The organism is Vibrio chagasii (genome assembly GCA_041879415.1).
In the GTDB taxonomy this organism is placed as follows: Bacteria; Pseudomonadota; Gammaproteobacteria; order Enterobacterales; family Vibrionaceae; genus Vibrio.
The window spans coordinates 1,671,723-1,729,393 of the sequence record CP090851.1 but is presented as its reverse complement, the minus strand read 5'-3'; the positions used below and the strand labels follow the sequence as shown (position 1 = coordinate 1,729,393).

Here is a 57,671-nt window from a genome sequence, read left to right as displayed (position 1 = left end):
GAATAACGATTACAACCGTAGCCTATATGGATTCAAAGCCGATTACCGTACTCGAGATACCACACAATACGGTGAAGACCGCTTAAACGTGGTCGGTTTTACGGCAGAAGCTGACTCCTTATATGCGCATGATGAGTTCTTAGGTACAGGCGGCTCTCTGTATTTCCTTCGCCACGGTGAAGCGGTACCGGGAAGTGACAAGGTTTACGTAAAAGTAAAAGATGAATTTGGTCTAGTACAAAGCGAAATCCCACTTGAGCCGGGCGTCGACTATGACTTCGACCCGTACCAAGGCCGAATCATTTTGACTAAACCACTCGACAATATCTTGTCTGACAGTTTTGGTAGCGTGATCGAAAACGGCGATGACTACGAAAATTTTCTGGTTGTCGATTATGAATACGTTCCACAAGGTTCAGACTCACTCGATGCCATGTCGTATGGTGGACGAGCAAAAGGTTGGGTTAACGATCATATCGGTGTCGGTGTCACTTATGCGACGCAAGAAAAAGATAACCAAGATTACGAGTCTTACGGCACCGATTTAACGTTGCGTGCGACTGAAGGCACCTACATTAAAGCCGAGTTTGCCCACAGTGAAGGTACTCAAACTGAATCGAACTTCGTCTCTACAGACGGTGGTTTAACCTTTACACCTATTGGCGATACCTTAGAAGATCGTGAGGGCGACAGTGTTCAAATTACCGCAGTGACGAGCCTTTATGACCTAGCACCAACTATCTTTGGTGCAGTAGGTAATGACTTCAAGCTTTGGTATCGAGACAAAGACGCAGGGTACAGCTACGCGAGCAGCAGCGATGACCTAGAGCAAGAAGCCTATGGCGCTGAACTTCGTTTGCAAGCGACGGATCGTTTAGCGGTACTTTCCCGTTTTTCCACCAACGAAGAGCGCGATGTTGACGGTAATCTAGAAACAGATACTGAAACGATTGAGATCGAAACTCAAGTCAAAATCACTCAGCACATCAAGGTTTCAGCAGCCGGGCAACAAACCGAAGAGCTTAACCAAAACGATGAGCAAAGTGATGCGACTTTAGCGGGTGTGAGATTGGAGTACATGTGGGACAGTGATAACAGCGTCTACATCAAAGGCCAAACCACAGTCGCACAGTCGGATGATTATGACGAGAACGACAGTGCCTCGATTGGTGCGGAATTCCAAGTGCTGGACGATTTGTCATTAGGTGGTGAATATACCGATGGTGACCGCGGGCAAGTTGCTGAAGCGACCGTGACTTACGATGTGTCGGATGATCATTCAACGTACCTTACTTATGTTGATGACAACTACGAAGGCCAAAATAACGTGATTGTCGGGCAACGTGCGGACCTCACCAGCAGTGTCGATTTCTACCAAGAGAACCAATTCGTTGATGAAAACGATGGCCACGGCCGCATCGATTCCTATGGCTTCGGTTATGACGTGACGGAAGATGTTGAAATGGGCATCGGTTATCAACTGGGTGAAATCGAAGACGACCAGAACATCACAACAGAGCGTGAGTCCATCAGTTTCAATGCCTCAATCGATCTAGATGACATCACCCTAAATCACAAATTTGAATACCGAGTGGATAAGAGTGAAGACGACCCAGAGATAGCACAGCGTGAGCTGCAACAAATCGTGACGACCAACCGTTACACGCATCACTTAACAGAAGAGTACACGCTGTTTGGTAAGTACAACTATTCAATCACAGAGAGTGAAACTACTGGCGAAACCATGGCGCAATTCACTGAAGCCACAGGTGGACTAGCGTATCGACCGATCTACAACGATCGACTCAACTTATTGAGTCGCTACACCTATATTTCAGACTTCGACCAGCTAGATCGCGATGTGGATTATCAAGATGAAACCAGCCAGATCATTGAGGTGGAAGCGATCTACTCAATTGATCAGCATTGGGATGTCGGCACTAAGTATGCGCATAAAGATAAAGAGCAAGCTTTTGAGCGTGCTTCTGGCGCGAACGAGATCGTTAAAAGCGACATCGATTTATACGGGCTTAGTGCTTCTTACCGTGTGATGAAAGAGTGGGATGTAACGGGTGAATATCACTGGAAAACTGACACACTCAATGATGAGTTAGAGCACGGCGCCTTAGTCTCTGTGAACAAGCACATTGGTGAGAACCTAAAAATGGGCATTGGTTATAACTTCTCTGCGTTTGATAGCGACTTAACCAACGATGATGATTATGACGCATCAGGCGTGTTCATTAACTTAGTCGGTAAGATTTAAGCGATTCCCAAGTGGACAGAAAGCAGAGAGTTGAAAATTGAGAACAAACAATAAGATGAAAATAACAATTGGCCTAGTCAGCGGCGTAATGAGCGCTTTGATACTTGCTGGCTGTGCAACCGACACCTATGTGAGTCAAGAAAACCGAGACAAGTTTGCAGGTTTAGATGTTTCTAAGTTTCTGATTAGTGAATGTTTAGCACCTGAACGTGAAGTGCACATTGCGATTGCAGAGCACTTTGCTTTTGATAAGTACAAGCTACGTGACCTCGACAAGATCAACCTAGATAGCTTCGTTCAAGAGATCAGAGGCTTAAAAGGGCGTATCACGATTGTCGGGCACACCGATTACAAAGGTTCTCAGGAATATAATGAGCGCCTTTCTCAGCGACGCGCTAAGTCAGTGGCTGACTACCTACAGACGCATTTGGACCCTAAGAATTACGATTGGGAAGTGAAACACCTCGGCGAAACTCAGCCTCTGTTGCTAGGTAAAACAGATAAAGACCGAGCGGAGAACCGCCGTGCGTTTATCGTGTTTGAAGAAGCGCAGAAGTACGAAGAGATGCCTTTCTGTGAGCCACCAAAACCTGAGCGTAAAGTGTATATGGCGATCACACCGCACTTTGATTTTGATAAGTCAGTGCTGAAACCAGAGGACTTAACTCAGTTAGATGACTTTGCATCTCAATTGAGTGGCTTGCAAGGCAACATCATGGTGGCAGGGCATACTGACCAAGCTGGTTCGGTTTCTTACAACGAGAAGTTAGCGGAGCGCCGCGCAGAAAGCGTGGTGAAGTACCTCAAAACCAAACTCGACCCTAAACAGTTTATCTGGGAAGTGAAGTCGTTTGGTAAATTGCAGCCAGCGATAAACGAACGTTCAGAGAAAGCGGATGCACTTAACCGCCGAGCGTTTATCGTGTTTAAAGAATCGGATATTACGGCTGAACAGCAAACACTGTCGGGTAGTGAGCAAGAGTTTCTTCGTCGTGAAAGCGAAAAGAAGCTTGGTAATGATTAAAAGCTAGCTTTTCAAATGACGATAAAAAGCCCCATGCGTTGGGGCTTTTTGATGCGTCTAGTTTATTCAGGAGGATCAATTAATTTTGGGGTAGCTACCTTGAATCTTGGCGATTTGAGTTTGTACCTTTTGAAACTGTAACTCTTCATCAAATGACATCAAAACATTGTGCTCGCCTTGCGCTTTTAATCGAACATCAAAAAGCCGATTGTTGGCATTAATGAAGTCACGTTTGAGTTCTGGAGACAAGTGGTCATCTACGTGTAGGTACTTTGACTCTAAAATCAGAAAATAGAGTGTGTTTTGTGTAAAACCAACCAGGCCCGAACTCTTTCTAGTGGTGCCGTCAGACAAAATATTCACAAAGGTAAACACACCATTGTTGATGTAGACATGCAAAGATCGTTGGGGACTATCTAAACAACTCTCGAGTGTGAACTCATACCCAACGAGTTTGATCCAAGGGCTCATCAACAACAGAACCGCAAGTATTAGCGATACTTTCCATAATGAAATTTTACCAGAAGCCCAAATCGCCTTTAAATTGAATGTTTTCGATTTTTTCATGTTCCAACCGTTTTCGCATATAAATTGTGTTCTTGTCCGAGCTTAGCTGCGCAACATTGATTTTTGATAGGTGCTGAAGAGCATCGAGTTTGAGTACCTCTCTGTCATCAATATTCGGGTTAAGAAATTCGTAGTCTTTGTCTAAAGCGAGCATGAAAACCGTGTCATTCAGCACCGCATAAATGCCATATCCTTTCCTTACTACCTCGTGGGGCAAAAATTGAACCGACGAGTACAGACCGTGAAAGAATTGCATGTGGGTTTCTGCATGTTGCCTAGTCTGGCCGGAATAAACAGAAAACTCTCCACCCGTTGCGTTGATATAGGGGATAGACAATATGGCAATAATAATAAGTAGTGGTCGTTTGAGTCTCATGGGGCCTCAGTTAAAAATTGAGTGATAGAGTGAAATCGCATATAGCCAGATGCAGGCAGTAAGCGCGAGGTCCTCCCATCTAATTTTCTTGTGACGCTCTTTGCTACTGGTTAATCCATACTCAGCATAAACTCGTGTGCTCTTATTTAGCGCCGATGAGCTTAGATTGTTCTCCAGTTGTGTCTCTATGGTTTTTTTTGCGTTAACTTTCAGTCTTATATCGGGAAATTCCTCTTCATTGATTAAGCTAAATGAGGTGGGAACTAGCAACTTATAGCCGTGCGAAGGTACTACTCTTATTTCTGATTCTGGAATGATCGACTTAAGTTTTTTCCGAAGATGCATAATACAAACATTCAACGAGTTTGGGCCTACCACACGGTCTGGCCATCCTGCTTGCTTCAATTCTTGTCGCGTACAAGGCTTATAAACATTCTTATATAGTACTTGGAGAATATTTAGTTCAATGAGGCTAAGAGATACTGAGTTTATAATCCTCAGAGATTGATCGTAGATTTCTAGAGCGTCATTTTGGTTATTTAAATACAACAACATAACTAATTACAGTGCCTATTTGGTACAAGGACGACATCTCCTGCGTAGATCAAATTGATGTTTTTAAGGTCGGTAAAGTTGCCATTCAGCTGTTTCAACACTTCGAAACTGATTTGCTGTTTTTGGGCAATTTTAATCAACCAGTCACCTTGTTTTACGATGTAACGAATTGGCTTACAGATCTGCTGCTCGACCTTGGGCTCATAAATGGTTCTTTCTGATGTTGAGGTAACCTTTATATCATCGTAAACGAAGGGTTCAGGTTCTCTTGTGTGCTGCATAGGGAAGTGATAACGCATGCCTATACTCAGCACTTGAAGGTCTTTTTCTGGGTCATTGTTGAAGACGAACTTATAGCCAAACTTCATCGTTAGCTGTTCATCAAACTCATACTCTACGCCAAACTGTGTAATCGGGGACCAGCTGCTTCCTTCTAGTAAAGCTCCAGCTCCTGCATACAGGTTGTATTGACGAGAGAGTGGGAGAGAGCCCAGTAGCGAAATATCAGTGCCACTGAATCTTTCTTCGATCACTTCAGAGTAAGGGTAGTCGGGTTCTATCATTGTTTTAATGTGCCCGTAATAGCCGGTGCTGGCTTCAAGGGACCAGGTTTCACTTAGGTCATAGCCCAATAGAATCTGCCCACCAAATGCGTTGTCAGATACGTCAGAGTTTGTTTTGCCTGCGTTAGTGACGTCAGCACCGATGTAAAACGGTGAAGTGTCGGCCAAGCATAGGTTAGGCAGAATTAAGGCTCCGGCGATAGCGTATTTCGTCGCCAAAGCGTCACCGAAAGAAAAAGTCGATAGTTTCATTAGTACAACTCCTCAAACATCACGGTGAAGTTTCCTGAATAAGTAGCGGTTTCAACGTCTGTCGAAGGAATATTCTGGTAGTTAACATTAAGATCGAAATTGATCACTGAGCTCGGTGACTGAATCACATAGCTGGTTTGATTATTGTCGAGTTGATTGACGCCATCTTTAACCCAATCTGTATCCTCACAGTTCGCTTCATTGCACTGGATAGAGTAGGGAATCGATGTCTTACCTGATGCTGATGTCAGCTCAAATTCATTGGTGAGTACGGTCATCGATAAGCCAGTACTGAACTGGCCTAGCGCGGTGACGTTGAACGTGGTCTGTGCTGAAACGGTATGGTTCGTTGTGTCATACACTGGGTGTAGTACGCCATCGCCTACCACATCTATGCTCTCTAAGCTGTTCGGTGTGTAGTCGATATTAACGGTAAAAACGTCAGGCAAAATTCGGTAGGTCAGCGCGCCACCCGCAGATCGGTAATAGTATTTAATGTCCGCTGGGATCGTCGCCGTATAGACACCCTTTGTTTGACCTTGAAGTGTGTTCAATAGTGAAGCTGTATCTATGTTGAAGGTCGGACGATAGAAATAAAACGGCGTGATGGATTGCGGATAATCCAATGAGAAATTCGCACTGCAGTTTTGTGTATCGCTGTCATGAAGCGTGACTAGATTTCCCGACAGTTGAGACTGGCTACAAACTGGTGTGACAAACTGATTGTCGCCACGTGTGTACTGGTTCGACGCTGTATTGTATTGCAAGCCATTAACCGCAATTGCCGCTTCCACATTCTGACCAGCATTACTAGTCAATGTCATGGTGTCTGGCTTGTCAGTAACAAATGCACTTGGCAAAAACTGACTCGTTGGCGTGAGGCCATTCGCGATAGACCAATCACTCAAGGTATAGTTATTTCCACCGATTGCGATGGCGTTTTCAAAGCGTACTTGCTGTCCCTCAATATTGATGTTGAGGGTGGCTGCATAGTTTGGCATAGCCGCGAACAGTAGCGACCATAAAACGAATTGTTTCATTATTTGCTCTCACTCAGAGTCACATCTTGGCGGTAACTTTCGTCGTGGTTAACAACAGTGACTTTTAGGTCCGAAAGGTCGATGTTTTCTGGCAGGGGGTAGCTACGCTCACGGCCAGCTAGAGACATGATGGTGACTTCACAATCTTCTGTTACTTCGTCTGTGCATTGATCGACATAGGCACGCACAAAGCTGTTACCTGTGTTGTTAATGTGTAGTTGGCCTTGATCTAAAGAAATCGAATAATCAATATCTTGAGCTTGTGCGGGGATAACAAATAAAGGACGGTAGCCAAAGTTAATCGTCACGGCTGAATCCAATTTTCCTTCAGGGTCGTACGGAGAAGGTTCAAAGCTGACAAGGTAGTACTGGTCTTCAGTAAAATTACACTTGTTCCCACACAAAGAGCGCACGCCAATTTGCTTTTGACGGTGCGGTTCTAGGATAGTTTTGTTATGAGTCAGCGTTACTCGCCAGTCTTCAAAGTTATCCTCAGCGTATGGCACGCGCGTGATCTCGCCATCTTCAACCAGCAATTGAGTAATGTTGGATTGAATGAATTCTGTAATTTTATTGCTGTTTGAAAGAGTGAATACACCATTTCCGTATTCGTCTCCAACCAATAACATGGTGTCTACGTTCATCGCGTTAACAGAGGTTGCAAGAGCAGCAGTCAGTAAGATAGGAAGCTTTTTCATAATCAGTTACCTTCAGGTCGGTTAAGTACAAAGTTGTGCTCTCGTAGCGATTCCGAATTGGCGTAGCGAGCAACATTTTCTATGTGTTGACGTTGTTGATGACTGAGTTGAAGATCCTTATTTACAGTCAGATAAACAAAAGAAGTACGACCTAGACGAGTGGTAATAAACTCCATTCCGTTGTCAGTCAGCGCATGCAATTGTTTGTTCAGTATGTTGATGTCATCGAATTCACCGATGTACATCACGTTTATTTCTTCGTTGTTGCTCACCAACATCATAGATTCCATCGGATTCAAGTTCGGTTGGCAGAAGTTGGTACCAAAGTTCAGTTGCTTTGCATCATCAACCGATGGCAAATAGCATTGCTGACCGTTAGTGGTTAAAGCGAACTGTTGACCTTCTTGTACGTCAACTTTGTGAATGCCAGACGTAATGCTTGATACGTTCAAACAAGCCGGACCTTCACATTCAATGTCGTGTACATCGTTGCCGAAAATATCTTTGAATTTGCTGACAAAACTAATCACACGACTCACGTTTGAATTCAATTCAATGACTGAACCAGGGTGCGTGTATCCAGTTACTGATTGTTGACCAGTGTTGTGCAAAGCGACGCTCTCGACATCAAGCTCGATGGTTGCGGCTTGGTAGTCATCTAAAGTAATGACTGCGCGGTCATCGTAGATGTATTGTTTGTTCATCACTTGGTCATCGGTTCTTACCACTACCAACCCTTTGGTTTTTCGTTCATCGACATCAAAGCGGATGTTGTTTTGAGTATCGACCACCACGTAAGCATCACTTTTTGCTGTAGTGAAACTCACGCTCTCACCACCAATAATTTGGGTGCTACGTAATGTTGCGTTTAACGCTTTTTCGCCGTTGTTCGCGGCGTAGACAAAGCCGTCAGCTTGGTAATGCTCGTCACGTTTAGCGGCGTACGCTGTTACATTCGTTACCGCCGCATTAGGGGAGTTAACGTAGTAACTGTTGCTCGCGGTGAGTCGCAAGTCCGCGTCTTGGTCGTCGACGAGATCCTGCGTTTCTAAGCTATTGGTATATTGGCTAAAGCCATTTTCTGTGACGGTGAAACCCGTATTGCCAGTAAGCTTCGATGAAAGAGGTACCGACCAATTCAGAGAGATAGAGAGCTCACCATCCTCCCAATTGGATGTCAGTTGTTCATTGTTAAAGGTGACGTTAAGGTCGAGAGTTGAATCGACAATAAACGGCGCACTTAAACCAGAAGACAGTGACCAATTGCTTAGTGAGCTGTTGTATAAATTACTTTGTTCTATGTGATTCACTGAGCTATATCCACGCACGGTGTCACCAATGGTGTAGCTGGTGGAAATACCGAGCTGTTCTTTGTCACTGGCACCGTATAAATATTCTGCAAATGGGTTTTGGTCTGGGTTGTTTAGGCGCTCATAGGTAAAGCCCAATGCACCTAGGTTCCAGTAGCCAGATAAATACCAAGCCTCACTGTCGATATTCGAAAGGAACATTTCATAGCGACTGTCGAATGGTAGGTAGCCTTTAGACCCCAATTGCGCCATCGCATGTTCGTTAGTTATAGTGCTACCAATCGCAACCGTTTGTGTATCCGACCATTTATAAGCCAATCCACCTTGAAGGAATGCCACACCTTTGAGTTCTTTGGATGAAGATAAACTTGAAGGTTGGCTGTCATCATTTAGATAGGTGTCGTTATCTTGGAATTGGCCTACAGCGATCGAGTAGTCGAATTCTCCCGTATTTAGCGTGTCGGTATTCGCGTTGTAAATTCTCACCGACTCCGAGGAAAGTATCTGGTTTCCAACCGAGATCTCAACGGTAACGTCATAAACGCCATCGGGTAGTTCTGAGTAGCTGATGCTTCCTTGACCTTCTTTTACCGACTGTTGAACGATGATCTGATCATTGCGTAGAATTTTGAGTACGCCTTGCGTTTGGGCATAGAAGTACAGTGATTGGTCTTCGTTTTTAGCGGTGCGGCTTAGGTTTTTACTCGATGACAAATTTACATTTACATCATGATAATGAGTGCCGTTTAGCAGGAAAGAGGTGCTATTAAGCGCCAAGCGATCTTGGTGATAGCCCGTAGTTAGACGCAGGTTTTGGTACTCAAGATTGTAGTAGCCATAATTAAGCTCTGACGTATCTTCTTGGTTGCTTAAGTAGGTGTCGACATGAACCGAGCCATAAGGCAGTCCCAAGATGAATTGATCACTTAAATTCACATTCAAGTTATTAGTAAAATCGCTTGATGTGTACAAGCTTGCGTTGTTAATTAAGCCTGGATTTGCGTTGTAGGTAGACGCGTAATGCTTCTTGAGTGCTTTCGGTTTACTCTCCTTAAGCAGTTCTTTGTTTACATAGACGTATAGCTTGTTTGAGTGATAGTCATAAAATGTGTCGTAGCTTTTCGGTGTAAGGCTACATAAGTTCAGGTCACCTTGGCAGTCAACTGTATTCGATTGGCCGCGAGCAAAGCCAGCAACTATCTGTTTTGCTGTACGCTCATTTAATCCTGATGACATCAGTTCATTTACAACTGCAGTCGCATCGTCAGGGTTACTGAATTGCACTGAATTGTAAGTTACCAGCATAGGAATCGTCATGTAACGACCATTAATGTTTTTTATCTCGACATCGCGTTCTTGTTGCGAATAAAAATCTTCAAACCCCGCTGGGATTAAAGTGTTTCCATTAGCAAAAACCAGTTGTGACAAGGTCAACGAACCTAAGAACGTTGTTGTAATAAACGTGCTATTTTTCACAGTGAAAGCTCCGCTAAAACAGATAACTGGCCTTGGCACAGGTTTGAGCCTGTTGGTAAAGCCCCAAAGGACAAGATGACGTCGTACTCGCCACTCTTGAGGTCGTCTGATGTGGTATTGAAATCCATCAGAACAGGGTTTGATGGCGTTAAGGGCAGCTCCGCGACAGTGACATTGACAAGATCGGCAGGCGTCGACAGTGCTTGTTTATTAATGTCGAAACACTGCGCAGTATTGCCCGTCATGAATAATTGGAACCGAGTCGATTGATCTGAACTTGGAATATCGGTTTCAACCAATAATTGGGTTGTGGCGTCTCGGAAAGAGTTGCTTTTTGGATCGACCGTTAGCGTCAATGAAGAAGGGGAAAACGCGACCTCAGTAATCTGATAAGAAAAAAAGTGCTTCTTATCGATGTCGCTCGTTAGCTGAAATGTATACGTTTCAGTATCCGCATATAAATTCATAGAGCTAGCAGCAAACAGAGCAAGAAGTGGGCGAGCTAAGTAATTCACAGTTTTCCCCAAAACGACTTAAAGTGCGCCGTCGTAGCTAGCAGCCATTTGAACGATAACTTGTGCAGTACCTGCTACAGGGATATCTTGGATTTCTGCAGTGTTAGCCACTGATAGTTTTACATAAGAGCCTTGGTAGCTGTTGGGTGTCGCCACTGTTAGTTCTGTACCATCATTGAAAACGCTCACTTGTGCATCTTGCGTAAGTTGACCATCAATCAACACTTGTGATGCTACATATGTCCAGTTCGCAAGTGGTTGTCTATCACCTGTTGTAGCGCTTTCTGAGTCAAAATCGCGCGCTTCTAAGACGACGTCTGAAGAGGTAAATTTCCCCTCTGCGTCGATAAATAGCTGACCAGTTTCAATGTCACCACCACCTAGGCCTGTAATGATTAGGTTTGAGCTTGGTACTGAACTGCCGATAATGCCTGACCAAATCGCGTCGGCTGTTGCTACGTCATCTGCTGCGTATACAGAGCCAGAAGTCATTGCGAATGCTGTTGCGCCTATCACGAAAAAGTTATTAAGTTGCATGTTTCTCACCTATTGTTAGTAAATGTATGTATAAAAATAAAAAGTGCATTGGAATCGATATCACAGGCACACTTTCGAGGGAGCTGATTTGACTTCAAGGGGAGAGCAATTGGAAATAAAAGCCCGTTAATAGTGCTTTATATGCAGTTAATAACGTTTAATTTATTAGGGATGACCAAGTTAAGTTTCTGATAAGTATTGTTTTATGTTTTTTTAGGTCACTTTTTCAGGTGGCAGTAATACAGGGAAAAGAATGTTTAAAAAACTTTCTATAGATACAGTAAGAAGAACCATCACTTTGATAGACAGTGACTCAGGACAAGAGAATCAACCCTTAGAGCTGAATCGAAGTGAATACAATCTGCTGTTGGCTTTTTGTGAATCACACGGAGAAGTGATTGATAAACAGGCTTTGATAGAAAAAGGTTGGCCAGGGAGAGTTGTCGGTGAAAACTCTCTTGCTGTCGCTATTATGAAATTACGGAAAAAGTTAGACAGCTTAGAGCTTGGGTTCGAAGTTAATAATTTACCCGGAGAAGGCTATGTGTTCATTAATGCGATGGGCATAGATATTGTTCATGAAGAGCTAGTAAGTAAGAGTGACAGGTCTCCTGAATCACAGCATGTATTGGTTGACGACGTGCAATCTCCAGAGAACCAAATTTCTGCAACAGATGGGGAGGTTGAAGCGCCCGAGTTAATTCAAGAACAGCCATCACAATCAATGTTTGAAGTTTTATCTCGCTGGGGGAGAAAGCCCGTCGTTTGGGAAGTAACCATTGCGCTGTTCATCGGTCTGGTGATGTTTTATTTCGTTTATCGTGAAGCTTTCGAGTGTTTTGAATGCTTTGGAGGGGGTGTGAGTGGTTAGCCTCAAATCTCTGGGCATGCGCGTTGTAGTTTTTATTTTCGTTCTGTTTTTAATACCTTGGTTTTTGTCTCTGGGTACATACTTTTCAGGATACGTACATTTTGAAGATGACGAACACGAAATTATACTGAACGCGAAATCTGGCTTATATAAAACAATTCATAGCTATGAAGGGCATGTTTACCGGGTTCATCGAGGAATCTATGCTTCTCTTGGGGATTCACTGTATTTCTTTTCATTGGATGGAAATTATGAAATGAACTTAGAGCCTAGTTTTGCAGCTAAGGTTGTTGCCAGTGATCTTGAAAACTACTTCAGAGGTCTGACTCACGTGCGTGTTATTGAAAAAAATGGTGCGATGGTTGGGCTATTACAAAAGGACAAAATAGAGAAGAAGTTTGATCAAGTTGTTGTTCAAGGGCGGTTAAAAGCATGGGATTAACACGAAAATCAAAAGTACTAGCCATTTTGGTGGTGCTTATTCTTCCCATATTGTTACCTTGGTTTAGCGCTGCGTTTAGCGACTTCAAAATAGACACGCATTTTGACGACCGTGATGTGACGATTATTGGTTCTCATGGACGTTTTAAAGCGCAAGCAACTTACCAAGACGGTACCCATGCTGTCGGGACCGGGTATTATGCTGTTCTACTTGATACGATTTACATGCTTACGGTACGTGTTGATAAAGTAGTGGAAGGTAATCCGAATAACCTCAACGCATTTTTGCGCTCTCATCAAACTTTAATGGTTTATAAAATCAAGAAAGATGCCCAAGGACAATATATCTTGAGAAGGCTTGAGGAAGACCCTAGGTTGGGAATGCATGAAAACTACATCGACGTTATAGGCTCTTTTGGACCAACTTCTTCAATCCCTTCTTCTTAACCTTAATGATACGAATAGAGGCTAAGCATATAATGCTCAGCCTCCTTATTTTGCGACGGTCTTGCTTAATTAGCGAAAATTGCGCTATTCGGATGGTAAATTCTGCTTCAACTCGAGAAGCATTTGATAAGCACTTTCACCGGACATTTCATATGGGTTGAATTGGTTGGATGTCGAAAACTGTAAGTTCACCAATTCGGTCAAACTTGATTGAGGGATATCTCCCATAGACCAATCTCCAAATTGCCTACAGTCTATTTCCTTGAAATACAGGATCATTACCTTTTTATGGCGCTTATCATTTAGGATGTGGTTGTAAGTATGGTTTACGGCGCTTCTCGATCCTTCGATGCATTGGAGGAAATATTTGTCGTTGTGACTAAGAAGACCTGTCAAATGGCTTTGTTTATTGCGGTCGTGCGAGATCTGGAGAATATCGTTCAAAGCCTCAGCGTCACAACTTTCACAAAGTGTACTGACATAAATTAACCGGGTTAGGAACATAGCTATCACTTGGATTATTTGTTCGAAGGTACTAACAAATATAAGCCAAGCTCGTAGGATTGCTAATTATTGATTGTTTTATCATTTGCTTTGTTTTTTTGGGAGGGTGGCAACAAGCAGGCGAGAGGCGAGTTCAGCTTTGTGCTTTATTGCGGGTAAGACTTGGTTACCATCTTCAATAGTCGAACATCTTTGCCTGCTTGTTATTGAATTACGCGTTTGTTCATATCCCTTGGTTTGACACTGAAATTGACTCGACATTAGAAGATGCATCGAATCTAACATTGACCAAAACGGTTTCGCGTTCAAAGGTCACATCATCAAAATCGGTCGCGGCGATTTTAAACCCATTTTTTGCAAATAAGCTTGTTACGACTGTGCGTTGTTTCTGTTCCATAGCGTGCGTTAATAGTTCGTCCATCGTCATCTCCATTAGGCAACAGTGTGTATAAAGTAACCATACCGCGCTGACATTATGAGATCAATTGCTTAATCGATAGCTTGCACTGATATGAGTCGATGAATGATTGAACCATTCAAATTACTGATACCTGCGTGCTTATATTTGGATGAATTCTATGTAAGTTAGCACTTTATGTGATGGGGCTTCAGCAAACTCTAAGCAGGCGGCTCTCGTGTTCAAAATGAATTGAAATAACTGGTTACAAAGTACAGGTGAAACGTGGTGGTTAATGGGAGCGTTCATTATGAGGAGCGGAAAGAGTCAATTAGTGACTACCTTTTGCACAGTGCAAATTAACAACTCGCTCTCACATAGATTGATTGATACTTTGAATGTTTTGCTGGTGTTGTTATAAGTGTTATTAATCTCATATCATTGCTTTTTATATTCCCTTGATTTATAAAATAAGCATTCACCGATAACTTCATGATTATATTAGTTTTTACTAACCTTTAATAACATGGAGAAAGGCGATGAATAAGAATCCCACACGCAATAGGTTAGCGAATTTATTGAGGCTGCGTAGAGCATACAAGGCATCTGACTTTCTAGTGAGTCCTGATGAACTTCGAGTCAAGAAGGATGTTTACAGCTTACGTAAAATCAAACAGCTAGAAATCCGACAGCTGGGCATCAAAGAAAACGCAATCAATGTCATTTCATTGGCCTTGATGCTATCTGCAGCAACTTGGGCGCTCGTACCTCAGTTTGGGCTACCTATGCTCGCTCTGACCTTTGTTTTGGCTTTTGTTTCGTGGCGAAAATACGAGCTTCGTGCAGAATTTAAAAGGTCAGACGAAACTGGTGATCACTGGGTATCTATAGCTCGAGGTTGTACTCGTGAAGAGTTTAAGATCTTAAAAAGTGTTGAAGTGAATTTGCGAGAACAAGTTGTAAGCTAAATGCGACCTCGCAATTAGCATGGTTCAACCCTAAACAAGGCTCGTCATCATTGGCGAGCTTTTTACTTTCTGAAGAGCTTAAACTCAACTACGATGAACAGCCAAAGTTGATAACTCAGGATTATTTGGACTGAGGAAAATAGGGTAAGGAAAGCGGATGGACATAACGATAAGAGCAGCAATGCCTAGCGAATTGGCTGCCATTTATGCTTTGGTTATCTCAAACGATGAGTGGACTAAGTTTAATGGCCCTTATTTTTCGTATTCTCATCCGTCATTCGAAAGTTTTGAAGCGCATTCGTTTAAACGACTGCTCAAGGGCGATGATCTACAGCTGGTGGTTGTCGACGGTGTACCTGTTGGAGCCGTGAGTTGCTATTGGGAATGCGAAGAGACACGTTGGCTAGAAGCTGGCGTGGTCATTTATAACTCTGATTATTGGGGGAAGGGGATCGCAGCATTAGCACTTCCGCTCTGGATTACTTACTTATTCGAAAACAAAAAGATTGAGCGTGTTGGGCTAACTACTTGGTCAGGTAACCCGCGCATGATGTCTCTCGCTTTGAAGCTAGGTTTCCAGCAAGAGGCTGAGAAAGGTGCGATATTACCAAGGCGAATATTATGATTCGGTGAAGTATGGGGTGCTGCGTAGCGAGTGGCTGGAGAGAGGGTAAAAACAAACTCTGTTCTCTGCTTGACGGTTCCTTATCGATTCGTGGTAAAGCCCTGATCTAAAAAGTGAGAGTGAGCGTACTTCTACTCAGATTTTAAAGGATGAGTAGACAATGAAATTATCTAAAGAGAGTGAATCAAGAATTATTGAAATGGCGTGGGAAGACCGAACGCCATTTGAGGCAATAGAACACCAATTTGGTTTAAATGAATCACAGGTGATTAGTTTTATGCGTAGCCATATGAAGCCAGGTAGCTTCAAATTGTGGCGCGCTCGCGTCGCAGGTCGCGCGACAAAACATGTAAAACTTCGTAGCTCTGAAGTGTCGAGAGGTTATTGTCCAACACAATATAAGCGGCAGTAGGTTTTCTATTGACCATTTACCTCTTCCTACCAGTGGCTATCGTTCTAAATAGGGAGATTGAGATTGAATAGTTTGATTGGATTAGCGCTAGGCTTTTTGTTTGTGATGCCTATCGCCACCTTATTGCATGAATTGGGTCATGCAATCCCTCAGCTTATCGCGGGTCAAAAAGTTGAGGTGACCCTCGGGAATAGCGAAAAGGCCAAGGTTGTTCAAATTGGCAACCTCACACTGTCAATTTCAAGCTTTTCAATGAATGTTGGCTTTGCCTCAATAACTCAAGAGGGCAGTAAATCCTTACAAGCATGGTCTCTAGTTATGGGGCCACTTACCTCATTACTCCTGTGTTTATCGTTGTTTTATATTAATAGCAATCAACTCCCTTACATTGCTTCTTACGTCCTTAATTTTGGTGTTTATTTTTCATTGGCTCAGTTTGTGATGACAGCATTGCCTATCTATTACTCTAGTGCGTTTGGTGCCTATGAAGGGATGCCTAGTGATGGTAGGCAACTACTGGAACTTTATGGCTTAGCAAAGTGTCGAGATTAGTGGACGTTATTAGATTGGTTGAATCTTATGGCTTGGCATTTTTTAGTTCTAAATGTGGACTCTAATACTGAGTTGAAAGACACTCATCACACCACGTTCGAGCGCACTAATTTTGTGAATCAAGCGACGCAAAACCGTTAGTGCGTGCGATATCATTACTAAAGCTTGAGTGAATTGAGTAGAGGCGAATGGAATATTTATTGGTTCTTCTTCACGTTGCGTTGATATGGATGCTGGCGGTCGCAACGCCCGGCGCGAATGTACTGTTGACGATTAACACAGCGCTGCACTATAACCGCAAGCTAGCGAAATATTCTGCTTTTGGTGTCAGTACATCTATATTGCTATGGTCACTGTTTGGATGCACTGGCTTGGTTATTTTGTTCTCCCATTTCCCAGCACTGTTTAGCGTTATGAAGATCGTTGGTGGCAGTTATTTGTTGTATTTGGGTATGCGCCAGATCCTTTTAAGACGAAAAGCCAATCAGCTAGATGAAGGTTTGAATGCTAGCGAAGCGATGCTGCCTTCAAGTAGAAAAGTCTTTATGTCTGCGTTCATCACTAGCATCTTAAACCCTAAGACGGGTTTCTTTGTAGTGAGTTTGTTTAGCGTCTCTATGCCGGAAAATATTACCATCCCGATGGCCATCGCCATTATGCTGACTATGTCTGGTATTACCTTATGTTGGCATATGTTTCTGGCGACAGCCTTTTCACATCGAGCAGCGAAAAGTGTTTATGCACGTATCTCAAATGTCATGGATTATGTAACCGGCGGCTTGTTTACTTTGTTTGGTATTAAAGTTATGGCGTCTTAATAACTTTAGGCTGTGCTTATTTCGTTACATGAGAAGGAGCTCTGATGTTCAAACTAGAAACTGACCGACTAGTTCTTCGAGATATGACGCTTGAGGATCAAAGCGCGTTTGTGGCTATGTCACAGGACGCCAAATATCAGCGTTTCTATGATGAGACTGATTGTGAGCCTAGTAAATACCATCAACTCACCCAATTGTTTGTTGAACAGGCTGCGGAAGATCCTCGTCAGTCTTATCAATTAGCTGTTGAAAGTAAAGAGTTAGGGAAGTTTATCGGAACCGTGTGTTTACGCCTTGAAGATAACCAGCAAGCTTCAATGGGCTGCGCTTTTGCGAGAGAAATCCAGGGGAAAGGGCTACCCATAGAAGCGGCCAAAGCTCTGGCTAGTTTTGGGTTTTCAGAGTTAGGGGCTCATCGAATTTATGCGGAAACCATTGGTGAGAATCTAGCGGCGATAAAATTGTGCAAGTCACTTGGAATGAGACAAGAAGCTTGCTTTAAAGAGCACCGATTCTTCAAAAATAAGTGGTGGGATACCGTTGTATTAGCAATGCTCCGCTCAGAGTGGGAACGAAGTTGAAATGATAATTGGTATGCTGAATCAAACTAGAGGTCTCGACAAAGACGGGTTCATCGAAAACCTATACTCCCCTATGAATATCGCTCCCGAGTTCCAAGAGGTTGTAAGTGCTGTTGTCGATTCGTTGTTAAGCGACCTTCCGAATCAAATTGATGGTATCTACCTATACGGAAGTGTGCCGAGAGGAACTGCGGTTGTTGGTCTATCGGATTTGGATGTTTCTATCGTAATCAATACACCTATTGGCAAAAAAGAGAAGCGAGTATTTCAGCACCTTTCCGACATCATTCCCAAAGCATATCCCCAAGTCAGAAAGCTTGATATTGACCCTGGTTTTCTTTCTGAAGTGCTGCAACCACAAGAGAAATTCCATTGGCAGTTTTGGCTCAAGCACTGTTGCTGTTGTATTTGGGGTAATGATCTATCTATTGATTTTCCACGCTACAAACCTAGTAGTGAAATAGCACAAGCGCTTAATGGTGACCTGTCTACTTTTCTGGAGCAAATGAGTCCAGCCTTTAAAACAATGACCGATACAGATGTAGTTAAGGTTATTGGCAAGAAGTTAGTGCGGGCGGCGTATTACTTTGTCGCTGATAAAGACGGAAGTTGGTACACAAACCTGAGCCAGTGTAGTGCTGTAGCCAAGCGTTATTATCCAGAGCAAAGTGATGATATTGAATTAGCACATCAATACGCTCTCGGGCAATTAACCTCTAAAGTTGAAGCCTTGGATTTGTATGAAAGGCTTAGCAAGAATTTGTCGTGAGCGTCATTTAGCCTGCAAATTGATGAGGGAATCATTGGTATATGCACACCGCTTCGCATTTGCTTTATAAATCATTACCAGTTGAATGTATTAAAAACTGATATGTTGTAGGGTCTGTGCTTTATTGCCAATAGAGACCAAGGAACAAGAATGTACGCCAATAAGTATTCTAATTTTTGGAGACGCTTCTTTGCTATCTGGATAGATTCAATCGTATTTTTGCCTTTGGAATGGATAGACGACTACGTACTTTCTGGTGTGATAAGTTCGAGTGGTGTTTTTGCTTGGGGTGTGGTGAATTCACTAATTGGTATTGTTTACTACGTTGGCATGCATGCTAAATTCGGGCAAACGATCGGTAAAATGGTCACCCGAGTGAAAGTAGTGGATGTCTCTGAAAGTCGAAACCTAACTCTCAAACAGTCTTGCATGAGAGATATTGTCCCAATCATGCTTATACCTTTTAGTCTTTATGCTTACGCGCAACTGTCTTTCTACGGCCAAACTTGGGAAAGCTTAGAGCAAGGACGAGCCTTTATTTTTGTTGGCTACGCAATGATTGGTTGGGTTCTTTTAGAGTTCATCTCGATGCTATTTAATCACAAACGCAGAGCGATTCATGATTTCATCGCAGGCTCAGTTGTCGTAAAGAAAGTTTAACTCTCTAAATTGTAGATGTTCCTCTAAAACAACGATGATAAAAGGCTTTACGACGTTTTTGAGGGCTCAAAAACGGTGAAACCCCGATGTTGGTAGCATCGGGGTTTCGAATTTTTAGATTTCTCGATTGGTAAGGTCGATTATCTTTTCTATGCAGAAGGCTGGATTAATCCAATCTTATTCCTTGGTAGGGAATTAGATGCGGATGAAGTCCATGTGCTCAACTTTTGGCTTGTAAGCGTGACGTTGAACGTCTTGTGGCTTAACCTTAACTTCAGCGCCGTCAACCACTAGAGTGATTACTTCGTAGAACTCAGGCTTGTCCATTTGGTTGATCACTTCGTCGTGATTAAGTTCGATAGATACAGCTGCTGCTTCACCACCGTAGATTACAGCTGGGAATTTACCAGCGTGACGTAGGCGGCGGCTCGCACCTTTACCTAGTTCAGTACGTACTACTGCTTCAAATTTCATAGTTTTACTCTCAAATTAGTAAAAATTAACTTCACATCTCAATGCGACCTTGAGTATGTGGTAATGCTTATGCTGAACGAGTTCATGCTTAAGCGAGCGCGGATACTAACATCACATTTGAATATGAGCAAGTAAGAAGCCTATCACAAAGTGAATTTCCTTCGATATTTGGCTCGTTTGTAGATAAAACGCTCGCTAACCCTAGTTTATCGCTTTCTTTGCTCCTCTGTCTTGTTCTTTTGCCCTGTTTATATCGTCGCGAAATCATCAAGTTAATGAACGGAAAATGAATGTTCGCCTAAGGCTTGGTTAATGCTTGGTTAGGTAACCTTAGTGTTAATTAATCAGCAGAATGAATAGGTGAAAACATGGAACCGGTAAGTATTGTCGTTATTACGTTAAACGAAGAGAAACGCATTAGCCGCTTAATGGAAGAGTTGAGCGTGCAAACCCATCAAGAGTTCGAAGTGATCGTGGTCGACTCAAACAGTGAAGATAACACCAGAGAAGTCGCACAAGCCTATGAAAGTGCGTTGCCGAAATTGACTGTCCACCATATGCAAGAACGTGGTGTTAGCCTTGGTCGAAACACCGGTGCCGCTTTAGCGCAGTACAACAGAATCCTTTTCTTGGATGCCGACGTTAGCCTACCTCGTAACTTCCTTGCAAAAGCATTGTATGAGCTAGAAGAGAATAAGCTTGAAGTCGCTGGCGTATATATGAGTTCAAAAGGGCTGCCACTAGTTCATAAATTCGGTTATGGGCTGTTTAATGCGGGCTTATTTGCGACTCAGTTCTTTTTCCCGACCGCTATTGGCGCGTGTATTTTCTCAACCAAACGAGCGCATGAAGAGATCGGCGGCTTTGATGAAGAGATTGTTCTTTGTGAGGACTGTGATTACGTAAAACGTGCGAGCAAAACATGGCGATTTAGATTCCTAAATATGACCTTTGGCTTTGACCCACGTCGATTAGACCAAGATGGTGTTGTGAAGACGGGTTCAACTTACCTTAAAGCCAATATAAGACGCTTCTTTAAAGGCGAAATGCGTAACAACGAAATGAACTACGAGTTTGGTCATTACAAAGAGCAGTAAGCATTGAGGTTGTTATGTTTGATGGACTAGGGCTGTTTTTGGGAGCATTGGGTGATGCTCTCATTGGCCCAAACCTATTTGTACCGGGAGAGCCCTTTTTTATCGCTGCGGGCTTTCAACTGTATTCAGGTGCATGGATGGCGTTGGTGCTTGTAATGTTAGGTGGTTTCGTTGGGGATCAACTGAGTTACTTCATTGGCTTAAAGTGGGGCAGAACAGCCCAAAAGAAGCTTATTAAATTTCGACCAAAAACCAAAAGAGTGATCGCTCGGTGTCGTTATCTCATTGCGAAGAAGGGCACATATATCATAGTGGCGGCACGCCTTTTGGGGCCTATTGCTTGGGTTGTTCCTGTTATCGCTGGATCTCATCGCGTTAAGTGGCACAGTTTTACTCTGTTGTCTTCGATAGGTTTATTGCTTGGCGGTGGTCAATTTATTGCTTGGGGTATGTTGTTGGCACATGGTGTCGAACAGTTTCCTTTATTGGGCGCGGTTAAGGTTTTCTTAAGCGAGCACCAAAGCTTGCTGATTGGTTTAGTTGCAGTGATCATTTTTGTTGTTGTGGGTAACAAACTTAAATGGCGTAAGTTGACCTTGAAAACCAGCGCATTTTTAGTGGCTTGGCTGTGTTACGCAAATTATGCCCATTTCTTCTGGAAAGCTGATGACTTTCAAAATCAACAAACATCGGCACAGATGAACTCTGTCGACTTACAACAAGTGACTTACAAAGCGTTTCCTGGGCTTTCTCCAATCTATGATGCGCAAGCGATCAATGTTGTTTATGTCGGAGAATCGCCTCGTGAACTCATGAACCAGTTAGGCTGGATAGAAAATCAAACGTTCTCTCGAAATGATATTGAGTGGTCGAGTTACCTAACTCTCTTAAAAGATAAGACACCGCCTGTATCTGACTTGTATTGGCGAAACCAACCACAAGATATGGCCTTTCAATTGCCTGGAAACCTGATGAAGAGAAGCCATATTCGCTGGTGGAATGCGGGGTTAGACAGAAACAGTAATCAAACAAAATGGTTAGGAGCAATCAGCTACGATGATGGTTTAAAAGTGACACCGTATTCTGGCATTGTCACCGTACTCCATAAAATAGATCCGAATGTTGATGAAGAGCGCGATCGGTTGGCGCAACAAATTAAATCGACTTACCCGAATATGGAACTGGTCAATTTACCTCTAGCGAATGCACAAGTAATGAATGATCAACATGACTACTACACAGACGGAAAGATCTTGGTTATTGGCTCAACGACATACAGTGATGATTCACAAACCTTAGATGTTGCAGTGAATGATATATAAAGCACGATCTCAAGACGCTCTCTAACTTAGTTCTCGATAAATACGAACCTTGTTTGAATATCAATCAAACAAGGTTCTGTTATTTCTGCTTGTTAAAGCCAATCCTCTTTTGGGAGTTTCTATCGTTCTAATAGTGTCAACCTTGTCTATCCTAAATAAGGGTGAACAAGGGCGAAAGCTAAGGACAAAGTATGCAAATGAATCCGGTTGGTTGGTTTGAAATCTATGTCGACGATATGGTGAGAGCCAAATCCTTTTATGAGGCCGTCTTTAAAGTGACGCTAGAGAAGTTAGATAACGAAACGGGCATCGATATTGAAATGTGGGTATTTCCTAGCGATATGGACAAATACGGCGCGACAGGGGCTTTGTGCTCGATGCCTGATGTTAAGGCTGGGGGCAATAGCACTATGGTGTACTTCTCTTGTGATGATTGTGCGACAGAAGCAAGCTTGGCGGCAGCGAATGGTGGTGTTCTACAAGTACCTAAAATGGCGATTGGACAACATGGTTTTATCAGCGTGGTCAGCGATACTGAAGGCAATGTCATTGGATTGCATTCGATGACTTAAATTTGCAGAGTAAAAAACGGCAAAGAATCAAAAAGGAGTTTACGCGTGATACGTAAACTCCTTATTTTTATTCAAGGTATAGCAGGTGCTTGAATGTAGTCACTTTAAGAGGCTTGAGATACCTTTAGAACAAGAGAAGCTTTTAAGCCACCCATTGAGCTCTTACTTAGCGTTAAGCTGCCACGGTAACTGTGTGCCATCTCATTGACAATATTCAGCCCTAGACCTGTTCCTGGCGTGGTTTCGTCTAGCCTTACGCCGCGCTTGGTCACTTGTTCGAGCTTCTCTTCGGGTATGCCTTGTCCATCATCCTCAATGATCAACTCGACATTACCGTCGGTAAGCTCGTTAGCGTGCACACGGATAATACTATTAGCCCACTTGTAGCTGTTCTCGAGTAGGTTTCCGACCATCTCATCAAGGTCGGTTTTTTCTACAGCAACCTCTAGTTCAGAATCCAGTTCATTGATCATAGTGACTTCATTGGCGGCATAAACTTTATCAAACGCCATCGAAATCGCTTCAACACGCTCACAAGGTGAGGATTTCACCGAAAGAATGTTCATCGCACCTGCCATACGAGCGCGACCAAGGTGATAATCTATCTGGCTTTGGATCTGTTGAATCGGTTGTTGTAATAGCTTCTTCTCGTTGTCAGGCAGCATCTCAATTTCATTTTTCATCACCGACAACGGTGTCTTTAACGCATGAGATAGGTTACCTGCGTGGTTACGAGCACGCTCCAGTAACTCTTGGTAGTGAAAGAGTAGGGCATTAAGATCAGAGACGAGCGGCGAGACCTCTTTCGGGTAGTTGTCGCTTAGCCCTTGTTGTTCACCTTTTCTCAGCATTACCAGCTCACGTTGCATCTTGCTCAGCGGTAATAGAGACCAGCTAACTTGAATACCAATCAACATGAGTACGCCGACAAATAACAGCATCAGGATAAGCCATACCTGACCCGTTAACTCCGCTAGCGTCGACTCGAGTGGGTCTTCGTCAATACCAATGGTGATGGTAATTGGGTCGCTCAGTGAAGGCAGGTAGATATCTTGCTCAATGTAAATCAGCTTCTCTTTTTCTGGTCCTTTAACGGAAGTGTGAATAGGAGAACGTTTGATGGTGAGGTCTTTGTCCCATAAGGAGCGAGAACGAATGATTTGATCTTGAGTTGAAGCTCGCCAATAAATACCGCTGTAAGGTTGGTTAAACCTCGGGTCAGACAGGCGTTCTGCCATGATTAGGTTGCCATTGTCATTGGTTTCAATATTGGCGGTGAGCTCGTCCATGGTTAGGGCAAGTTGCTGCTTCATGTCGTCAACAAGGTAATCGTTCACCAGTTTTGGTATACCAACACCGGCCGCTAATATCATCGCACCTAGCCAAAAAGCCGCAGCGAGAAGCAAGCGGCTTTTTAGACTGATGTTTTTAAGTGTTCTTTTCTTTAGATTCATGCATTTCCAGCCTGCCTTTGCTCATCGTTATCGACTTGTATTTCGATGATCAGCTATTTCGATGATCAGTACAGGCTGTCCACTTAGTGGGTGAGTGTGCTTGATTTCTCTTAGTTTAATTGATGTTTGTTGTTCTAATTAAATAGAGACTTATTCAGCATTCAGTTGGTAGCCAAGGCCACGCACGGTTTTGATGATCTTTGGTGCGATTTTCTTACGGATACGACCAATAAATACCTCAACCGTGTTTGAATCGCGGTCGAAGTCTTGTTTGTAGATGTGCTCAACCAACTCAGTGCGTGAGATAACTTTGTTTTGGTTATGCATGAAATACGCGACAACCTTATATTCCAGTGCTGTTAGGCTGACTGCTTGGCCCTGCCACAACACTTTTGAACTGCGAGTGTCTAAGCTCAAATCACCAATTTGAAGAACCGGTGCTGCGCTGCCGGACGCACGACGAAGTTGCGCACGAATACGGGCAATAAGCTCGACCATTTCGAATGGCTTAGTGAGGTAATCGTCGGCGCCAGCGTTCAAGCCTTCAACGCGTTGAGTTAATGTGTCTCGTGCACTCAAGATAATCACTGGAGTATTGATGTTTTCGTCTCGGATGCCTTTTAAAACGGTTAGGCCATCAAGCTTAGGTAGACCTAAGTCGAGAACAATCGCATCCCACTCTTCTGATGTCGCGCGATAAAGAGCGTCAATACCATCTTGAGAAAGCTCTGGAACCCAGTCAGCTCCCTCAAGTGTTTCAATAATCTGTTGGCCCAAACGAGGTTCGTCTTCAACGACTAAAATTTTCATAATTGTTCTTCTTAATTTTTGTAATGACTGTTCGTTGTGCTTAGTTATTTGCCGTGTTTAGCTATTAGCCGCGGTAAATTAATCGCCGTGCTTAATAGCGTTTTTAAAGTTGCGGCCTTCAATCTTTAGCATTTCTAATGTTTCGGCGTTGTATTCAACTTTGATGATGTTGTTTTGGTAGTTAATTTTTAACTCATACACCCAAATATCATCATCTTCTTCTAGTTCAACTTTAATGATTCGACCATGAAGGTCGTTTTCTACCGCTGCATACATCTCAGAGAAAGGGCGAATATAACCTTCTCGAACTGCTTCGTAGACCTCGTCTTGGTCTTCTTCAAATTCAATGCGGGTTCCTGCTTTATGAACGTCCTGCACTAATTTATGACCATTATGATGTGAGTCAGCCCATGCGCCAGCAGAAACAAATAAGCCTAAGCTTATAGAAAACAAAGAAATCATAGCTTTACTAAACATAGCGAATCCTAGAGAAGGTTGATAGCGTTCAGTATAAAAAAGTAATTCTGAACAGAAAGTGAACCTGATTAATAATGAGAAATTGATACCTAAAAATTTGACGATGAAGAACGCCAACACATCACGGAGACTAACCATTAAGTGTTAAGACCGTAATCATTAACGTTGTTGAAGCTCGTCTTCGAATATTTTGTCTCTCATTTTCCAAAAGCGACCAACTTTACGTGCAATCACGAATTGTGGCGGGCGGAACCTATGTTGGTGAGCAACTACTTTCGATGGCGATGCTTCCTCAAATGGCCTGTGTCTATCCGCAAGGTGAGGGCGAACAAACTGGTCTTTAAAGTTCTGCTTTTGCTTCTTGGTGGTCAGTGACCAAAACTCATGGACTTGCGCTTGGTTTTCACCACGGTAAGTGACTTTCAGTTGCGACTTGCCTTTGTCGTCCTTCAGCACATTAAGGTCCATCTCTAAACACTCAAACACCAAAGCATCTTTTAGATTGAGTGCCTCTTTGAGCTTTTTGTCTGGGTCTACCAAGGTAGCGTCACATTCGTGACAAATGCGCGCTGCAATGTCGTTGTCGGCACCACACTCACCACAGTATTTGGCGCGGAAGCGATAGTTACAATGCTCACGTTCACCAGTGTCCTCATCTGTGAAGTATCCTTGGCATTTACGGCCAAAGTGTTCAAGCAAGAAACCGTTGCTGTCTAGCTTGCCCCAGAAATTGTTATTGAAGCCGCAAGCCGGGCAGGGAATAGTAATGATTTCACTGTCTGAATCTGGCTTAGGATCGCCGACTTCTGGTTGGTAAAGGTCATAGCTGTTACCTGCGTAATCGAGCACCAAACACTCTTTTTTGCCCGGAGACAAACGTAAGCCACGGCCAACGATTTGTTGGTATAAGCTGATGGATTCTGTCGGACGAAGAATTGCAATTAAATCCACATGAGGGGCGTCAAACCCGGTAGTTAATACCGACACGTTGACCAAGAATTTGATTTTGCGTTCTTTGAAATCATTGATGATTTGGTCACGCTCTAATGTGGGTGTATCACCGATGACAATCGCAGCTTCCCCTTCGGGTAGTAAGCCTAGGATCTCTTGAGCGTGTCTAACGGTTGCCGCAAATACCATGATGCCCAGTTTGTCTTGGGCGAGGTGAATAATTTGATCGACAATCTGTGGTGTGGCTCGTTTTGATTGTTCGATCACCATATCAAGCTCGGCTTCTTTGTATCGACCAGTGCTCGCGGGTTTTAATTGTGAGAAGTCGTAACTCAATACCGGCGCATCTATCATGCGAGCCGGTGTTAAGAAGCCTTCGTCGAGTAGGTAGCGAATCGGTAACTCAAAAATACAATCTCTGAAGAATCTTGGTTCTTCTGAACGTACTTGTCCACGAGTGTGGTATTGGTAAATCCATCCCATACCTAGGCGATAAGGGGTTGCGGTTAAGCCAAGCACCTTGATGCCCGAGTTGTTTTCACGCAAGTGAGTGATCACTTTCTGGTAGCTACTGTTCTTTTCGTCGGGTACTCGGTGGCATTCATCGATAACCAAAAGTGAAAATTGGTTAGAGAATGAATCGAGGTTGCGAACTACAGATTGAACCGATGCGAATACCACTTGTTGGTCGGTCTCTTTTCGGCCTAATCCTGCAGAGAAAATGGAGCCTTTTAACCCATAACCTTCATACTTTTCATGGTTTTGCTCAACTAGCTCTTTCACGTGTGCAAGTACCAATACGCGACCTTTCGCAAGCCTTGCCAACTCAGCAATAACCAAGCTTTTTCCTGCCCCTGTCGGTAGCACGAGAACAGCCGGAGTTTGGTGTTTTCTGAAGTAATGAATGACTGATTTTACTGAGTCTGCTTGGTATGGGCGGAGTGTATACATATCGCGTCTTGTAAAATGGAGAACAAATAGTGTGAAATAGCTCAACTAATCGAGCAAAGGTGACTATAATACCCGACTTAGATTAGTTGAGGTATTCATGCGTTTAGATAAATTTCTGTGCGATGCACTAGGCATTACTCGAAAAGAAGCAACACAATTATTAAAAACAAAGACTGTGACAGTAAATGATGTCATGCAAAAAAGCGGTTCAGTTAAAGTAACTGAAGAGTGTGTTGTGGAATGGCAAGGCAATGAACTTCGTGTTCAAGGCCCACGTTACATTATGTTGTATAAGCCAGAAGGCTTTGTTTGTTCGCATGAAGATGGCTCAAATCGCACCGCATTTGAATTGCTTGATGAAATCAAAATGGACAAGCTGCACTTTGCAGGTCGTCTAGACGTTGATACTACAGGCCTAGTACTGATCACTGATGACGGTAAATGGTCTCACCGTATTACCGCACCAAAACACAAGTGCGAAAAGATGTACCGTGTGTGGTTGGTTGATCCAGTAGAACCAGACTACGTTGAAAAATTCAAAGAGGGCATCCAGCTTAAGAGCGAAGATGGCCTAACACTTCCTGCGCACCTTGAAGTGCGTGCAGAGCGTGAAGTGCTATTAACGATTCACGAAGGCAAATACCACCAAGTAAAACGCATGTTTGCAGCACTTGGCAACAAGGTAGAAGCACTACACCGTGAACGTATTGGTGAAATCGAGATGGACGAATCTCTTGAGCTAGGTGAGTACCGTTACCTAACGCAAGAAGAAGTTGATTCTATCTGGAAGTAACCCTTAGCTATTAATTTATAGCGCTCTCGTTGCAAAGCCGACCAAGGATAGCGTCGGCTGATGATGTTGACTGGTACTAGGAAAGTCTCAGCCAATCTTTTGACTTGCGTGTTCACGCTGGTCCTAGCTTTATCAGTTAAACATTCGGAGAACCATGCAGACATCTACCCCACAGAGCCCAAGCTCTCAACCAGAAACTCCTCAATTAGGCTTAGTACTATTTTTGATTCTCGGTGCGATTGGTGCATTAACGCCGCTCGCGATCGATATGTACTTGCCTGCGATGCCAACCATTGCCAAAGATCTTGGTGTAACGGCGGGCGAAGTACAGATAACGCTAACCGCTTATACCGCAGGTTTTGCGTTGGGTCAGCTGCTGCATGGTCCATTAGCTGATAGCTATGGACGTAAGCCAGTACTCTTGATCGGTGTGTTTTTGTTTGCGATTGCTTCTGTGGTGAGTGCGACAACCCATGGCATTGAAGCGCTGACTTACGTTCGTACTGCACAAGGTTTTGCAGGCGCAGCGGCAGCTGTAATCATCCAAGCGGTTGTACGTGACATGTTTGATCGTGAAGATTTTGCGAGAACCATGTCTTTCGTAACCTTGGTTATGACGGTCGCACCACTTATTGCACCAATGATTGGTGGTTACTTGGCATTGTGGTTTGGTTGGCGCTCAATTTTCTGGGTACTGGCTATCTTTGCGGTGATCGTCATTCTAGCGGTATCGATGAAGATCCCTGAGACGCTACCGGTAGAAAACCGACAGCCATTGCGTTTCAAAACGACGATTCGTAACTACGCTCGTTTGTGTAAAAACCCAACGGCAATGGGCTTGATTTTTTCGGGTGCATTTTCATTCTCGGGAATGTTCGCATTCTTAACCGCTGGTTCGTTTGTTTACATCGATATCTACGGTGTTCGCCCAGACTTATTTGGTTACCTGTTTGGCTTGAACATTGTTGCAATGATCTTGATGACGAGCATTAATGGCCGAATCGTGAAGAAAGTCGGTTCTCACGCGATGCTTCGAGTGGGTTTAACCATTCAGTTGTTTGCAGGTTTAGGTTTGTTGGTCGGCTGGTCATTAGATATAGGCCTGTGGGGCATTGTGCCATTCGTGATGCTGTTTATCGGCACACTGTCTACCATTGGTAGTAACTCAATGGCGCTGCTACTTAGTGGGTACCCGAATATGGCTGGTACGGCATCATCACTCGCGGGCACATTAAGATTTGGTACTGGTTCTGTGGTAGGAGCAATTGTCGCAATGCTACCAAGTGATACTGCAGGGCCAATGGCTATGGTGATGGCAGCATGTGCAATTCTGTCAGCATTACTATATTGGACATTAGGAAAGAAGGCATAATGTCAAAATACTATATTGAAATTCAGAAGCTTGTGAACACCGCACTTGGTGAGCTTTACGCGCTACACAAGTCAGGCAAAGCGATTGACGCACCTATCGCAAACAACCTATACCTTGTTCGCTGGGTAACTAAAGCAATCAAAGCACAAGCGTATGATCGTGTTGTTGTGCCTGATTTGGTTCGCTGGCAAAAGCAGGGCCGCTCAAAGGGCAACAACTCTGATTTAACTTTTACGTTTAAGCGTATTTCAGCGTTTTACGCTCAGTTTTTCCCAGAAGGTGAAGAGCCTAAAGCACTAAAAGACAGTGACGTTGAAGCCTTTATGGACAAAATGTACGAGATGGGTTGGAGCGTATCGAGTGAAGATGAGTTAACCACGGGTGGAAAAATTCAGTTCTTTACAGATGGTGAGCACTCATTCGCGCTATGTGGTAAGCAGTGTGATGACTCTTTCGACGGTGAGTTGATGGTTAAGCCGATGAACTGGTTTGTTCGTGGTAACCACGCCGAGTTTATCCAAGCGGCGATGGAAGCGGGTTTCATGCTTCACAAAGTGACGGACTACAAGTCTGCTGTGAAGTACCACGGTGAATACATCGTGTACCCAGCGAACCAAGGCAACCAATTGGCTGAGATCCCAATTAGCTTTGTTGCTTAGTGGCAGAAACGAGATGTGAGATTAGAGATACGAAGAGCGGAATTATCCGCTCTTTTTTTTGCTTCTCATAGCGAGTGTCGCCACTCGAACCGCACATCTGCTTTTAATCTTTTCACATCCCGTTACTCGCATCTCTCATCTATTCTCTCGCTTGCTTCTCTATCGCTTTTACCATGCCTTTAAAAATAAACAGATGAGCTGGCATCATTGCGAACCAATACAGTAACCCCAGAAAGCCTTTAGGATGCCACCAAGCGGTGATGTTTAATTCGCGCTTGTCTCCGTTATCAGAAACCGTGATTTCCAGTCGCCCTAAGCCCGGGCCTTTCATCCCGAACAGCAGTGATAAGAAGTGGTTCTCTTCACAGCGAATCACTTTCCATGAGTCAATTTTGTCGCCTACTTTTAGTTCTGGCCCTTCAGGCATTTGTCGCACGGGTACTCCGCCACCAAAGAGAAGATCTAACCACTCCCTTGTGCGCCATAAAGCGTTCGCGAAAAAGTAACCCTGTTTAGGGCTTCCAATCTGTTGAGCTACGTGCCAGAGCGATTCTAGTGAGGCAGTAGACGTGATACTTGCACCTGTCTTCTTCGGGTAGTAACCGTATCCCGCTTGCCAGCGTTTAAAGGCGGTTTTATCAAAACCCCACACATTACTTTTTACGAAGTTACCCTCAGCATGAATCGCTTGTTCAACCATGCTTTCGAACGACACGAGCTTTTGCGGATATTTTTCTTGGATGGTAGTCGAGTTAGCTATGAAATCATGCTTTAAACCTGCGAGTAATGCTCTCCCTATGTTGGAAGGGACAGAGGTCACCACGCCAAGCCAATAAGAGGCAATCTTAGGTGTGAGTAGGGAAGTCGCCCACAACCTAAGTGGACGATCGGCAGTTTTGGCAATATGCGCGAATTGATTACGATAAGAGACGATATCTGGACCGCCAACCTCAAAGGTCTGATTATCGCTTGGAGTATCTTGCGCTAGCTTTAACAAGTAGTGATTGAGGTTTTTCAATGCGATAGGGTTAGCTTTTGAGTCGACCCATTTCGGCGCAATCATGATTGGTAGGTTGTAAACGAAGTCTCGCATTATCTCAAAGGCCGCCGAACCAGGGCCGATGATGACGCCAGCTCGAAGCTCTGTAACGGGAACCGAGCCTTTACGCAGCACTTCTCCGGTTTTCTTTCTCGCTTGAAGGTGCTCAGAATCGCCGGTTTGAGGTTGAAGTGAACTTAAGTAGATGACGTGTTGGTTTTTAGGACCAAGTGCGGACACAAAGTTACGGGCCAGGCTTAACTCGTAATCAATGAAATCATGACCTTCCGCCATACCATGGACAAGGAAGAAGATGAGATCAAAATCAGGGACTAAAGCTTGTGTTGCTGCTTGGTCAGCCAGATCGAGATATTCGAGTGATAAATTCTCATGAGGCTCGGTTCGCGCTTTTAAGTAGTCGATGTGCCTTGCTGCAGCGGTTACTTGATAACCTTGTTCAAGCAGCAGAGGAAGCAGCTGTGAACCAACATATCCAGAAGCGCCTAAAACCAGTACTTTCTTCATCGTTACTCCATGTATTGCTTATCAAACCATCCTTTGTTCATACTACGCTAACTTCTCTACAAAACCAATTGAGCCTGACTAACGAAAAAGCCAATAGAAAGAATCTATTGGCTTGAGTTTATCGGTTATATCGAACCACTTCGATTGGCATCAATTAGCTTTGTTGCTGAGCTTTAGGGCTAAGGTTGTTTCCTTTGTATTCGCCAGTCAGCGTCTTGAGGAATGCCTTGATCGCATTGACTTCCTCATCACTCATTTCGACACCAACTTGATATTTACCCATATCAAAGATCGCTTGTTCTAGCGTCTCTGCATGACCATCGTGGAAGTAAGGTGCTGTGAGTTCAATGTTTCTAAGCGTTGGTACTTTGAACTTATGTTTGTCGGATTCGATCGCAGTGACGTTGTACCTTCCCAAGTCTTCTGGGGTGATATCTGTTCCTCTATCTGCAAAGTAATCCGCTTTCATGCCCATGGTTTCAAAAGTTTCACCACCCATGGCTTCACCAGCGTGGCACGTATCGCAGCTGTATTGTTTAAATAGCGTTAGTCCGTATTTTTCATGGTCGTCTATCGCGTCGGAATTTCCCGTAAGGTATTGGTCGAATCGACCGTTCGGTGTCACCAAGGTTTTCTCAAACTCAGCTATCGCATGCGTGATGGTGTCACCGGTGATCTCACCGTCATAAGTCTTATTGAATTTAGCAACTAACTCAGGGTCACTGCTCAGCTTGTCGATGATCTGCTGCCAACCTTCAGAGCCCATTTCGATAGGGTTAAATGGAGGACCGCCAGCTTGGTCTTGTAAGTCATTTGCTCTACCATCCCAAAATTGCAATTTGTTGTAAGCCGAGTTGAATACCGTTGGCGCATTGATTCCACCAACTTGGCCGTGAATACCAACAGAGCCGACTAAGTTGTCGACACCGCCTGTGTCTAATCCATGGCAAGTCGCACATGAAACCGTGTCGTCGCCCGATAGGCGAGTGTCATGGTAGAGTGCTTTACCTAGCTTAACTCTGTCTTCGTTTACCTCAAACTGAGTGTAGATTGGCTGAAGTGTGCCTTCTCTTAGACTGTCATCTACCGGAGAATCTTGGTGAATGTCTGCTCTTGTTTGGCGTATCCATTTTAACAAAGTGTGCTTTTCTTCATTTGAAATGCCAGCAGACCAATGCATCGATTGATAGAGTTTAGGTGGCATCGAACCGTCGTAAAGTACCTTTTCAATACGAGCAAGTGCTACTTCAGATACTGGTTCATTATTCTGAATACCATTGAAGAGTTGAGTAATTTCAAAGTGTTTCATACCTGTTTGTATGTCGGCATTCATGAGTGGTTTTGCAATCGGCCATTCCGAGTAGAAAGGCATTTCGCTTTCGTTGGTGTGGCAGTATGCACATCCTTTATCACTGAGTACTTTCATCGCTTGGTAGTCTAAAGATGACTTATCCAAAGATGAAAATTGCGCGAGGCTTTCAGCGGCAAGACGTTGGTCGTTTTTATCAACCGTATAGACCATGCCCAAATAAGCCAAGATGCCAATACCCGCCAAACTCATTATTAGTTTTTTATTATTCATTTTAACTCCCTATTGAAACTGGGGTGGAAGTTATTGAATTAACGGCAGTTTATGAAATGACAAAAAGGAATGAATATTAATCGAATAACTAGATGGTTAAAAATTTAACGAAATAAAGCCATTTAAATCATGTGGTTAATTTAATTTGTGAAAATTGGTAACAAATTCAATGAAATAAACATCGGGACTAACTTTGATTTCCATCAATTTAGCGGTAATCCAGATTAAGTTGGGCGTTTTATATATGGTGTATGTTTGATATTCACGTTTTATGGTTTATTTGATAAATGATTCGACTTTCAAGTCGGGAGTAGCACGTTTACTGTGCTTAGATTGGATGAGTGAGACAGTCAAAGACGTTATACGGAATTTTATGCATTCAGTATGATTTATGTATGGTTGAATTTCGAACATTGATATACTGAAAGAATATTCCTTTTGCCATCAACACGTTCCGTTCAGGTGTGCCTATGCTGCTCTCTTCAATAATCCATCATACACGCGGCGACTTTGTTCGCAGGCTGATTGCTATTGCTTTGCCAATCACCTTGCAGAGCATCATGTTTTCAAGCCGAGGCTTGGTGGATGTGCTGATGTTAGGCCAGCTTGGAGAAGCTGATATTGCTGCGGTTGGTGTCGCCAGCCGTGCGATGTTTGTGACGACTATTATGCTGGTGGGTGTGACCACTGGTGGTGCTTTGCTTACTGCTCAGTATTGGGGAGCTGGCGATAGGCAAGGGGTAAGGGAAAGTACCGCATTAACCTGGTTGGTTTCGACCTTGTTTGCTCTTCTGACTATTGTCTTCTTTGTCTCTTTCCCTGCTCAAATTATGGGTGTGACAACCGATTCTCAAGAAGTGATCAGCTTAGGTGTTGAATACATCGTCATTACCTCTTTTAGTATGTTGGCGGTGTCGTGCGTTAGTAGTATGGCCGTGGGCTTACGAGCGATGCACAAACCTGGGCTAAGTACCTTCTTCAGTGGTATTGGTATCCTGTCCAACGTGTTTTTAAACTGGGTGCTGATCTTCGGTAACCTAGGTTTTCTAGCTCTCGGTATCAAAGGTGCTGCGATAGCCACGGTATTAAGTGGCGCTATCGAAGTGGCGACTTTGTTTGGTTACCTCTATTTCTCTAAGCACTTACTCGCTTTCAAGCTCTGTGACATAAAAGCTGCTGCAACGGTAGATAAAGTTGTGCGTTTCTTGAAGTTGTCGCTGCCTACTACCTTCAACTTCTTAGCTTGGGCTGGTGGCTTGTTTGCTTATCACGCCATCATGGGACAATCCGGCGTGCAAGGCTTAGCGGCGCTTTCTGTGATGACACCTGTTGAATCTATCTCGTTGAGCTTATTGATAGGGATGTCGAACGCAGCTGCGGTACTGGTGGGGAACCAACTCGGCGCCAAGAACAACGAAGCGGTTTATTACCAAGCGCTCGGTATTACTATCCTGTGCTTTTTAACCAGTATTGTGGTCGCGATTTTCCTCTACTTTGTGCAAACACCAATTTTGAATGCGTTTAGTGCATTAACAGAAGAAACCCGAGCGCTTTCTGAGAAGTTTATTCTGATCCTTAGTGTCGGCATTGTTATTCGTTCAATTCCTATGACGGTGATTGTTGGTGTGTTGAGAGCGGGTGGCGATGTTAAGTTCTGCCTCTACCAAGATCTGATAGCACAGTGGGTGATTGGTATTCCGTTAGCGGCTATCGCGGCTATCTACTTTAAATTTCCACCTGAGTGGGTGTACTTACTTTTCCTCACTGAAGAGGTGATTAAGTGGAGCGGCTCGCTGTATCGCATGAAAACAAGAAAATGGATTAAAAACTTGATAGGAAGTTGAAGTAGGGCGCATCAATCGCATCACTTTATCGTTGGCATGTGATCTATCTTTCAAAATACTTCCTCCTAACAGGGAATTAGTGTAGATTCTCCTTCCAAATTCTAACTAATGCGAGCTGTTGAATGTTAAAGCTGTCAGACCTATGTAAAGGCTATGTTGATGGGGGGGAATTCCACCCTGTTTTGCAAGGTGCTGAACTGACATTGAATCAAGGTGACCAACTCGCATTAATGGGCGAAAGCGGCTCAGGAAAAAGTACTCTGCTCAACCTGATTGCAGGTTTGGATCTCGCTGACTCTGGCGAAATCGTTTTTCCAAATTTCAATATGCACGATTCTACCGAGCGTGAACGTACCGCTTATCGTCGAAACAACATTGGTCATATCTTCCAGCAGTTCAACTTATTACCAACGTTGAATATCGCAGATAACATTCGTTTTTGCCGTCAACTAAAAGGCTTACCTGAAGATAAAGGTTTATGGAGACAGATTCTTTCTGCTTTAGACCTTATGCCTCTGCTTGGTCGTTATCCGGAGGAAGCATCAGGTGGTCAGCAGCAACGTGCCGCGATAGCTCGAGCCTTGTATATGGAACCAAAAATCTTATTGGCCGACGAACCGACAGGTAGCCTAGACGAGCGTAACGCCGAAGCGGTAATGCGCTTGCTGACCTCTTTAGCTCGCCAATTAGAATGTACGCTACTGTTGGTAACGCACAGTGAAAAAGTTGCCCTGCACATGGACGGCCGGATCCGCCTACAAGGAGGACAGCTGCATGTTATGGCCCGTAGTTAAGGCGCTACTCGGTCACTATCGACGTTACCCTCTACAAATTATCTTGGTATGGCTAGGCTTAACACTTGGCGTATCATTATTGGTTGGTGTTACTGCTATCAATCAACACGCCAAGCAAAGTTATGCTCATGGCGAAAAACTCTTTTCGAATCCTCTTCCTTACCGTATTCGACCAAAACACAACGCCAATAAAATTCCGCAAGGTTTTTACATCCAGCTTCGCCGTGAAGGCTTTCAACAGTGCTCTCCTTTTGATCACCATCGTATCACTGATGAAAATGGCGCGAACTTTATGTTGATTGGTATCGACCCTGTTTCGATGCTTCAACTGCAACCGGGCGTGGCGTTAAAAGATCTTAATACGTTGAACCTGATGAAACCGCCGTACCCAATCCTTGTGAGTGACGATCTTGCTGAACACATGGAGTGGAAGAACGGTGACTACATCCACCTTATGGATGGTTCTGAGCTTGGCCCATTAATGGTTGATCAAAACAACATCATTGATGGTACTAGGCTGATTGCTGACATTTCGTTACTTAGAATGCTGAAACGCAGCGCTGGCTTGTCGGTGATTGCGTGTTCAGACATGTCTACCGAAAAGTTTGAACGCCTCAAAAACATGCTACCTAATGGCTTGACGATTTCGCGTAGCTCGAAAGCAGAACTTGAGTCACTCACTAATGCATTCCACTTAAACCTAAAAGCGATGGGCATGCTGTCGTTTGTCGTAGGTTTGTTTATTTTCTACCAAGCGATGTCGTTATCATTTATCCAGCGTCAGCCGTTAGTGGGGATCTTAAGACAAACCGGTGTATCGGGTTGGCAGCTCACTAAAGCACTATGTCTAGAGCTATTGATTCTGGTTTTATTGAGCTGGATCTGCGGCAATGTCTTTGGTGTGATGTTGGCTAACCAACTATTACCAGCTGTGTCTTCTAGCCTTGGCGACTTATATGACGCCAATGTTGGCTTAACGATTGACTGGAATTGGCGCTGGAGTGGTTACAGCTTAATGATGGCATTGATTGGTGCTTTCTTAGCGTGTGCATGGCCATTGGTTCGCTTACTCAAATCTCAGCCGATTCGTTTGTCTTCTCGCTTATCTCTGATGCGTTTTGCGGGCACTGAGTTCACTTGGCAAGCTTTGATTGGTTGTGGTTTCCTTGTTGCTGCTGTTGCGGTTTATCAAGCGCCACAAACTCAAGAGTCTGGTTTTGCCATCATTGCTTTAATGCTGGTAAGTGTGGCTCTGTTTACACCGTTCCTTATGTGGAAGCTGTTCAACAGCCTCTCTTACTCACTGCGTTGGGTTCGTGCTCGCTGGTTCTTTGCTGACGCTGCATCTAGCATGAGTTATCGCGGTGTTGCGACTATGGCCTTTATGTTGGCGTTAACCGCGAACATTGGTGTAGAAACCATGGTCGGTAGTTTCAGAGACACTACAGATAAATGGTTAACACAGCGATTAGCCGCTGACCTCTATATATACCCTACAAACAACGCAGCAGCACGTATGAGTAACTGGTTGTCAGAGCAGCCAGAAGTCGACTCTGTGTGGTGGCGCTGGGAAAAAGATGTCGCTTCTCCAGTTGGCAGTATTCAAGTGGTGAGCACCGGGCCTTCAGAGGGCGAGCTTGAAGCGTTAACGATCAAACTCGGCATCCCGAATTATTGGTATCACTTACATCACTCTAAAGGTGTGTTGATCAGTGAATCCATGTCACTCAAACTAGGGATTCGCCCAGGGGATTACATTGACCTCTACGACAACCTAGGCTCTGGTTGGCAGGTTGTCGGTGTGTATTACGATTATGGCAACCCTTACCATCAAGTGATGATGTCACATCGAAACTGGTTATACGGCTTTGCTGGTCGAGGTAATGTAGGGCTTGGCGTCATACTAAAAGATGATGTGAATGCAATAGGGCTTAGAAGCCGGTTGGAAAGTGTATTTAGACTGGGCTCTGAGCGCATATTCGATAACAACAATATTCATAGTCAAGCGATGCGAGTGTTTGATAGAACCTTCGCCATTGCAGATACCTTGGGTAACATTACCTTGGTAATTGCCGTATTCGGTATTTTCTTTGCGACGGTCGCTGGTGAGGTCTCAAGACAGAGGCATATATCGTTGCAACGATGTTTAGGCGTGTCGGCGAAAGAGTTGATACTTACCGGTAGTTTACAGCTGTTTGTGTTTGGGCTTATCTCTTCGTTAATCGCAGTTCCACTTGGCTTAGCCTTGGCGAACTTGATTGTTGATATCGTTATCAAGCAGTCTTTTGGCTGGTCACTTGAGCTACAAGTGCTCCCTTGGGACTATTTCGAGACATTTGCTTGGGCAATGGCAGCACTGATGTTAGCTGGTGCTTTACCAGTGATGAGAATGATTCGGAACACACCGATGAAATCACTAAGGGATGCGCTTTAATATGTTTCTAAGGAATAGTTCAACCAAGTTAAGACATCGATTTTTATCATCTCTGTTGTTGATCGGCTTCTTCGGCATCTTTTTGAGTATCTGGGGCTACTATTCCTATTTTGTCGACCCTGGCGAGAAAGGAGTCAACGAGGTCAACTCGGTGTTGGTCAGCGAACATTTCAATGTTTTCGAACCTGTCTTGCCTGACCGAGGTGTATCACTTCCACGAGACTTCAAGTTCCACCCAGAATTTCAGCACGAGTGGTGGCATTATTTTGCGTCTTTGAAAGGGGACGATGGTAAAGAATATTCGGTTCAGTGGAGCTTCTTCCGCATTGCAACGGATGAGCGTGAAACACCGGGATGGCAGAGTCCACAAGTTTACATCTCTAATGTGGTGATTTCTTCTAAATCCAAAGTGTGGAAAGAACAGCGAATGGCTCGTGGTGGTATTGGCCAAGCGGGTATGACCAGCCGCCCATTTAGGATTTGGATTGATAATTGGAATTGGCGCTCACTGGGGAATACCCCGTTCCCTGGTCGCCTACAAGTACAAACGGATACGTTTGGGCTGCAATTAGATACAGTGGCAAAAGGACCATATGTCCTTAATGGTGATAACGGCTACCAGAAAAAGCATGATCTGCTACCTGTCGCGTCTTACAACTTTAGCGCGCCGTTTTTATCATTGAGTGGTGTACTGAACCTTGATGGCGTAGCTAAGGAAGTTGAAGGCACTGCTTGGGTCCACAAAGAGTGGGGCAGTGGTTTACTTGGAGTCGGTCAACAAGGCTGGGATTGGTTTGTGTTTAACCTTGATGACGGTACAGCACTGAGTATCAACCGCTATCGCCATAATCAGCAGTTACCTTATGTGTTCGGAACGTTAGCCACTCGTTCTGGCAAGGTTTACCAGTTAACGGAATCTGATATTTCGATTCAGCCTTTGCAGAACACAACGCTAATGAATGGCAGACGAATGCCGCTTCAGTGGATCATTAACGTCCCTGAGCACGATATCAACCTGACTACACGTATCATACGCCGAGATATGTGGCTGCCATTTGTCATACCTTATTGGGAAGGGCCAATAATGGCCAGCGGTAGCCATGAAGCGACCGGCTTTATGCAGCTCACCGGCTACTAAAAAACACCTAAGGCTATCATTTGATAGCCTTTTTTTATGTTTCCTAGTTTTGTTAGCACTCAATGAATTGTGCATACAGGTGTGATGTTCTCATCTATACTTAATTTATGGTGCATAACAACATTATGGAATATACGACGTATTGTTTAGTATTTGTAGGAAAAACCGAAGTTAAACATCCAAAGAAGTGATTATCTATCGATAAAGCTTGGATATAAACTCATGGTTATTCTTTGTTATTCGTTTATTTAAATAATAAATATAAGGGCGAAATCATGACCGACGTCATCCGTGACTTCTTTAAAATGGAATCTGCTGGCGGCATCATCCTAGTTATCGCTGCGGCGATCGCAATGTTTGTAGCAAACTCACCACTGAACGAAATGTACCAGGGCGTCCTGCACAGTTACGTTCTCGGTATGTCTGTCTCTCACTGGATCAACGATGGCTTAATGGCTGTCTTCTTCCTTCTAATTGGCTTAGAAGTTAAACGTGAGCTTTTAGAAGGCGCATTAAAGTCTAAAGAGACTGCTATCTTCCCAGCTATCGCTGCGGTAGGTGGTATGTTGGCTCCTGCACTTATTTACGTGCTATTTAACTCTAGTAACCCTGAAGCGCTTCAAGGTTGGGCTATCCCGGCTGCAACTGATATCGCATTCGCGTTAGGTATCATGGCACTTCTTGGTAACCGCGTACCGGTAAGCTTGAAAGTGTTCCTGTTAGCTCTAGCAATTATCGATGACCTAGGTGTTGTTGTTATCATTGCATTGTTCTACTCAGGTGACTTATCAACACTTGCACTTACAGTTGGTTTCATCGCAACAGGTGTGCTGTTCATGCTAAACAACAAGCATGTGACTAAACTGAGCGCTTACCTGATTGTTGGTGCTATTCTGTGGTTCGCAGTATTGAAGTCTGGTGTTCATGCAACATTAGCGGGTGTAGTAATTGGTTTTGCTATCCCACTGAAAGGCAATAAAGGGGAGCACTCTCCACTGAAACACCTAGAGCACGCACTGCACCCATACGTAGCTTTTGCAATTCTGCCAATCTTCGCATTTGCAAACGCAGGTATCTCACTGGAAGGTATTTCAATTTCAAACCTGACAGGCATGCTACCTCTTGGTATCGCTTTGGGTCTATTGGTTGGTAAGCCGCTGGGTATCTTCCTATTCAGCTGGGGTGCTGTGAAAACAGGTGTAGCTAAGCTTCCTGAAGGTGTGAATTTCATGAACATCTTCGCGGTATCTGTGCTGTGTGGTATTGGCTTTACGATGTCTATCTTTATTTCATCGCTGGCATTTGGCCCTACAAACGCAGATTTCGATACGCTTGCTCGATTAGGCATCCTGATGGGCTCAACGACAGCAGCTATCTTAGGTTACTTCCTGCTAAGCATTTCTTTACCGAAAACCAAGCACCAAGAAGTAAAACTTTAATCGATAACTGGCTCGGCTAACCGTCGAGCCACTTCCTGAGAAATAAGCTAATTCTTGAGTAGCAAAAGCCACTGAGCCATTCCCGAGAGCTATGTGGCTACAAATAACACAAAGCCGCGATGGGCAATCCTATCGCGGCTTTTCTCTTTTTATGCTTGTCTAGCTGTCTCTTTTTACCTTCTGTAATCGGAGAATCTTCGCCTATTTTTTTAGTGTGGTGAAAATAGTCCATTCTTCAACGATTTGTTCGCTTAAGCCAACCACGGTTGCGGTTACTCTGCGGTTCAAAGCGTGTGATGTTGCATCGTCACCGTCACTTTCTAAACGATCCTCACCGTAACCTACGACTCTGACTCGGCTTGGGTCGATGCCGTTGGATAGCAGCTCATCTTCTACGTGGTGAGCGCGTTTCTTTGAGAGCTCTAGGTTATATTCGCTAGAGCCAACTTTACTTGCGTAGCCCTGAATTTCGATGGATGCACTTTGGTAGGTTTCCAAAAACTCAGCCATGGTGGTTATCTGATCTGAGAAAATCGGGTTCACTTCGTAAGAATCGTTGGCAAATAGTATATTGAGCTGTCTAACTTCTTCCGCACGTATGATCTCGCCACAACCTTCGTTGTCGACTAGCGATGCTGGAGGTGTTGCAGGGCAGGCGTCTCTCGCATTGACAACACCATCTTTGTCATCATCTTGTAGATCAGATATTTGCTCGGCTTCAGGTGTCTCAATATATTCCTCTTCTTGTTGGCTAGAACAAGCGAGTAGGGACATTGTTAGTGCAGGAAGCAGTAAGTAGGTTATCTTCATGATCAATACTCCACAGCCGTTGTCCACTCATCTGGAATATCAACCAGCAGAGCGTTCAATAAAGAACCTGTCGCATTCATTACTCGATACTTAGCATATTGCTCAGCGTAATGGGCATCTAAGTAATCTTTTCGCGCTTCAAACAATTCATTCTCAGTGTTTAGCAAGTCAAGAAGAGTACGTTTACCTATTCGGTACTGCTTGCCATAAGCGATAACCGTTTCTGATGCAGAATCCACATGGTCAGATAAGAAGTTCTTTTGTTGTAGTGTTAAGTCTAATGCACTCCAAGATAGACGAAGCCCTTCTTCTACTTGGCGATAAGCTCTGTCTCTCAAGTCTTTTGCTTTATTCAATTGATAGGCGGCGGCTTCCGAGTTCGCGCTGTCTGTGCCACCGTTGTATAGGTTGTAACGCATTCTCAGCATCGCCAATGTTTCTTGGCTAGAACCTTCGTCACCGCCAGCGTCATCTCGCCACGATTGCGATGCCTCGATGGAGAATGTTGGGTAATTCACGCCTTTTGATTGTTTGTATTGGAAGTGTGCTGAATCGACATCCGCGTTGGCGACTTTGATAACTGGGTGTTGGTCAAGCGCATCAACCAGTGCATCCGACAGTGACAGTGGGATCATTGAAATATCGGCTCTTGGATAAACTAAGCCGAGTGGCTCTTGACCCACGATTCTTCTAAATTGGGTGTGCGTATCAATAAGGTTGTTTTGTGCAGCGAGTAGGTTGCCGTGTGCTTTTGCGATCCTCGCTTCCACTTGGGATACGTCTGCTGTTGAACCGATACCAGAGCTTGCTCGCTTTTTGATGTCTTTGTAAATTTTCTTGTGTATAGCAAGGTTACTCTCTGACAAGGCTAATACCTCAGTCGCTTTTACCGCGTCTAAGTAAATCTGTGTAACTTCAAGCGCTTTGTCTTCAGCATCTGCCAATAGCTGTAACCGGACCGATTCGGCTTCTGCAGCAGTACGATCCATATCGTAGAGAGTCGCTGAACCATCCCACAATAATTGGGTGAGGGAAATAGTTGCTTCTTTTCTCGTGAGGTCGGTATCTGGGCCATTGTTTGGCGCAGGGTTTATGCCCTCGTAACCAATCCCAGCATCTAGATCGATACTTGGTCGGTAAGCACCACCAGAGGCATCATTTCGTTTTCTCACGCTCTCAAACTCGTTAAAGATACTTTTTATCTCTGGATTGGTTGCCAAAGTGATAGCGACAGCCTGTTCCAAGGTTTGAGCGGCGAGCGGTGTGGTGACGACTAAGCAACACATCATTGATAATTTAAACAATCTCAAAGTAGCTCTCCTTCTACTCTAATTGTCTCCTCTTTTTCTCAACCAATGTACCCCGTTGAATTGAGAGAAGTGTACTAATCGAAGCTTAGGACATCTGTAAAAAAATGCGAAGTTTGAAGGCTTATTTTTGCCTGTAAGTGGCTATTGCTGTTGAACAATTTGATATTAGCTCCAACTGCTAGCTCTTAGTGAGTTGATTATCAATAGTGGCACTACTAAATTTATGGAGTGAAGCAACCACATCTCTGGGTGGGTTTTAGTGCGTGTGTGGTTGGTTTTGGGCTGAAGTAGGAACTGAGTTATGGGTAGTGTGAACCTTAATATTCTAGGCCTTGCTAGCGGCAGTATTGTGCTTGACGCTCAGGGTAGATTGCGTCAATTAGCACCGGGCGAACAACCAGCCTCGAGTGATGTCGTGATTAGTGTTGCCGAGAACGAAGAGAATGTGCCAAGTGTTTCGGCACGATTCGTTGATAGCCAAGGACAACAGAGTGAATTGGAGATTGATGACGCAATCGCACAAGTCGAACGTGCAATAGAGGATGGTTTTGATCCAACTGAGTTAGGTGATGAGTTTGATACTGCCGCAGGCGACCAAGGATCAAGCCTGACCAACAGTGGTCGGATTGAACGAACAGGTACAGAAAGCCAGGCAGAAACTGATTTTGAAACGTCAGGCTTCGAATCTCAAGGATTATCCGTGACTCAGTCGCTGACGCTATTTAACATCATCGCGTTAGCACTTGTGTCTGGTGAAACTAATGCTGTTGAGTTAGAGCAAGATCAACCCATAGAAGCGGGTGGCTCACTAACACTAGATAAGCAAGGTGTTTTTTTTATTGAGCAAGAGGTTGTTGGTGAAAATGGCTTAGGTACTTTTACTGTGAATGCTGACGGTACTTGGACCTTTTTGGCAAACAACTCTTTTAATGAGCTAGGTATTGGCCAACAGACACAAGATTCCACGATAGTTCGAACTTCCGACGGTGTTGAACAAAGAATAACAGTGACCATAGTGGGCACTGATGACCGATCTATCGCGACCAACGGGTCAGGAATCGTGACCGAAGATATCGGTATTAATGAAGAGATTAGCAAGTTACAGACATCTGGTGAGGTCACCATTAGCGATGTCGATAGCACAACGCCTATCTTTTTACCCAATAGCGCATTCGACGCGGGCAAGTCTACCAATACGACTCAGCTCGGTGAGCTCTCGATTGATCCAAGTGGTAGCTGGATTTACAACGTCAATAATGATGACGTTCAATACTTAGGGGAAGGTGAGTCAGTGACTGAAACTTATGTGGTTACTGCCTCGGACGGAACGACAAGTGAGATTACGATTGTTATTAATGGAGCTGACGACTCATCTGAGATTTCGGTCGGAGAAGGTGACAGTGATACAGGCAGTGTTATTGAAGATGTGGATGTCGATGAAGAGTCTAATCATCTTGAAGTGACAGGCACTTTGACTATTACCGACAATGATCTAAACGATGTTCCGCGATTTAACCCAACAGGTGTGTTCACTTCCTTAGGCTCAACTGGCGTAAGTGCGCTCGGTACATTAGCTATCACAGAGACAGGCCTGTGGACCTATATGGTGAATAATGACCTAGTTCAGCATCTAAACACGGGTGAAGTGATTACGGAGCGATACAGCGTCACTTCGACTGATGGAGCTGAACATATCATCGAAATTGCGATTAATGGTACTAATGACGTGCCTGTGGCGACAGGTTTCAGTATTGATGCGTCTGGAGAGCCTCATCAAAGCGGTGGCGACGGTGAGGGCGTCATTCAATACGGTGATATAGAAACGGCCATCACGTTCAATTCCGCAATAGCAGCGCAAGATCGGATATCAGACATAGAAGATGATCACAACGAGGTCGATCTACATATCGTGATTAAAGCACTGCCAACATCAGGTACCTTACTCTATACAAACAGCGATGGCGTTACATGTGAGGTTGTGGAAAGTGACGTATCTGGAGAAACGCAATTTGACCATTCCGGCTTAAGTTATGTTGCCGGTGCAGGTGAAGCATTCCTACTTGGTATCACAGATGTCCCTAATGATGACACGCCAGTGTCTGAAGACGGTTTTTATAACTGGGGTAGCGCGGTTGAGGGTTCTGGCGGAATGAGGCGTGAAGTCGAATTAGCCAATGGCAGCGCGATTTATGTCGAGATAGATAACCCTAATAATAAGCCACTCAAGCAATACAATGCTGAGCAAAGTCATGTGGGTTATGGGATTGGTGATAGTGACGGGCGTGGTATCAACCGAGATGAAACTCTAACCATAGACTTTACGCAGAACCCAATATCAGAGGTTCGATTTGGCTTAGATGGTTTAGGTCCAGTGTTTGAAGAAGATAACCCTAATGTTGTGAGAGCCGTTTTTTACTTTGTTGGTGGCGGCAGCGAAACGGTTGAATACGAGAAAGAACCCGGGGAGACAGGTGTTGAGCGATTATTCTATGAATTCACGTACTCTTCACCTGGCCAGGTCATTGAACAAGTCGAGTTCTCAAATCCGAAAGGGAGCTGGGAGCTTAGATATATTGGCGGTGACCTAGAAGTCAATCAAGACAGCTTTGATTACCAAGTTGTCGACTCTACCGGGGAAGTAAGTAGCGTTGAGACGGTTACGCTTAATGTGGAAGGGGCAACGGCTTCTCAAGTTCTGAGTGATCCCGAATCGTCTGACTTTGTTGCGGAATTAGGTAACGAGATCTTGATTGGTAACGATGCGGATAACATTTTCGAATGGGTAGACTCAGCGCTCGATAACAGCGTCGATGTTGTTAAAGAGTTCACTGTAGGTGAAGACTTACTTGAGTTCAGTGACATTTTAGACGCGACAGGTAGCGACTCAGTCGATGATCTCATTCCCGAAATTGACGCTGAGTTGCAAGGTGACAACTTGGTGATGAGCATTGAACACGATGGAGGTCAACAGACCATTGTTTTGGAGGATGTGAAAGATCAGTTAATCGATCATGTTGTCGATAGTAGCTTTGACAGTATTTCAGCGCTCGGCGAGCTAATCAAAAATGATGCCGCTTAATCGGAAAATTGAAGCTTCATCTATTCGAATAAATGAAAGCCTTAACAATCGAAAAATTGTTGTAGGGATTTAGTGTCGGAGGCTCGCCAATCACAGGCAAAAAAAAGCCCAAACCAACGTGGTTTGGGCGGATACAAGTATAGGAGTTAATAAGGAAAATGCAGTAATTAAGAAAGCAGGGAGAACAACAAGTTTGACGGCCTGTTAAACTTCTAAATACTCTGTTTTCTACGTAGTTTATGACTCTCCATTTCTGAATCAGTTCCCAGAAAATTCATTAAATTTTACTTTTTTCTTAAATCTCCCGCGATTCAATCGGTTAGTGGCGATATTTTTTAACTGGTACGACCAATTTGTGAAAATGTGATGTTGCTTGCTTGTTAAATAAATGTTCTCGTCGTATATTTCAAACAGTTGTTTAATACGAGTGATTGAAATGGCACCAAGAAGTACAACCAAAGACAAAATCTTAGACGTAGCTGAAGGCTTGTTTGCTGAGCATGGTTTTAATGACACCTCTTTACGCACTATTACGGGTAAAGCGAATGTTAATCTAGCGTCAGTGAACTACCACTTTGGTGACAAGAAAACTCTGGTTCGTGCAGTACTCAATCGCTACTTGGAAGCATTTATGCCTGCACTGCAAGATGCACTAGTGAACTTAAACTTGAACGAAACGTATTCTATGAATGACGTGTTTGAGTCTTTAAGACAGCCACTACGAGCACTGAATGATGTAAGGCCAAATGGTACCAGCCGATTCATGTTACTTATCGGCAGAGGCTACACGGACGTACAGGGGCATTTGCGTTGGTTCATTACGACTCGTTATAGCGAAGTGCTGACTTTGTTTACCAGCTCAGTAATGAAAGCTAACCCGAACCTCACTAAAGAACAGTTATTTTGGCGTTTGCACTTCACCCTCGGGACTTGTGTATTCACCATGGCTTCGAGTCAAGCTCTCGTAGAAATTGCAGAGAATGATTACGGAAAGAAAATGGATGCCAAAGCAGTGGTCGATATTTTAATTCCATACTTGGCCGCTGGCATGTCAGCAGAAGAATAAAACAATAAAAAGCGAATAAATTCACAACCAATATAGTGAACAAAAGGATCTGAACTATGAGCTCTCTAAGACAAAAATGGGTAAGTGACCCAGCTTTTAAACTCTTTAAAAAAGTACTACCACCACTATCTAGCACTGAGAAAGAAGCGATGGAAGCGGGTAGCGTGTGGTGGGACGGAGAGCTGTTCTCTGGTAAACCAGATTTCACTAAGCTGCACCAATATCCAAAGCCTCAACTTTCGTCAGAAGAGCAGTCTTTTATGGACAATGAGCTAGAAACCTTGCTTTCTATGCTTGATGACCATCAGATTGTGAAAGAAGACCGAGATCTTCCGAAGGAAGTATGGAACTTCTTACGAAAAGAACGCTTCTTCTCGTTGATTATTTCTAAAGAGTACGGCGGTCGCGAATTTTCAGCACACGCAAACTCAACAATCGTTACTAAGATTGCAACTCGCAGTATCAGTGCCGCAGTTTCTGTAATGGTTCCTAACTCATTGGGTCCAGGTGAGCTTCTATCTCACTATGGTACACAAGAACAGAAAGATTACTGGCTGCCACGTCTTGCTGACGGTACAGATATCCCATGTTTCGCACTAACTGGCCCTGAAGCGGGTTCTGATGCAGGCGGTATTCCTGATGTTGGTACCGTATGTATGGGAATGCACGAAGGTAAAGAGACACTAGGTATCAAGCTTAACTGGAACAAGCGTTACATCACGCTAGCACCAGTAGCAACAGTGCTTGGCCTTGCATTCAAACTGCACGATCCAGAAAAACTGTTGGGTGATAAAGAAGATATCGGTATCACGTGTGCGCTTATTCCAGCAGACCATGAAGGCGTTGTGATTGGTGAGCGTCATGACCCACTAGGTCTTGCTTTCATGAACGGCCCAACACGTGGTCATGATGTATTCATTCCAATGGAGTGGTTAATCGGTGGCGCGGATTACGCAGGTAAAGGCTGGCGTATGCTAGTGGAATGTCTATCTGCGGGTCGTGGTATCTCATTACCAGCACTAGGCACGGCAATGGGCCACCTAACGGCAAGAACAACAGGTGCATACGCATACGTTCGTAAGCAGTTTGGTATGTCGATTGGTAAGTTTGAGGGCGTTGCAGAGAGCTTAGGTCGTATCGGTGGTTTAACGTATCTACTAGAAGCGACAAGAACACTAACAACGACATCGCTTGATATGAAAGAGAAGCCGGGCATCGTAACGGCTATCGCGAAATACCACATGACAGAGATGGCTCGTACTATTCTGAATGATTCAATGGATATTCACTCTGGTCGCGCAATTCAAGATGGTCCAATGAACTACTTGGCTGCACCTTACCTAGGTATTCCAGTTGCAATCACAGTAGAAGGGGCAAACATCCTGACTCGTAACCTGATGATTTTTGGTCAAGGTGCGACACGTTGTCACCCATACGTATTGAGCGAGATGGAAGCGGCAGCTAACCCGGATGAGAAGCAAGGTGCGAAAGACTTCGATGACTTGTTGTTCAAGCATATTGGTCACGCAACTAAGAACACGTTTGGTGCGTTCGGTGCAGCATTGACTGGCTCTAAGTTCATTAAAGCGGACATGAGTGGTCCAACTAAGCCTTACTACCAAGACTTGACTCGTCTGAGCCGTGCATTAGCGGTGAGTGCAGACTTCGCGATGCTAACTCTAGGTGGTGAACTGAAACGTAAAGAGCTTATCTCTGCACGTTTAGGTGATGGTCTAAGTTACCTATACATGGCTTCAGCTGCGCTTAAGAAGTATGAAGACGAAGGTCGTCAACAAGCAGACCTAGACTATGTACACTACGCGGTTCAACACTGTTTCCACCACGCTGCGAAGTCACTACAAGAAGCGTACCGCAACTTCCCGAATAAGGTCGTTGGTAAGGTACTTAAGGGGCTAATATTCCCTGTAGGTAACCACTTCGAAAAACCAAGTGATGATCTGACAGTTCAATTGGCTGAAAGCTTGATGACTCCTGGTGCACACCGTGAACGTCTGACTCACCTTTGCTACATCGGTCAGGAAGAGGACGATAGTGTTGGCTTGATGGAAAACGCGTTTAATGCGATGTACAGCATCAAACCACTTGAGCGTAAGATCTTCAAAGCGGTTAAAGAGGGCAAAGTGGCTCGTAAAGGTCTACTGCAAGACAAACTTGCTCAAGCACTTGCGGCTGATGTGCTGACTCAAGATGAAGTTGACCAAATCGTTGCAGCAGACAAACTACGCTACGCTGCAATCCAAGTTGACCACTTCAGTCATGATTACAGTGAAACTTTGACGCGAAAAGAGTTAAAACCTAAGCTAAATAGCGTTGCTTAGATTAAGAAATGATAAAAGGCACCTTAAAAGGTGCCTTTTTTTGTTTTTGTCGTAGAAGTCGCAATAGACGCGTTAACAAATGGTGACTTAGTCAGCAAATATTCACTGAGTGCTCCAACCACTTGCATTTTCACCACATTTTTACAGAAATTAGATGCCATTTGCGTACGAAACTTTTATCCTTAACCTGATTTTTTAAGGAAGTTGAATATGATCATCAAACCTCGAATTCGCGGATTCATCTGTACTACAACACATCCAGTCGGTTGTGAAGCTAATGTAAAAGAACAAATTGCTTACACAAAAGCTCAAGGCCCAATCGCAAACGCACCTAAACGTGTACTAGTTGTTGGCTCTTCAAGTGGCTACGGCTTGTCTTCACGTATTGCGGCTGCATTTGGTGGCGGCGCTTCAACTATCGGTGTTTTCTTTGAGAAAGCCGGTACTGAGAAAAAGCCAGGCACAGCTGGTTTCTACAACTCAGCAGCGTTCGACAAGTTTGCTAAAGAAGAAGGCCTATATTCAAAAAGCCTGAATGGCGATGCTTTCTCTAACGAAGCTAAACAGAAAACTATTGACCTGATCAAAGAAGATCTAGGCCAAATCGATATGGTTGTATACTCACTGGCGTCTCCAGTGCGTAAAATGCCAGAGACTGGCGAAGTCATTCGTTCATCTCTAAAGCCTATCGGTGAAACGTACACGTCAACTGCGGTTGATACGAATAAAGACACAATCATCGAAGCAAGCGTAGAGCCTGCAACTGAAGAAGAGATCAAAGACACTGTTACTGTAATGGGCGGTGAAGATTGGGAACTTTGGATCAATGCTCTTTCTGAAGCTGGTGTTCTAGCTGACGGTTGTAAGACGGTTGCTTACAGCTACATCGGTACTGAACTAACGTGGCCAATCTACTGGGATGGCGCGCTAGGTAAAGCTAAGATGGATCTAGACCGTGCTGCGGCAGCGCTAAACGAGAAACTAGGCCAAACTGGCGGTACTGCTAACGTTGCTGTTCTTAAGTCTGTTGTGACTCAAGCGAGCTCTGCAATCCCTGTTATGCCTCTTTACATCGCTATGGTGTTCAAGAAGATGCGTGAAGAAGGTATTCACGAAGGTTGTATGGAACAGATCTTCCGTATGTTCAGCCAGCGTCTATACAAAGAAGACGGCAGTGCTCCAGAAGTTGATGATGTAAATCGTCTACGTCTGGATGACCTAGAACTGCGTGACGACATCCAAGAGCATTGTCGTAACCTATGGCCTCAAATCACAACTGAAAACCTAAAAGAGCTAACTGACTACGTTGAGTACAAAGAAGAGTTCTTGAAGCTATTCGGTTTCGGTGTTGAAGGTGTTGATTACGAAGCTGACGTTAACCCAGCTGTTGAATTTGATGTAGCTGACATCTAATTCAAATTATCGAATCTAAACGAATAGGCGCTCATTGAGCGCCTATTTTTTTTGTCTCAAAAGCAGATATGGGATGCGAAGAGATTTAAAGAGTAGATTCGGGATACGAGTAGCGGGATGCGAAAAGAATAAGAGCAGTTGCGAGTGACGAGATTCGAGATGCGAAAAGATTAAGAGCAGTTGCGAGTGACGAGATTCGAGATACGAAAAGATTTAAGAGCAGATACGAGTGACGAGATTCGAGATACCAAGTGAGTTTAGAACAGGAGTGGGGAAGCAGGCAGAACGGCTTACAACAAGCTATAAAAAATGCACTAACCCAAACATGAATTAGTGCATTAGAAATGAATCGCTTGGCGATGTGTGGCTAGCTGATAATGATGATAAAGGTACCGGCTAAGGTCATCAAAATGTTTGCTATCGCGTAGGTGCCCGCATAACCCAGTGCTGGGATTGTTGAGCGAGCGTGGTCATTTACGATGTCCATTGCTGGAGCACAGGTTCGTGCACCGATGATCGCACCAAACAGCAGTGCACGGTTCATCTTAAGTACGTAAGCTCCCACTAAGTAAGCGAAGAATACAGGGATTACACTGACTATCAGAGCAATACCAATAACCTGGGGACCAACTTGAGTTAAGTGCTCAAATATCTTACCACCGGCGCTTAAACCGATACCCACCATAAAGAACATCAAACCAAGGTCTTTGACCATGTTCAGTGCCCCTTGAGGTACATAGCCAAAAGTAGGGTGGTTTGCACGCAAGAAACCTAGCATGATACCTGATAGCAGTAGGCCAACCGCGTTACCTAAGCCAAATGAAACCTGACCAAATGTCATGGTGATCAAACCAAATAGAATACCCAAGATGAAGAAGCTGCAGAAAGCCATCAGATCCGCCATTTGGCTGTGGATCGAGATGAAACCAATTTTCTCTGCTAGGCCGTGAACACGACTCTTCTCACCACTTACCTGCAGAACATCACCTTTAGCAAGCACGATGTTTAAGTCCATCGGCATTTCAATCTGAGCTCGTACCACGCGGTTAAGGAAACAGCCATATTCAGATAGGTTTAGATCTGAAAGACGTTTACCTGCGATGCTATCGCTTTTAACGACGATTTCTTCTTCGACAATACGTAAGTCCAAAAGGTTACGGTCGAAAACCTCTTTACCATTACGGAAGCTTGGATCCAGACGTGCGTGACTATCTGGGAAGCCAACCAATGCGATCTCGTCGCCTTCTTGGAGAATGGCATCACCATCTGGGTGGGCAAGAATGCCATTACGGCGAATACGTTCGATATAACAACCCGTTTGGCGGTAGATACCTAGCTCACGTAAGTTTTTGCCGTCTGTCCAAGAGATCAGCTCTTGACCAACACGATAAGCACGAATGATTGGCAGATAAACCTTGCGCTGTCCTGACGCACCTAAGCCACGTTCCTGAGCAATTTGTTCAGCTGAGTCGTGTAGGTTCACTTTCTGAAGCTTTGGAATCAGACGGGCAAACATAATCATACTGATAAGGCCAACTAAATAAGCCATCGCGTAACCGACCGATAGGTTTTCGATAATCAGACTTAAATCCATGTTTCTTGGCACTTCAGCAAGCCCTGAGTTGAGTGCGTCCTGCGCACCTACCAAAATTGGTGTTGCGGTCAGTGCACCAGCCATCATGCCGGCAGAAAGTCCGAAACCAAGGCCTAAGTACTCGCTACAGAAGTAAGTAAGCGCTATAGCGGTAGAGAGCACCACTAAACTTAAGATCAGGTAGTGTTTGCCATCTCGGAAAAAGATACCAAAGAAGTTTGGTCCTGCTTCAATACCAACACAGTAGATGAATAGCATAAAGCCAATGGTTAGGGCGTCTGCGTTAAATGAGAAACCAAGGTGACCCATCACAAGGGAAGTAATCAGGACACCGATTGAATTACCAAGTTGCAGGCTACCGAAACGAATTTTACCAATGGCCAAACCAATCGATAAAACAACAAAGATGAGGAGAATGGGGTTTTGTTCTAGCAGAAAAACAACGTCGATATTCACAGTGGTCGCTCAATAATAGGCGTGAAAAACAGGGTAAGTTTGAAATGTGGATTGTATCTAAATATAAATAAATTATAAGTGATATTTTCCCTTTTTACTTGATTTTGACCAGATTCTTATATCGTATGAAAACTGGCTATAAAAAAAGCCCGCTTTAATAAGCGGGCTTAATAGAAATCTTACAGTCTGATACTAAAAATGTTCAGCTGATTAAGGGCTTAGCCCAAGATTCAAACTCTAGATTAGTCGAAAAGACCTAGGTTTTCTTTTGCGTATGCTTCAAATTCTGTGCAGCCGCCGATGTGGTCTTGGTCGATGAAGATTTGTGGAACCGTTTCAACTGGCTTACCAACTGTCTTCTCTAGGTCTGCTTTGCTGATGCCTTCAGCGTGGATGTCAACATAGCGGTAGTTGAAGTCATCGCGTTTTGCTTTAAGAGTTTCAGCATGCTCTTTTGCACGAACACAGAATGGGCAAGCAGGGCGACCAAAAATAACAACAAACATTTCATTTCTCCTAAATACGGGATGAGGCTCGTTAACCTAAAATACGTCAACTATTCTTAATTGAACAAGACTCAAAAATTCTTGAATCCAACTATGCCCTAATGCTTTAGGGAAATAAAGATGGAATTACCTCTTAATACAATAGGTTTTGCCTATCAGAGCAAATAATGTTCACAAAAGCGATCCGCTCGAATTTTTGGTCAGTATCAAGTCTAAGTACCCTTATTATCAGAGTGTGAATTACCCCTAAGAAAGCGACTTTTATGCATCTTTAGTGTGACAAGTTGCACTTCGTCAAAAAAATTGTCTTCAGAACGAGGCATCTTATGACTGATTGACGAAAATTAAACGATAAAGGTTAGAGTGTTCATACACAACCCACGAAGCGTCGCCTTTAGACGTCTGGGGTGGCAACAAGAGTCGTTTTCTTAATGAGCCTTTTTTAAAACAGGCACAGGGTACAAAGGCAACATTCCAACAACCAAGAGTTCGCAGTTTTGTTTGGTCATAGGCGCAGGAGGCACCATGTTTCAATTTATGACATCTACAAAGATCATCTTTGGTGATGGAGCACTCTCCGCTTCATTGTCTCTCTTTAACCAATATGGCTACAGCGTGTTATTAGTGACCGGGAATACACTCCAGCGCACTTCAATTGTCACTGATTATCTAGACGCTCAAAGCATGCGTTATCAACACATCGCGGTTTCTGGTGAGCCTAATATCAAAATGGTCGAAGAGGCGGCGATATCAGCTCGGCGATTTAAGCCTGATATGGTTGTCGCTATGGGCGGTGGCAGTGCGATAGACATGGGCAAAGCGTTAGCTGCCGTATTACCTAACCAAGGTAACCTCTATGACTACGTTGAAGTGGTTGGGCGCAATGTCCCTCTAAAAACTAAACCGCTGCCATTTATTGCTATTCCCACAACCGCGAGCACCGGCGCAGAGATGACTAAAAATGCGGTACTCAAATCAGGGCAAGACCAAGTGAAGATCAGCTTACGAAGCCCAGATATGCTGGCTGATGTCGCGATTGTCGACCCGACATTCACTCATGGTACCAACCTGTATTTGTCGGGCAGGGGCGCGATGGACGCGTTCACTCACCTGATGGAGGCTTATGTGTGCGGAGATCCAAACCCATTGACGGATATGATCTGCGAAGAAGGGTTACGTAAGCTGAGTGGCTCCGTGGTACAAGCATGCGTTTATGATGAGCCTCAAGCACGATCAGATCTGGCGTTTGCTTCCATGCTTGGTGGTATGGCTATTACCAATGCCAAGCTAGGTGCTGCACACGGGTTAGCTTCTGCGTTGGGTGGAAAGATTTCAGCTCCGCACAGTGTGATTACGGCTCGATTAGCGCCATTTGTGATGCTAGAGAATATTGAGGTTGCAAGAGAGCAGCAGCGAAGTGACATTTTAGAACGCTACCAAAGGATTGCTCAAATTGTGACGGGTAAAGCGCAAGCCTCCGCAGAAGATGCAATTTCTTGGTTATCAGAAGTACTCGATACGCTCAAGCTACCAAGTCTATTAGAGTTTGGTGTTTGTGAAGCCCAATTCGAAGAGGTATCGGCTGATGCACTTAAGTCGGTTGCTATTAAAGGGAATCCATTACCATTGAATCAAGAGCGTTTGATACATATCCTGCAGCAGGTTTGTGAGAAGTGTCATTGTGGTGAAGCCCAGGGTGAAGTTACGTTTCGTCATAACGACGACGTGTCTCAAATTGCGGAGTCGAGTTTCACGATCATCAACTCTTATGCCTCAGAGAATAGTGTGGTGGAGAAGGGGAACAGCTGGACCATTTAATAGTATTGGTTAATGGCTATGACACTATTGAAGATGCAGATAAATAAAAACGGAGCACTAGGCTCCGTTTTTTTAATTCATATCTTTGGGGTTAAAACTGAGAGTATTTCTCGTAGCGTGAATCACGTAGTGACTCTTTGACACGCTTTAGATTCTCTCTGAAACCTGAGCCGCGACGCAGTGTAAAGCCCGTTGCTAATACATCGATAACCGTCATCTGAACGACACGGCTTGCCATTGGCATGTAAACGTCAGTGTCTTCTGGCACATCCAATGAGATAGACAGCGAGCTTGCCTTATCAAGTGGAGAGTCTTTCGCTGTGATAGCGATAACCGTTGCACCGTTTTCACGAGCTAGGTTGGCAATTTCAACTTGGCTCTTTGTTCGACCTGTGTGAGAGATCAGTACGATAACGTCGTTATCACTGCAGTTAATGCAGCTCATTCGTTGCATCACGATGTCTTCAAAACACGTGATTGGAATATTAAAACGAATAAACTTGTTTTGAGCGTCTTTTGCTACGGCAGAAGAAGCACCGAGTCCGAAAAATGAAATGCGTTTTGCTTGAGTCAGCAAGTCAACCGCGCGGTTCACTTGCATCGCATCTAGACTGTTTTTCGCAACGTCTAGGCATGCCATTGTTGATTCGAAGATTTTATGCGTGTAAGCATCAGGGCCATCATCTTCTTCGACATTACGGTTCACATAAGGTGTACCATTCGCCAAGCTTTGAGCAAGGTGAAGTTTAAAGTCAGGGAAGCCCTTTGTGTCTAAACGACGACAGAAGCGGTTAACTGTAGGCTCACTTACGTCAGCCATTTTAGCTAAGGTAGCAATGCTAGAATGGATTGCAGTTTGAGGGGAAGCCATAATTACTTCGGCTACCTTGCGCTCAGACTTGCTGAAATTTTCCAGGTTTTTTTGTATTTTTTCTAATGTATTCATAGTGTTCACAAGGGTATAGAGAACAACTTGCCAGTTAATATCTTATTACCAGGGGGTATGGCTGAAACAAATATCAGTAAGCACAATACCAAGGTTTTATTGGATGTTGTAATTACTGCTGTATCAAATAGATATCAAGCTAACTAGCACCATAGAGTCAGTATAAACCTAACATACTATTCACTAATACAAAAACACGGGATGAATGCTTAAGAATATGACAAGCCTCAACAAAATTTTAGAAAACTACAGAATTGGAAGAAGCTTTGAGCAAAAAGAATGCGAATTCAGTATGAACTGACAGCTAAGTTACATCAAAAAGAAAGAAATTTTCAATTTGATGCAACTAAAATTGAATGGCTATGCGTTGATTTGCGTAACTAGTTGAGTGATTTTACTCATTAAGTTTGGTGCTAGTTTTGAAATTTCACGCTGCTCTTCAAGTACTGAAGAAAGAATCTCATTGCCCGTTAGCGGGTTAGCCAACACTACGCGGAAAACGATGATGGGTTGGTGAGCCCACGCTTCAGGGTTTAGTCGAGTACGAGAGACAAATGACTTTCCGGTTTCGCGCTGTTTCTTCTGGATAAACTTAGTTAGTTCGTTCAGAAGTTGATTCAACTCTACACGTTGCTCAGGAGCGGCTTTAAGTAGGGCTGCTTTTACTGCTTCAGGAACGTAGCGATACGTCAGTAGACAAAGCTCTGGTTCAGAGACTAACTCGAAATCATCTTGTTCTTTAATCAGGTCGGCAAAGTAACGTGCTTTGTTGATGCTTTGATCGATCAGCAGTTCATAGCCTGGACGACTGATGATGTGCATTGCAGCATAAACCAGCATCGCCATACCTGAGCGAGAGCCTTCCAACGTATGGCTACCTAAGTCTTTAGAGCCCTTACGCAGGATATATTGAGCGTGGTGCTCAATCGCAGTCATCGCGTCTGGTTTCTTAAACAGAACCATGCCAGCGCCCATTGGGATGTAAAGCTGCTTGTGAGCATCGATAGTGACAGAGTCAGCTAGTTCAATTCCATCAAGTAGGTGGCGATGATTATTAGACATCAAAGTCGCGCCGCCCCAAGCTGCATCCACATGGAAGTGGCAGTCAGACTCAGCACATACCTCTGCAATATCTCTTAGCGGATCGATATTACCGGTTTCAGTTGTACCAGCGACACCGATAACGGCGAAAGGCTTAATCTTGTTCTGCTTGAGCTGCTCGATCTTCAGTCGTAGGTCGTCAGTACAAATACGGTTATCGTTATCCGTTTTAACTGATACAAGACCTTCCTGACCAATACCCAGCACGTCAGCAGCTTTTTTCAGAGAGTAGTGACCACGTTCAGAGACTAAGATGGCCAGGCCTTCGTAGTCGTAGTGTTT

52 protein-coding genes and 1 pseudogene (2 of these 53 cut by a window edge) are annotated in these 57,671 nt (G+C 44.1%); 29 read left to right on the top strand and 24 right to left on the bottom strand.

Annotation, left to right across the window (positions count from 1 at the left end):
• Both L0991_07720 and L0991_07715 read left to right on the top strand, forming a co-directional pair.
• Positions 1-2,266: the 3' portion of a hypothetical protein gene (locus L0991_07720; GenBank protein ID XGB61336.1), read on the top strand. The gene continues 1,250 nt to the left of window position 1, outside the view; the window shows 2,266 of its 3,516 coding nt (coding positions 1,251-3,516); the start codon falls outside the window, past its left edge; the stop codon is at positions 2,264-2,266.
• A 55-nt stretch (positions 2,267-2,321) separates the two neighbouring features.
• A complete protein-coding gene (locus tag L0991_07715) occupies positions 2,322-3,290 on the top strand; it encodes an OmpA family protein (protein ID XGB61335.1) in 969 nt (322 codons plus the stop codon).
• A gap of 75 nt (positions 3,291-3,365) precedes the next feature.
• Here the strand turns inward: L0991_07715 and L0991_07710 are convergent, their stop codons facing one another.
• From L0991_07710 to L0991_07670, 9 genes are read right to left on the bottom strand one after another with little or no spacing between them, the layout of a single operon-like run.
• A complete protein-coding gene (locus L0991_07710; GenBank protein XGB61334.1) occupies positions 3,366-3,857 on the bottom strand; it encodes a hypothetical protein in 492 nt (163 codons plus the stop codon).
• Positions 3,808-4,233 carry a hypothetical protein gene (locus tag L0991_07705; GenBank protein XGB61333.1) on the bottom strand — a complete coding sequence of 142 codons (426 nt, stop codon included), beginning with the start codon at positions 4,231-4,233 and terminating at the stop codon, positions 3,808-3,810. The genes L0991_07710 and L0991_07705 overlap by 50 nt, the downstream gene beginning before the upstream one ends.
• Positions 4,234-4,239: 6 nt before the next feature.
• Complete coding sequence (locus tag L0991_07700) at positions 4,240-4,788, bottom strand: helix-turn-helix domain-containing protein (protein ID XGB61332.1); 549 nt, start codon at positions 4,786-4,788, stop codon at positions 4,240-4,242.
• Between the two features lie 2 nt (positions 4,789-4,790).
• Positions 4,791-5,603 carry an outer membrane beta-barrel protein gene (locus L0991_07695; GenBank protein XGB61331.1) on the bottom strand — a complete coding sequence of 271 codons (813 nt, stop codon included), beginning with the start codon at positions 5,601-5,603 and terminating at the stop codon, positions 4,791-4,793.
• Positions 5,603-6,643 carry a hypothetical protein gene (locus tag L0991_07690; protein XGB61330.1) on the bottom strand — a complete coding sequence of 347 codons (1,041 nt, stop codon included), beginning with the start codon at positions 6,641-6,643 and terminating at the stop codon, positions 5,603-5,605. The genes L0991_07695 and L0991_07690 overlap by 1 nt, the downstream gene beginning before the upstream one ends.
• On the bottom strand, positions 6,643-7,341 hold the full coding sequence (locus tag L0991_07685; protein ID XGB61329.1) for a hypothetical protein: 699 nt from the start codon (positions 7,339-7,341) through the stop codon (positions 6,643-6,645). Before L0991_07685 ends, L0991_07690 begins: the two co-directional genes overlap by 1 nt.
• 2 nt (positions 7,342-7,343) lie before the next feature.
• A complete protein-coding gene (locus L0991_07680; GenBank protein ID XGB61328.1) occupies positions 7,344-10,127 on the bottom strand; it encodes a TcfC E-set like domain-containing protein in 2,784 nt (927 codons plus the stop codon).
• On the bottom strand, positions 10,124-10,642 hold the full coding sequence (locus L0991_07675) for a hypothetical protein (protein XGB61327.1): 519 nt from the start codon (positions 10,640-10,642) through the stop codon (positions 10,124-10,126). Before L0991_07675 ends, L0991_07680 begins: the two co-directional genes overlap by 4 nt.
• A gap of 18 nt (positions 10,643-10,660) precedes the next feature.
• Positions 10,661-11,179, bottom strand: coding sequence for a hypothetical protein (locus L0991_07670; protein XGB61326.1), 519 nt, complete (start codon positions 11,177-11,179; stop codon positions 10,661-10,663).
• A 253-nt stretch (positions 11,180-11,432) separates the two neighbouring features.
• On the opposite strand from L0991_07670, the gene L0991_07665 reads away from it, so the two are divergent.
• From L0991_07665 to L0991_07655, 3 genes are read left to right on the top strand one after another with little or no spacing between them, the layout of a single operon-like run.
• Positions 11,433-12,050 carry a winged helix-turn-helix domain-containing protein gene (locus L0991_07665; protein XGB61325.1) on the top strand — a complete coding sequence of 206 codons (618 nt, stop codon included), beginning with the start codon at positions 11,433-11,435 and terminating at the stop codon, positions 12,048-12,050.
• Positions 12,043-12,492, top strand: coding sequence for a hypothetical protein (locus L0991_07660; GenBank protein ID XGB61324.1), 450 nt, complete (start codon positions 12,043-12,045; stop codon positions 12,490-12,492). Before L0991_07665 ends, L0991_07660 begins: the two co-directional genes overlap by 8 nt.
• Positions 12,483-12,938 (top strand): hypothetical protein, encoded by a 456-nt coding sequence (locus L0991_07655; protein ID XGB61323.1) that lies wholly within the window; start codon positions 12,483-12,485, stop codon positions 12,936-12,938. Before L0991_07660 ends, L0991_07655 begins: the two co-directional genes overlap by 10 nt.
• An 84-nt stretch (positions 12,939-13,022) precedes the next feature.
• Here L0991_07655 and L0991_07650 read toward each other — a convergent pair whose 3' ends face one another.
• Together L0991_07650 and L0991_07645 are read right to left on the bottom strand one after the other, a co-directional pair.
• On the bottom strand, positions 13,023-13,442 hold the full coding sequence (locus tag L0991_07650; GenBank protein ID XGB61322.1) for a BLUF domain-containing protein: 420 nt from the start codon (positions 13,440-13,442) through the stop codon (positions 13,023-13,025).
• A 223-nt stretch (positions 13,443-13,665) separates the two neighbouring features.
• The gene (locus L0991_07645; protein XGB61321.1) at positions 13,666-13,863 is read right to left on the bottom strand and encodes a hypothetical protein; all 198 of its coding nucleotides are present in this window, start codon (positions 13,861-13,863) and stop codon (positions 13,666-13,668) included.
• Positions 13,864-14,378: 515 nt separating this feature from the next.
• Between L0991_07645 and L0991_07640 the strand changes: the two genes are divergently transcribed.
• The 8 genes and pseudogenes from L0991_07640 to L0991_07605 all read left to right on the top strand — a co-directional run bounded on the left by L0991_07640 (position 14,379) and on the right by L0991_07605 (position 19,224).
• The gene (locus tag L0991_07640) at positions 14,379-14,807 is read left to right on the top strand and encodes a hypothetical protein (GenBank protein ID XGB61320.1); all 429 of its coding nucleotides are present in this window, start codon (positions 14,379-14,381) and stop codon (positions 14,805-14,807) included.
• Positions 14,808-14,964: 157 nt separating this feature from the next.
• A pseudogene (locus tag L0991_07635) lies at positions 14,965-15,481 on the top strand (GNAT family N-acetyltransferase).
• Positions 15,482-15,592: 111 nt separating this feature from the next.
• Complete coding sequence (locus L0991_07630; protein XGB61319.1) at positions 15,593-15,844, top strand: TIGR03643 family protein; 252 nt, start codon at positions 15,593-15,595, stop codon at positions 15,842-15,844.
• Between the two features lie 63 nt (positions 15,845-15,907).
• Entirely contained in the window at positions 15,908-16,396 is a 489-nt protein-coding gene (locus tag L0991_07625) for a hypothetical protein (protein XGB61318.1), read from the top strand.
• Positions 16,397-16,584: 188 nt separating this feature from the next.
• On the top strand, positions 16,585-17,214 hold the full coding sequence (locus tag L0991_07620) for a LysE family transporter (protein ID XGB61317.1): 630 nt from the start codon (positions 16,585-16,587) through the stop codon (positions 17,212-17,214).
• 44 nt (positions 17,215-17,258) lie between these two features.
• Positions 17,259-17,795, top strand: a complete 537-nt coding sequence (locus L0991_07615) for a GNAT family N-acetyltransferase (protein ID XGB61316.1) — start codon at positions 17,259-17,261, stop codon at positions 17,793-17,795.
• 13 nt (positions 17,796-17,808) lie between these two features.
• A complete protein-coding gene (locus L0991_07610; protein XGB61315.1) occupies positions 17,809-18,564 on the top strand; it encodes a nucleotidyltransferase domain-containing protein in 756 nt (251 codons plus the stop codon).
• Positions 18,565-18,714: 150 nt separating this feature from the next.
• Positions 18,715-19,224, top strand: a complete 510-nt coding sequence (locus L0991_07605) for an RDD family protein (GenBank protein XGB61314.1) — start codon at positions 18,715-18,717, stop codon at positions 19,222-19,224.
• A 195-nt stretch (positions 19,225-19,419) separates the two neighbouring features.
• On the opposite strand, the gene rplY is transcribed toward L0991_07605, so the two are convergent.
• Positions 19,420-19,698 (bottom strand): 50S ribosomal protein L25, encoded by a 279-nt coding sequence (rplY, locus tag L0991_07600; protein XGB61313.1) that lies wholly within the window; start codon positions 19,696-19,698, stop codon positions 19,420-19,422.
• A gap of 368 nt (positions 19,699-20,066) precedes the next feature.
• On the opposite strand from rplY, the gene L0991_07595 reads away from it, so the two are divergent.
• The 3 genes from L0991_07595 to L0991_07585 all read left to right on the top strand — a co-directional run bounded on the left by L0991_07595 (position 20,067) and on the right by L0991_07585 (position 22,689).
• Positions 20,067-20,795 carry a glycosyltransferase gene (locus L0991_07595; protein ID XGB61312.1) on the top strand — a complete coding sequence of 243 codons (729 nt, stop codon included), beginning with the start codon at positions 20,067-20,069 and terminating at the stop codon, positions 20,793-20,795.
• Positions 20,796-20,809: 14 nt separating this feature from the next.
• The gene (locus L0991_07590) at positions 20,810-22,117 is read left to right on the top strand and encodes an LssY C-terminal domain-containing protein (GenBank protein ID XGB61311.1); all 1,308 of its coding nucleotides are present in this window, start codon (positions 20,810-20,812) and stop codon (positions 22,115-22,117) included.
• A 191-nt stretch (positions 22,118-22,308) separates the two neighbouring features.
• Complete coding sequence (locus L0991_07585; protein XGB61310.1) at positions 22,309-22,689, top strand: VOC family protein; 381 nt, start codon at positions 22,309-22,311, stop codon at positions 22,687-22,689.
• A gap of 104 nt (positions 22,690-22,793) precedes the next feature.
• Here L0991_07585 and L0991_07580 read toward each other — a convergent pair whose 3' ends face one another.
• From L0991_07580 to L0991_07565, 4 genes are all read right to left on the bottom strand, one after another.
• Positions 22,794-24,143 carry an ATP-binding protein gene (locus tag L0991_07580; protein ID XGB61309.1) on the bottom strand — a complete coding sequence of 450 codons (1,350 nt, stop codon included), beginning with the start codon at positions 24,141-24,143 and terminating at the stop codon, positions 22,794-22,796.
• Positions 24,144-24,293: 150 nt separating this feature from the next.
• Positions 24,294-24,953: a response regulator transcription factor gene (locus tag L0991_07575; GenBank protein ID XGB61308.1), complete on the bottom strand. Its 660-nt coding sequence runs from the start codon at positions 24,951-24,953 to the stop codon at positions 24,294-24,296.
• A 78-nt stretch (positions 24,954-25,031) separates the two neighbouring features.
• Entirely contained in the window at positions 25,032-25,430 is a 399-nt protein-coding gene (locus L0991_07570) for a hypothetical protein (protein XGB61307.1), read from the bottom strand.
• A gap of 159 nt (positions 25,431-25,589) precedes the next feature.
• Positions 25,590-27,332, bottom strand: coding sequence for a DEAD/DEAH box helicase (locus tag L0991_07565; GenBank protein ID XGB61306.1), 1,743 nt, complete (start codon positions 27,330-27,332; stop codon positions 25,590-25,592).
• A 97-nt stretch (positions 27,333-27,429) separates the two neighbouring features.
• Here L0991_07565 and rsuA point away from each other — a divergent pair, with 97 nt between their 5' ends.
• From rsuA to L0991_07550, 3 genes are all read left to right on the top strand, one after another.
• Positions 27,430-28,125: a 16S rRNA pseudouridine(516) synthase RsuA gene (gene rsuA / locus L0991_07560; protein ID XGB61305.1), complete on the top strand. Its 696-nt coding sequence runs from the start codon at positions 27,430-27,432 to the stop codon at positions 28,123-28,125.
• A gap of 154 nt (positions 28,126-28,279) precedes the next feature.
• A complete protein-coding gene (locus tag L0991_07555; protein ID XGB61304.1) occupies positions 28,280-29,497 on the top strand; it encodes a Bcr/CflA family multidrug efflux MFS transporter in 1,218 nt (405 codons plus the stop codon).
• Entirely contained in the window at positions 29,497-30,156 is a 660-nt protein-coding gene (locus L0991_07550; protein XGB61303.1) for a DUF2913 family protein, read from the top strand. Before L0991_07555 ends, L0991_07550 begins: the two co-directional genes overlap by 1 nt.
• A 139-nt stretch (positions 30,157-30,295) precedes the next feature.
• Here L0991_07550 and L0991_07545 read toward each other — a convergent pair whose 3' ends face one another.
• Together L0991_07545 and L0991_07540 are read right to left on the bottom strand one after the other, a co-directional pair.
• Positions 30,296-31,720, bottom strand: a complete 1,425-nt coding sequence (locus tag L0991_07545) for an SDR family oxidoreductase (GenBank protein ID XGB61302.1) — start codon at positions 31,718-31,720, stop codon at positions 30,296-30,298.
• A gap of 154 nt (positions 31,721-31,874) precedes the next feature.
• On the bottom strand, positions 31,875-33,302 hold the full coding sequence (locus L0991_07540; GenBank protein ID XGB61301.1) for a cytochrome-c peroxidase: 1,428 nt from the start codon (positions 33,300-33,302) through the stop codon (positions 31,875-31,877).
• Between the two features lie 470 nt (positions 33,303-33,772).
• Between L0991_07540 and L0991_07535 the strand changes: the two genes are divergently transcribed.
• From L0991_07535 to nhaA, 5 genes are all read left to right on the top strand, one after another.
• Positions 33,773-35,146 carry an MATE family efflux transporter gene (locus tag L0991_07535; protein ID XGB61300.1) on the top strand — a complete coding sequence of 458 codons (1,374 nt, stop codon included), beginning with the start codon at positions 33,773-33,775 and terminating at the stop codon, positions 35,144-35,146.
• A gap of 122 nt (positions 35,147-35,268) precedes the next feature.
• A complete protein-coding gene (locus L0991_07530; protein ID XGB61299.1) occupies positions 35,269-35,940 on the top strand; it encodes an ABC transporter ATP-binding protein in 672 nt (223 codons plus the stop codon).
• Positions 35,921-38,374 (top strand): ABC transporter permease, encoded by a 2,454-nt coding sequence (locus L0991_07525; GenBank protein ID XGB61298.1) that lies wholly within the window; start codon positions 35,921-35,923, stop codon positions 38,372-38,374. The genes L0991_07530 and L0991_07525 overlap by 20 nt, the downstream gene beginning before the upstream one ends.
• Positions 38,364-39,512: a carotenoid 1,2-hydratase gene (locus tag L0991_07520; protein ID XGB61297.1), complete on the top strand. Its 1,149-nt coding sequence runs from the start codon at positions 38,364-38,366 to the stop codon at positions 39,510-39,512. Before L0991_07525 ends, L0991_07520 begins: the two co-directional genes overlap by 11 nt.
• Before the next feature lie 275 nt (positions 39,513-39,787).
• Positions 39,788-40,951 carry a Na+/H+ antiporter NhaA gene (gene nhaA, locus L0991_07515; GenBank protein XGB61296.1) on the top strand — a complete coding sequence of 388 codons (1,164 nt, stop codon included), beginning with the start codon at positions 39,788-39,790 and terminating at the stop codon, positions 40,949-40,951.
• Positions 40,952-41,152: 201 nt separating this feature from the next.
• On the opposite strand, the gene L0991_07510 is transcribed toward nhaA, so the two are convergent.
• Both L0991_07510 and L0991_07505 read right to left on the bottom strand, forming a co-directional pair.
• A complete protein-coding gene (locus tag L0991_07510) occupies positions 41,153-41,764 on the bottom strand; it encodes an OmpA family protein (protein XGB63868.1) in 612 nt (203 codons plus the stop codon).
• A complete protein-coding gene (locus tag L0991_07505) occupies positions 41,764-43,071 on the bottom strand; it encodes a TolC family outer membrane protein (protein XGB61295.1) in 1,308 nt (435 codons plus the stop codon). The genes L0991_07510 and L0991_07505 overlap by 1 nt, the downstream gene beginning before the upstream one ends.
• Before the next feature lie 301 nt (positions 43,072-43,372).
• Between L0991_07505 and L0991_07500 the strand changes: the two genes are divergently transcribed.
• From L0991_07500 to L0991_07485, 4 genes are all read left to right on the top strand, one after another.
• On the top strand, positions 43,373-46,150 hold the full coding sequence (locus tag L0991_07500) for a VCBS domain-containing protein (protein ID XGB61294.1): 2,778 nt from the start codon (positions 43,373-43,375) through the stop codon (positions 46,148-46,150).
• A gap of 436 nt (positions 46,151-46,586) precedes the next feature.
• Positions 46,587-47,216, top strand: a complete 630-nt coding sequence (locus L0991_07495) for a TetR family transcriptional regulator (GenBank protein XGB61293.1) — start codon at positions 46,587-46,589, stop codon at positions 47,214-47,216.
• A 56-nt stretch (positions 47,217-47,272) separates the two neighbouring features.
• Positions 47,273-49,555, top strand: a complete 2,283-nt coding sequence (locus L0991_07490) for an acyl-CoA dehydrogenase (GenBank protein ID XGB61292.1) — start codon at positions 47,273-47,275, stop codon at positions 49,553-49,555.
• A gap of 210 nt (positions 49,556-49,765) precedes the next feature.
• A complete protein-coding gene (locus L0991_07485) occupies positions 49,766-50,968 on the top strand; it encodes a trans-2-enoyl-CoA reductase family protein (GenBank protein ID XGB61291.1) in 1,203 nt (400 codons plus the stop codon).
• A gap of 367 nt (positions 50,969-51,335) precedes the next feature.
• Here L0991_07485 and L0991_07480 read toward each other — a convergent pair whose 3' ends face one another.
• Both L0991_07480 and L0991_07475 read right to left on the bottom strand, forming a co-directional pair.
• The gene (locus L0991_07480) at positions 51,336-53,018 is read right to left on the bottom strand and encodes an aspartate:alanine antiporter (GenBank protein XGB61290.1); all 1,683 of its coding nucleotides are present in this window, start codon (positions 53,016-53,018) and stop codon (positions 51,336-51,338) included.
• Between the two features lie 242 nt (positions 53,019-53,260).
• Positions 53,261-53,524, bottom strand: coding sequence for a GrxA family glutaredoxin (locus L0991_07475; protein XGB61289.1), 264 nt, complete (start codon positions 53,522-53,524; stop codon positions 53,261-53,263).
• 525 nt (positions 53,525-54,049) lie between these two features.
• On the opposite strand from L0991_07475, the gene L0991_07470 reads away from it, so the two are divergent.
• Entirely contained in the window at positions 54,050-55,342 is a 1,293-nt protein-coding gene (locus L0991_07470; GenBank protein XGB61288.1) for an iron-containing alcohol dehydrogenase, read from the top strand.
• A 91-nt stretch (positions 55,343-55,433) separates the two neighbouring features.
• On the opposite strand, the gene L0991_07465 is transcribed toward L0991_07470, so the two are convergent.
• Together L0991_07465 and panP are read right to left on the bottom strand one after the other, a co-directional pair.
• A complete protein-coding gene (locus tag L0991_07465) occupies positions 55,434-56,288 on the bottom strand; it encodes a MurR/RpiR family transcriptional regulator (protein XGB61287.1) in 855 nt (284 codons plus the stop codon).
• Between the two features lie 360 nt (positions 56,289-56,648).
• Positions 56,649-57,671 carry the 3' portion of a putative pyridoxal-dependent aspartate 1-decarboxylase gene (gene panP, locus L0991_07460; protein ID XGB61286.1) on the bottom strand. It continues 621 nt past the right edge of the window, so the window shows 1,023 of its 1,644 coding nt (coding positions 622-1,644); the start codon falls outside the window, past its right edge — the gene reads right to left on this strand; it ends in the stop codon at positions 56,649-56,651.

Bases quoted from the DNA above. Each gene is read 5' to 3' on its own strand.
- L0991_07715 (XGB61335.1), top strand. From the start codon at position 2,322: ATGAAAATAACAATTGGCCTAGTCAGCGGCGTAATGAGCGCTTTGATA.
- L0991_07710 (XGB61334.1), bottom strand. From the start codon at position 3,857: ATGAAAAAATCGAAAACATTCAATTTAAAGGCGATTTGGGCTTCTGGT.
- L0991_07705 (XGB61333.1), bottom strand. From the start codon at position 4,233: ATGAGACTCAAACGACCACTACTTATTATTATTGCCATATTGTCTATC.
- L0991_07700 (XGB61332.1), bottom strand. From the start codon at position 4,788: ATGTTGTTGTATTTAAATAACCAAAATGACGCTCTAGAAATCTACGAT.
- L0991_07695 (XGB61331.1), bottom strand. From the start codon at position 5,603: ATGAAACTATCGACTTTTTCTTTCGGTGACGCTTTGGCGACGAAATAC.
- L0991_07690 (XGB61330.1), bottom strand. From the start codon at position 6,643: ATGAAACAATTCGTTTTATGGTCGCTACTGTTCGCGGCTATGCCAAAC.
- L0991_07685 (XGB61329.1), bottom strand. From the start codon at position 7,341: ATGAAAAAGCTTCCTATCTTACTGACTGCTGCTCTTGCAACCTCTGTT.
- L0991_07670 (XGB61326.1), bottom strand. From the start codon at position 11,179: ATGCAACTTAATAACTTTTTCGTGATAGGCGCAACAGCATTCGCAATG.
- L0991_07665 (XGB61325.1), top strand. From the start codon at position 11,433: ATGTTTAAAAAACTTTCTATAGATACAGTAAGAAGAACCATCACTTTG.
- L0991_07655 (XGB61323.1), top strand. From the start codon at position 12,483: ATGGGATTAACACGAAAATCAAAAGTACTAGCCATTTTGGTGGTGCTT.
- L0991_07650 (XGB61322.1), bottom strand. From the start codon at position 13,442: ATGTTCCTAACCCGGTTAATTTATGTCAGTACACTTTGTGAAAGTTGT.
- L0991_07645 (XGB61321.1), bottom strand. From the start codon at position 13,863: ATGGACGAACTATTAACGCACGCTATGGAACAGAAACAACGCACAGTC.
- L0991_07640 (XGB61320.1), top strand. From the start codon at position 14,379: ATGAATAAGAATCCCACACGCAATAGGTTAGCGAATTTATTGAGGCTG.
- L0991_07630 (XGB61319.1), top strand. From the start codon at position 15,593: ATGAAATTATCTAAAGAGAGTGAATCAAGAATTATTGAAATGGCGTGG.
- L0991_07620 (XGB61317.1), top strand. From the start codon at position 16,585: ATGGAATATTTATTGGTTCTTCTTCACGTTGCGTTGATATGGATGCTG.
- L0991_07615 (XGB61316.1), top strand. From the start codon at position 17,259: ATGTTCAAACTAGAAACTGACCGACTAGTTCTTCGAGATATGACGCTT.
- L0991_07610 (XGB61315.1), top strand. From the start codon at position 17,809: ATGCTGAATCAAACTAGAGGTCTCGACAAAGACGGGTTCATCGAAAAC.
- L0991_07605 (XGB61314.1), top strand. From the start codon at position 18,715: ATGTACGCCAATAAGTATTCTAATTTTTGGAGACGCTTCTTTGCTATC.
- rplY (XGB61313.1), bottom strand. From the start codon at position 19,698: ATGAAATTTGAAGCAGTAGTACGTACTGAACTAGGTAAAGGTGCGAGC.
- L0991_07595 (XGB61312.1), top strand. From the start codon at position 20,067: ATGGAACCGGTAAGTATTGTCGTTATTACGTTAAACGAAGAGAAACGC.
- L0991_07590 (XGB61311.1), top strand. From the start codon at position 20,810: ATGTTTGATGGACTAGGGCTGTTTTTGGGAGCATTGGGTGATGCTCTC.
- L0991_07585 (XGB61310.1), top strand. From the start codon at position 22,309: ATGCAAATGAATCCGGTTGGTTGGTTTGAAATCTATGTCGACGATATG.
- L0991_07580 (XGB61309.1), bottom strand. From the start codon at position 24,143: ATGAATCTAAAGAAAAGAACACTTAAAAACATCAGTCTAAAAAGCCGC.
- L0991_07575 (XGB61308.1), bottom strand. From the start codon at position 24,953: ATGAAAATTTTAGTCGTTGAAGACGAACCTCGTTTGGGCCAACAGATT.
- L0991_07570 (XGB61307.1), bottom strand. From the start codon at position 25,430: ATGTTTAGTAAAGCTATGATTTCTTTGTTTTCTATAAGCTTAGGCTTA.
- L0991_07565 (XGB61306.1), bottom strand. From the start codon at position 27,332: ATGTATACACTCCGCCCATACCAAGCAGACTCAGTAAAATCAGTCATT.
- rsuA (XGB61305.1), top strand. From the start codon at position 27,430: ATGCGTTTAGATAAATTTCTGTGCGATGCACTAGGCATTACTCGAAAA.
- L0991_07555 (XGB61304.1), top strand. From the start codon at position 28,280: ATGCAGACATCTACCCCACAGAGCCCAAGCTCTCAACCAGAAACTCCT.
- L0991_07550 (XGB61303.1), top strand. From the start codon at position 29,497: ATGTCAAAATACTATATTGAAATTCAGAAGCTTGTGAACACCGCACTT.
- L0991_07545 (XGB61302.1), bottom strand. From the start codon at position 31,720: ATGAAGAAAGTACTGGTTTTAGGCGCTTCTGGATATGTTGGTTCACAG.
- L0991_07540 (XGB61301.1), bottom strand. From the start codon at position 33,302: ATGAATAATAAAAAACTAATAATGAGTTTGGCGGGTATTGGCATCTTG.
- L0991_07535 (XGB61300.1), top strand. From the start codon at position 33,773: ATGCTGCTCTCTTCAATAATCCATCATACACGCGGCGACTTTGTTCGC.
- L0991_07530 (XGB61299.1), top strand. From the start codon at position 35,269: ATGTTAAAGCTGTCAGACCTATGTAAAGGCTATGTTGATGGGGGGGAA.
- L0991_07525 (XGB61298.1), top strand. From the start codon at position 35,921: ATGTTATGGCCCGTAGTTAAGGCGCTACTCGGTCACTATCGACGTTAC.
- L0991_07520 (XGB61297.1), top strand. From the start codon at position 38,364: ATGCGCTTTAATATGTTTCTAAGGAATAGTTCAACCAAGTTAAGACAT.
- nhaA (XGB61296.1), top strand. From the start codon at position 39,788: ATGACCGACGTCATCCGTGACTTCTTTAAAATGGAATCTGCTGGCGGC.
- L0991_07500 (XGB61294.1), top strand. From the start codon at position 43,373: ATGGGTAGTGTGAACCTTAATATTCTAGGCCTTGCTAGCGGCAGTATT.
- L0991_07495 (XGB61293.1), top strand. From the start codon at position 46,587: ATGGCACCAAGAAGTACAACCAAAGACAAAATCTTAGACGTAGCTGAA.
- L0991_07490 (XGB61292.1), top strand. From the start codon at position 47,273: ATGAGCTCTCTAAGACAAAAATGGGTAAGTGACCCAGCTTTTAAACTC.
- L0991_07485 (XGB61291.1), top strand. From the start codon at position 49,766: ATGATCATCAAACCTCGAATTCGCGGATTCATCTGTACTACAACACAT.
- L0991_07475 (XGB61289.1), bottom strand. From the start codon at position 53,524: ATGTTTGTTGTTATTTTTGGTCGCCCTGCTTGCCCATTCTGTGTTCGT.
- L0991_07470 (XGB61288.1), top strand. From the start codon at position 54,050: ATGTTTCAATTTATGACATCTACAAAGATCATCTTTGGTGATGGAGCA.
- L0991_07465 (XGB61287.1), bottom strand. From the start codon at position 56,288: ATGAATACATTAGAAAAAATACAAAAAAACCTGGAAAATTTCAGCAAG.